This is a genomic window from Pseudomonas sp. S4_EA_1b, assembly GCF_016307435.1.
GTDB classification, from domain to species: Bacteria; Pseudomonadota; Gammaproteobacteria; order Pseudomonadales; family Pseudomonadaceae; genus Aquipseudomonas; species Aquipseudomonas rhodesiae.
This window is the reverse complement of the sequence record NZ_JAEILC010000106.1, coordinates 1-51688: the sequence shown is the minus strand read 5'-3', so window position 1 is coordinate 51688 and position 51688 is coordinate 1. Positions and strand designations below refer to the sequence as shown.

43 protein-coding genes and 1 pseudogene are annotated in these 51688 nt (G+C 63.0%); 32 read left to right on the top strand and 12 right to left on the bottom strand.

Annotated features, from left to right (window positions below; all coding sequences use genetic code 11):
• The 3 genes from YA0848_RS28575 to YA0848_RS28565 all read right to left on the bottom strand — a co-directional run.
• Positions 1-4538, bottom strand: a 4538-nt coding sequence (locus YA0848_RS28575) for a non-ribosomal peptide synthetase (RefSeq protein ID WP_198731462.1), incomplete at its 3' end; no start/stop codon positions are given.
• On the bottom strand, positions 4535-8806 hold the full coding sequence (locus YA0848_RS28570; RefSeq protein ID WP_198712393.1) for a non-ribosomal peptide synthetase: 4272 nt from the start codon (positions 8804-8806) through the stop codon (positions 4535-4537). The genes YA0848_RS28575 and YA0848_RS28570, both read right to left, overlap by 4 nt.
• A 155-nt stretch (positions 8807-8961) precedes the next feature.
• Complete coding sequence (locus tag YA0848_RS28565; protein ID WP_017849084.1) at positions 8962-9855, bottom strand: helix-turn-helix domain-containing protein; 894 nt, start codon at positions 9853-9855, stop codon at positions 8962-8964.
• A 222-nt stretch (positions 9856-10077) separates the two neighbouring features.
• Between YA0848_RS28565 and YA0848_RS28560 the strand changes: the two genes are divergently transcribed.
• The 16 genes from YA0848_RS28560 to YA0848_RS28485 all read left to right on the top strand — a co-directional run bounded on the left by YA0848_RS28560 (position 10078) and on the right by YA0848_RS28485 (position 27144).
• Positions 10078-11733: a (2,3-dihydroxybenzoyl)adenylate synthase gene (locus tag YA0848_RS28560; protein ID WP_169902547.1), complete on the top strand. Its 1656-nt coding sequence runs from the start codon at positions 10078-10080 to the stop codon at positions 11731-11733.
• On the top strand, positions 11730-12500 hold the full coding sequence (locus tag YA0848_RS28555) for a thioesterase II family protein (protein ID WP_034097874.1): 771 nt from the start codon (positions 11730-11732) through the stop codon (positions 12498-12500). The genes YA0848_RS28560 and YA0848_RS28555 overlap by 4 nt, the downstream gene beginning before the upstream one ends.
• Positions 12497-12802 (top strand): isochorismate lyase, encoded by a 306-nt coding sequence (locus YA0848_RS28550; protein ID WP_017849081.1) that lies wholly within the window; start codon positions 12497-12499, stop codon positions 12800-12802. Before YA0848_RS28555 ends, YA0848_RS28550 begins: the two co-directional genes overlap by 4 nt.
• Positions 12799-14196 (top strand): isochorismate synthase, encoded by a 1398-nt coding sequence (locus YA0848_RS28545; protein ID WP_082136165.1) that lies wholly within the window; start codon positions 12799-12801, stop codon positions 14194-14196. Before YA0848_RS28550 ends, YA0848_RS28545 begins: the two co-directional genes overlap by 4 nt.
• Before the next feature lie 84 nt (positions 14197-14280).
• Entirely contained in the window at positions 14281-15009 is a 729-nt protein-coding gene (locus YA0848_RS28540) for a helix-turn-helix domain-containing protein (RefSeq protein WP_040268329.1), read from the top strand.
• 183 nt (positions 15010-15192) lie between these two features.
• On the top strand, positions 15193-16257 hold the full coding sequence (locus YA0848_RS28535; RefSeq protein WP_052202214.1) for an SDR family oxidoreductase: 1065 nt from the start codon (positions 15193-15195) through the stop codon (positions 16255-16257).
• Complete coding sequence (locus tag YA0848_RS28530) at positions 16254-17513, top strand: aspartate aminotransferase family protein (protein WP_034097869.1); 1260 nt, start codon at positions 16254-16256, stop codon at positions 17511-17513. The genes YA0848_RS28535 and YA0848_RS28530 overlap by 4 nt, the downstream gene beginning before the upstream one ends.
• 14 nt (positions 17514-17527) lie before the next feature.
• Positions 17528-17971, top strand: a complete 444-nt coding sequence (locus YA0848_RS28525; protein WP_034097867.1) for a type II toxin-antitoxin system RatA family toxin — start codon at positions 17528-17530, stop codon at positions 17969-17971.
• A gap of 3 nt (positions 17972-17974) precedes the next feature.
• Positions 17975-19117 carry an acyl-CoA dehydrogenase family protein gene (locus YA0848_RS28520; RefSeq protein ID WP_034113710.1) on the top strand — a complete coding sequence of 381 codons (1143 nt, stop codon included), beginning with the start codon at positions 17975-17977 and terminating at the stop codon, positions 19115-19117.
• The gene (locus tag YA0848_RS28515; protein ID WP_198712394.1) at positions 19114-19941 is read left to right on the top strand and encodes an SDR family NAD(P)-dependent oxidoreductase; all 828 of its coding nucleotides are present in this window, start codon (positions 19114-19116) and stop codon (positions 19939-19941) included. Before YA0848_RS28520 ends, YA0848_RS28515 begins: the two co-directional genes overlap by 4 nt.
• A gap of 10 nt (positions 19942-19951) precedes the next feature.
• The gene (locus tag YA0848_RS28510) at positions 19952-20908 is read left to right on the top strand and encodes a fatty acid desaturase family protein (RefSeq protein ID WP_034113708.1); all 957 of its coding nucleotides are present in this window, start codon (positions 19952-19954) and stop codon (positions 20906-20908) included.
• Positions 20909-20965: 57 nt separating this feature from the next.
• The gene (locus YA0848_RS28505; RefSeq protein WP_034097860.1) at positions 20966-21766 is read left to right on the top strand and encodes a DUF3050 domain-containing protein; all 801 of its coding nucleotides are present in this window, start codon (positions 20966-20968) and stop codon (positions 21764-21766) included.
• A gap of 16 nt (positions 21767-21782) precedes the next feature.
• The gene (locus tag YA0848_RS28500; RefSeq protein WP_034113704.1) at positions 21783-22850 is read left to right on the top strand and encodes an HlyD family secretion protein; all 1068 of its coding nucleotides are present in this window, start codon (positions 21783-21785) and stop codon (positions 22848-22850) included.
• On the top strand, positions 22847-24364 hold the full coding sequence (locus tag YA0848_RS28495; protein ID WP_198712395.1) for a DHA2 family efflux MFS transporter permease subunit: 1518 nt from the start codon (positions 22847-22849) through the stop codon (positions 24362-24364). The genes YA0848_RS28500 and YA0848_RS28495 overlap by 4 nt, the downstream gene beginning before the upstream one ends.
• Before the next feature lie 23 nt (positions 24365-24387).
• On the top strand, positions 24388-25731 hold the full coding sequence (locus YA0848_RS28490; protein WP_169902545.1) for a TolC family outer membrane protein: 1344 nt from the start codon (positions 24388-24390) through the stop codon (positions 25729-25731).
• A 543-nt stretch (positions 25732-26274) separates the two neighbouring features.
• Entirely contained in the window at positions 26275-27144 is an 870-nt protein-coding gene (locus tag YA0848_RS28485; protein ID WP_034097854.1) for an isocitrate lyase/PEP mutase family protein, read from the top strand.
• A 56-nt stretch (positions 27145-27200) separates the two neighbouring features.
• Here YA0848_RS28485 and YA0848_RS28480 read toward each other — a convergent pair whose 3' ends face one another.
• Positions 27201-28556, bottom strand: coding sequence for a methyl-accepting chemotaxis protein (locus YA0848_RS28480; protein WP_034097852.1), 1356 nt, complete (start codon positions 28554-28556; stop codon positions 27201-27203).
• Between the two features lie 188 nt (positions 28557-28744).
• On the opposite strand from YA0848_RS28480, the gene YA0848_RS28475 reads away from it, so the two are divergent.
• The 4 genes and pseudogenes from YA0848_RS28475 to trxA all read left to right on the top strand — a co-directional run bounded on the left by YA0848_RS28475 (position 28745) and on the right by trxA (position 32033).
• Positions 28745-29125, top strand: coding sequence for a RidA family protein (locus YA0848_RS28475; RefSeq protein WP_034097850.1), 381 nt, complete (start codon positions 28745-28747; stop codon positions 29123-29125).
• Between the two features lie 70 nt (positions 29126-29195).
• Positions 29196-31175, top strand: coding sequence for a peptidase U32 family protein (locus tag YA0848_RS28470; protein ID WP_169867811.1), 1980 nt, complete (start codon positions 29196-29198; stop codon positions 31173-31175).
• A 277-nt stretch (positions 31176-31452) separates the two neighbouring features.
• Positions 31453-31689 (top strand): annotated as a pseudogene (locus tag YA0848_RS36795) (thioredoxin family protein); the annotation flags it as partial.
• Between the two features lie 20 nt (positions 31690-31709).
• Complete coding sequence (gene trxA / locus YA0848_RS28460; RefSeq protein WP_169902544.1) at positions 31710-32033, top strand: thioredoxin; 324 nt, start codon at positions 31710-31712, stop codon at positions 32031-32033.
• Between the two features lie 4 nt (positions 32034-32037).
• Here the strand turns inward: trxA and xylB are convergent, their stop codons facing one another.
• The 6 genes from xylB to YA0848_RS28430 all read right to left on the bottom strand — a co-directional run bounded on the left by xylB (position 32038) and on the right by YA0848_RS28430 (position 38718).
• Positions 32038-33498, bottom strand: coding sequence for a xylulokinase (gene xylB / locus YA0848_RS28455; protein WP_034113701.1), 1461 nt, complete (start codon positions 33496-33498; stop codon positions 32038-32040).
• Between the two features lie 16 nt (positions 33499-33514).
• On the bottom strand, positions 33515-34522 hold the full coding sequence (locus tag YA0848_RS28450; RefSeq protein ID WP_262499603.1) for a LacI family DNA-binding transcriptional regulator: 1008 nt from the start codon (positions 34520-34522) through the stop codon (positions 33515-33517).
• Between the two features lie 6 nt (positions 34523-34528).
• Positions 34529-35461 (bottom strand): ABC transporter substrate-binding protein, encoded by a 933-nt coding sequence (locus YA0848_RS28445; RefSeq protein WP_169902542.1) that lies wholly within the window; start codon positions 35459-35461, stop codon positions 34529-34531.
• 34 nt (positions 35462-35495) lie between these two features.
• The gene (locus YA0848_RS28440) at positions 35496-36464 is read right to left on the bottom strand and encodes an ABC transporter permease subunit (RefSeq protein ID WP_094065826.1); all 969 of its coding nucleotides are present in this window, start codon (positions 36462-36464) and stop codon (positions 35496-35498) included.
• Between the two features lie 13 nt (positions 36465-36477).
• Positions 36478-38010, bottom strand: coding sequence for a sugar ABC transporter ATP-binding protein (locus YA0848_RS28435; protein ID WP_034113700.1), 1533 nt, complete (start codon positions 38008-38010; stop codon positions 36478-36480).
• A gap of 156 nt (positions 38011-38166) precedes the next feature.
• A complete protein-coding gene (locus tag YA0848_RS28430) occupies positions 38167-38718 on the bottom strand; it encodes a cytochrome b (protein WP_034097835.1) in 552 nt (183 codons plus the stop codon).
• 179 nt (positions 38719-38897) lie between these two features.
• On the opposite strand from YA0848_RS28430, the gene YA0848_RS28425 reads away from it, so the two are divergent.
• The 7 genes from YA0848_RS28425 to YA0848_RS28395 are packed head-to-tail and all read left to right on the top strand — an operon-like array spanning position 38898 to position 45185.
• Complete coding sequence (locus YA0848_RS28425; protein ID WP_034113698.1) at positions 38898-39575, top strand: thermostable hemolysin; 678 nt, start codon at positions 38898-38900, stop codon at positions 39573-39575.
• Positions 39565-41043 carry an AMP-binding protein gene (locus YA0848_RS28420; RefSeq protein WP_034113696.1) on the top strand — a complete coding sequence of 493 codons (1479 nt, stop codon included), beginning with the start codon at positions 39565-39567 and terminating at the stop codon, positions 41041-41043. The genes YA0848_RS28425 and YA0848_RS28420 overlap by 11 nt, the downstream gene beginning before the upstream one ends.
• Entirely contained in the window at positions 41040-41714 is a 675-nt protein-coding gene (locus YA0848_RS28415; RefSeq protein WP_034097831.1) for a TenA family transcriptional regulator, read from the top strand. Before YA0848_RS28420 ends, YA0848_RS28415 begins: the two co-directional genes overlap by 4 nt.
• On the top strand, positions 41701-42501 hold the full coding sequence (locus tag YA0848_RS28410; protein WP_034113694.1) for an SDR family oxidoreductase: 801 nt from the start codon (positions 41701-41703) through the stop codon (positions 42499-42501). Before YA0848_RS28415 ends, YA0848_RS28410 begins: the two co-directional genes overlap by 14 nt.
• 4 nt (positions 42502-42505) lie before the next feature.
• On the top strand, positions 42506-43150 hold the full coding sequence (locus YA0848_RS28405) for a tetratricopeptide repeat protein (RefSeq protein WP_169902541.1): 645 nt from the start codon (positions 42506-42508) through the stop codon (positions 43148-43150).
• Between the two features lie 11 nt (positions 43151-43161).
• Positions 43162-43824: a response regulator gene (locus tag YA0848_RS28400; RefSeq protein ID WP_034097826.1), complete on the top strand. Its 663-nt coding sequence runs from the start codon at positions 43162-43164 to the stop codon at positions 43822-43824.
• Entirely contained in the window at positions 43821-45185 is a 1365-nt protein-coding gene (locus YA0848_RS28395; protein ID WP_034113690.1) for a sensor histidine kinase, read from the top strand. The genes YA0848_RS28400 and YA0848_RS28395 overlap by 4 nt, the downstream gene beginning before the upstream one ends.
• Before the next feature lie 6 nt (positions 45186-45191).
• On the opposite strand, the gene YA0848_RS28390 is transcribed toward YA0848_RS28395, so the two are convergent.
• Positions 45192-46430, bottom strand: coding sequence for an MgtC/SapB family protein (locus tag YA0848_RS28390; protein WP_034097823.1), 1239 nt, complete (start codon positions 46428-46430; stop codon positions 45192-45194).
• 248 nt (positions 46431-46678) lie between these two features.
• Here YA0848_RS28390 and YA0848_RS28385 point away from each other — a divergent pair, with 248 nt between their 5' ends.
• The 5 genes from YA0848_RS28385 (at position 46679) to YA0848_RS28365 (ending at position 51408) form a co-directional block, all read left to right on the top strand.
• On the top strand, positions 46679-47602 hold the full coding sequence (locus tag YA0848_RS28385) for a universal stress protein (protein WP_034113688.1): 924 nt from the start codon (positions 46679-46681) through the stop codon (positions 47600-47602).
• Positions 47603-47633: 31 nt separating this feature from the next.
• Positions 47634-48197, top strand: coding sequence for a GNAT family N-acetyltransferase (locus tag YA0848_RS28380; RefSeq protein ID WP_034113686.1), 564 nt, complete (start codon positions 47634-47636; stop codon positions 48195-48197).
• Between the two features lie 236 nt (positions 48198-48433).
• Positions 48434-49783 (top strand): sensor histidine kinase, encoded by a 1350-nt coding sequence (locus tag YA0848_RS28375; protein ID WP_034097819.1) that lies wholly within the window; start codon positions 48434-48436, stop codon positions 49781-49783.
• A complete protein-coding gene (locus YA0848_RS28370; protein WP_034097818.1) occupies positions 49768-50151 on the top strand; it encodes a response regulator in 384 nt (127 codons plus the stop codon). The genes YA0848_RS28375 and YA0848_RS28370 overlap by 16 nt, the downstream gene beginning before the upstream one ends.
• Before the next feature lie 9 nt (positions 50152-50160).
• On the top strand, positions 50161-51408 hold the full coding sequence (locus YA0848_RS28365; protein WP_198712396.1) for an EAL domain-containing response regulator: 1248 nt from the start codon (positions 50161-50163) through the stop codon (positions 51406-51408).
• Positions 51409-51416: 8 nt separating this feature from the next.
• Here the strand turns inward: YA0848_RS28365 and YA0848_RS36470 are convergent, their stop codons facing one another.
• On the bottom strand, positions 51417-51548 hold the full coding sequence (locus YA0848_RS36470; RefSeq protein ID WP_259444982.1) for a hypothetical protein: 132 nt from the start codon (positions 51546-51548) through the stop codon (positions 51417-51419).
• Positions 51549-51688 lie beyond the last annotated feature (140 nt).

The following is a 51688-nucleotide window of genomic DNA, read 5'->3' as shown; positions in this document are numbered from 1 at the left end:
CGCCCACCCAGCGGCGCACGGCGGGGGTCCGTGGAGGGCACCACTGCGGGGGCTTCACTGCTCGACTCACTGCGCAAGCGCTGGGCCAGGCCTTCCGGGGTCGGCTGGCTGAGAGCCCAGCGCAACAGGCGGTCGAAGGGTTGCGCACGGGCCAATGGCTCTTGCTCGCGCAAGCCGGCGATCAATTGTGCGATCAGCAGCGAGTCACCACCGGCGCCGAAGAAATCCTGATCCGCCGACACCCCACTGCAATCGAGTACTCGCTCCCAATGCGCGATCAAGCGCTGCACCAACTCATCCGCCACTTCCGTGCGCGCACGGCGTGCCGGTTCGAGCTGGCGCTGCTCGGCTTGGGTGGTCAGCGCGCGGCGGTCAATCTTGCCATTGGCGGTGACCGGCAAGCGGTCGAGTATCCGCACCTGCGCCGGCACCATATAACGCGGCACGCGCTCGGCGATGAAGGCCAGCAACGTCTCCTGGCTCAGTAATGGCCGGTCGGTTTTCACGCGTGCGACCAACAGGTCGTAGCCCAGCAGGTGCAGCACACTGTCGGCCGACGCCAGCGATTCGGCCTGATCGCCGGCCTCGCTGTTCAGCCACGCCAGCCACTGGTCCGTATGCACGAACAGCTGCCCGGTGGCGGCGCGCACGTCCTGCGGCGTCTCCATCATCAGGCTTTGGCTAATGCTGATTTCGCGGTGTTCGCGGGTCAGTTCCTGGATCACCAGCCAGGCATCGGCTTGCAGCAATTGGCGTAACCCGGCGAGCAGGCGCGGTGTATCCAGGGCGTTGTTCAATGCGCCGGAGCTGAGCAGCAGGTCCAGGGACCCCGCGGCAAGCCCTTGTTCGCAGGCGGGTTTGTTCATGTCGAACGGCATGAAGCGCACCCACGGATACGCGGCAAAGCGTTCGCGCGCAGCGTTAAGGAAATAGCTCGACACGTCGGAAAACACATAGTCGATCTGCACCCCGTCCGCCACCAACGGCGCCAGCGCGGGGATGATCAGCGCACTGGCGGCACCGGTGCCGGCACCCACTTCCAGGATGCGCCAGCGGCGCTGGCTCTGGCGCGCAACGATCGCGCAAACCGCCTCGGCCATGGCCCGATGCAGCTCTTGGGCATGCTGGCCACGGCTGTACATCGCCTCGGCAATATGTGCCGAGCCCTGCGGGAACATCAGGCTTGCCGGGCTCAGGCGCCCGTCCAATTGCTCGGCCAGGCGGGTCGCGCTGGTGCGCAGGTAATCGACCAATTCCAGCGGCCAAAGACCGCTCGGCGCCAGACGGGCGAACTGTGCCCAGGCATCGTCCTGGTTCAGTTCAGCCGTGCTGACCTGGCAGCGCCAACCGTCATTGTCTGCACACAGGTAGCCGCTGTCGGTCAACAACGTAAGCCAATGCCGCAACAGGCGATGCTGACCGGCGTCGAGTTGCAAGGCCTGGCACAGCGAGTCGAATGCCACGGACTGCCCCGGGATCAGCAAGCCACTGCCGCCCAACCAGTGCAGCAACGACACATCCGCCGCCCGATCCAGCGCAGCCAGTGCTGCTTCGATGGCGGCGCGCGGGCCGAAATCCGCGTGTTCAAGGGTGTGGCGAGCCTGGCGCAGGACTTCGCCCAACTGCGTGTTCAGGTGAGGCGCAGGCGCGTTGGTGTGCAGGGTGACGAAGCTGCACAGCGAACGTTCGTGACGCTCGCCGAGCAACACCGTGGTACTCGCGGCGATCTGCGGATGGGCCAGCCAGCCCGCGTCGATTTCCGCAAGTTCGATGCGGTGACCGCGAATCTTCACCTGGTCATCCTGGCGCCCAAGAAACTCGATCAAGCCTTCCGCGTTCAGGTAACGCCCCTGGTCACCCGTGCGGTACAGGCGACGCCCGCTGGCATGGGTGATGAACCGCTCGGCGCTGCGTCGCGGGTCTTCGGCATAACCCAGGGCCAGGCCGAGTCCGCCGATATGAATCTCACCACGCACGCCCACCGGGCACTGGCGGCCCAGCGCGTCGAGTACTTCCAGGGTCTGGTGCTTGAGGGCCCGGCCGTAGGGGATGCTTGGCAAGGCCGTATCTTCGGCACGAATGGGATGCTCCACCGACCAGATCGCCGCTTCGGTGGCGCCGCCCAGGCTGAACAACTGGCTTTCGGGCCAGCGTTGCCACCAGCGGGTCGGCAGCGTGGTGGGAATCCAGTCGCCGGACCACAGCACACAGCGCGGCCCGGGGATTGCGCCGGGCTCGGTCTCCAGGTAATCCACCAGCATCTGCCCTTGTGCGGGCACCGAGTTCCACAAGGTGATGCCGTGTTCCTGCATCAATTGCGCCCAATGCGAAGGATCGGCGCCGCGCTCGGGGTCGGGCAGCACCACCTGCGCACCGACCGCCGTGGCGCCGAAGAAGTCATACACCGACAAGTCGAAACTCAACTCTGCCAGGCCCAGCACGCGGTCATCGACGTTCACCGCGTAGCGCTGGTTGATGTCATCGAGGGTGTTGACCACCGCGCCATGGCTGAGCATTACGCCTTTGGGCGTGCCGGTGGAGCCTGAGGTGTAGATGATGTAGGCCAGGTCCGCGGCCTCTACCGCCAGCGGCTCACGGGGTGGCCAATGCGGGTCGACGGCAAGCGTATCGATGGCGACGCGCGGAAGTTCAAGGCTGTCCGGCCATGCCTGGGCTTGCAGGACAATCACCGCAGCAATCCCCGCGTCGCGCAGGATCGCCTCGCGGCGCAAGGCCGGTTGGCGGATGTCCACCGGCACATAGGCCGCGCCCATCTGGGTAATGCCCAGCACCGCCATCAGTTGCCAGGCACTCTTGGGCAGCATCACCGCCACCCGCGCCCCCGGCTGCACGCCGAGCGCTTCAAGCGCCTTGCGCACCGCGGCGGCATGCTGGGCGACCTGACGATAGCGGTAACGGCCGTCGCGGTCGCTGATCACGAGGGCATCCGGAGTTCGCAGCGCCTGTTGGGCGAAGCCGTCGGCGATATTGCGCGCTGGGGCGCTGGCGTGGATTGGCGGGTTTGCCTGCTGCGCGGGCAGCACGATATCGCCACGCGCTTGCCACAATTGCGGGTCGCAGGCCAAGCGTTGCAGCAAGTCGACGTAGGCTGCGAACATCTGCGCGGCCATGCCCTCGGGCAACACGCCGATGCGGACATCCCAGCCGATCTGCAAACCGCCGTATTGGTCGCTGACCTGGCAGTCAATCCACACTTGCGGGGTTTGGCTGATCATGTAGCTGGGCGGCTGCAACACACGCCCGGCATCGCCGAGCATGCGTTCGACGCTGCCGATGCCACTGGTGAACACCACCGGCATCAGGTCGGCGCCACGCCCTCGCACACGGGCCAGTTCGCGCAGTACCTCAACGCCGGTGAAGCGGCTGTGGTCGAGGTCATCGAAAAGCTGCGCGCCGATACACCGCGCACGCTGGACAAAACTGGCGCCCTCGGTGCCGTCCACCGCGAGCAGGCTCAGCGCGGTGAAGTCTCCCACGACCTGGTTCAACTGCGGGTGCAGGTTCGGTCGGTTGAGCACGGTGAGGTTCAGGCAAAAGTCCGGGCTTTGGCTCCAGCGCCCGATCACCTCCGCAAACGCGGCCAGCGTCACGCCCGCCGCGCTGAGGCCTTGGGCGCTGGCGAGGGCGCACAGGGCGTTCCATTGCCCGCTGCTCAACACGCCATGGTGGTGGGCGAAACGCGTGGAGCCCAAGCCCGCGTGCTCGCTCAGCGGAAGGTCCGGACGCCCGGGCAGGCTGTCCAGGCGCGCCAGCCACCACGCCTTGTCGGCGTGCCAGGCGGTGCTGCCACGCGCTTGCTGTTCGTGCTCGAGGTAGTCGCGAAAGGTCGCTTCCAGCGCCGGCCAGTGGCGCGTCGGTTCCAAGTAGCGCTGGGTGAGTTCTGCCAGCAGCAGTTGCAGGCTGGCGTAGTCGAACAAGGTGAAATCCACCGAGCAATGCAGGATCGCCTGCTCGCGTCCCACGCTCAGTTGGGGCAGCAGGATCGGCCATTGATCGAGCGCATGGCAGGCATGGTCCAGGCGCTTGCGCACGCTGTTCAGGTGCGCCTCGAATTCCTCGGGCGTGGCGTCGCGGCGGTCATGCACCGGCAGCTGTTGCCATGGCACCTGGGCTTGCACACGTTGCTGATGGTTATCGACCACCGCGCGCAGCATCGGGTGACGTTGCACCACGGCGTTCCAGGCCTGTTCAAGGTGCCCGGTGTCGACGTTCGCCGGCCACGGGTATTCGACATACAAGTGGCAAGCGTTGCCGCCATAGTCAAAGGCCGGGTTGCGTCCCAGTACATAGGCGCCCTGTACCGCGCTCAAGGCGAAGGGTTGCAGCGCCTGCTCCGGCTGCGCGCGCCATTGTTGGGGCGCAAGATGCACCAACAGCGCTGGCCGCTGGGCGCGAATACGCTCCGCCAGGGCTGAATCCAATGCGCCTTGCGGCGCGCGAAAATGCAGCTTGCCGTCAGTGGCCCAGAGTTCGATCTGGCGTTCACGGCAGATGTGCAGCACATCATCCAGGCTCATAACACGCCCTCCTCGATAGCCACTTCGCCGCTGCGCACCAGCAACGCGGCCATGCCTGCCAATGTCGGCTGCAGGTAGAAATCGCTCATGCGCAGGCTGGCACCCAGTTGTTCACGCACGCTGGCCAGCAGCCGCGTCGCCAGCAGGCTGTCGCCGCCCAGGCTGAAAAAGCTCGCCTGGGCGCTGCGCACCGGCCGTCCCAGGATGGCCTCCCAGCACGCTGCCAGGGGCTGTAGCTCGGCACTGAGTTCGCCGTCTTCGTTGTTTGCCGGTTGCCTGCGTTGCAACGCGTCGCTGAGGCTGGCGTGCAGGCGCGCGCGGTCGATCTTGCCGTTGGCATTCAGTGTCAGGCGCGGTACGGACCACAGATGTTCGGGCCGCATCGCCTGGGGCAAGCGTTGTTGCAGCCATTGGTCGAGGCTTTCAGCGGTCAGGGTTTCATCCGCCGCACGCGCACTCAACAGCAGCATCGCGGGGTTTTGCCACAGGCATTCCAGGTGGCGAAAACCGCTCTGGCCGAGCAGGTGCGCCAGTTCGGCAGCGTCAGGCAATACCGGTGCGCGCTCATCCAGCAGCGCCGCGCTGACCAGCCGCAACGGCGAGTCGCGCAACAGGTCGGCCAGCAACAGGCGGCCTTGCGGCTTGAGCAGTGCCTGCGCCAGATTCAGCCCATCGCCGGGCTGAGCATAACTGTGCAAGGCCGCGAAGCTGATCACCACGTCGTACTGTGACCAGTGTTCAGCGGGCAGCACGCCCTCCACCAGCAATTGGCTCGCCACGCGCCGGCGCTTGCCCACGCTGGCCGCCAGCAGGCCGGGGCTGCTCTCGAACAAGGTCAGTTGCACGTCGCGCGAACTCGCATGGTCCAGCCATTGCTCCAGCAACTGCCCGCCGCGCACATCCAGCACCGCGACTTTCAGCGGTGTGCCGCTGTGTTGTTGAAGCTCCTGGCTCAGGGTGTCCAACACCTGGCGGCCCGCCGGCAGGTTCAACGCCATGGCCTGCGGTGCCAGCAACGGATCGAACAACACTTGCGAGGCGCCGTCTTCGGTGCGCAACAGCACCTGCAAGGCACCGACCATGCGGTGCAGATCCGCCTCGCGCCACCCTAAGTGCGCCAACGCGTCGTGCAGGCTGAGCGACTCGACATGCTCGGCCAGCCACTCGCGCCACGTGTCGAGCAGGGCGCTGGGCGGCGGGTCTTGCAGCAGGCGGCGCAACAGCTGCGCGGTGACCTGGTGTTCTGCGGCCAAGGTGTCGTCGAGCATCGAGACGGCCGGCAACGCCTGCGCCGATGCAGATTCAGGGCTGATCACCACGGCCGCGCCGAGGCTGCCGTTCAACACGGCAGCACAGGCGCTTTCAACCCGTGGGTGGGCGGTGAGCGCCGCTTCGATTTCCCCCAGTTCGATACGCTGCCCGCGCAGCTTGACCTGCTGGTCCATGCGCCCGAGAAACTCAAGGGTGCCATCAGCCCAGAAGCGCCCGCGGTCGCCGGTGTGGTACCAACGCCCGTGCTCATCACTGCGAAAGCGCTGTGCGGTCAGCAACGGGTCATTGCGATACCCCCGCGCCAGGCTTGCGCCACCGATCAACAGTTGCCCGATCACCTGGTCCGGCACATCGCGCCCGGTGGCGTCCACCACCCGATACGCCTGGCCGGCCAAAGGCTTGCCATAGGGAATCGACGGCCAGTGGTCGGGGACCTCATCAATGCTTTGCAGGTTCGACCAGATACCCGCCTCGGTGGCGCCGCCCAGGCCGTACACGCGGCACTGCGCGGTGGCGTGGCGCCGCAGGCGTGCGGCGAGGTCGAGGGCAATCCAGTCGCCCGACAGCAACACCGCCCGCAGGCTTCGGTAATCACAGGCATCGTCGCCGACGCCCAGGGCCATTTCCAGCAATGCCGGGGCCGAATTCCACAGGCTCACGCGGTGTTCGGCGATCAGTTGCGCCCAACGCGCCGCATCGCGGGTTTCTTCAGGTTGCAGCAGCACCAGGCGAGCGCCCTGCCCCAGCACGCCAAACAGGTCGTACACCGACAAGTCGAAATCCAGCGCCGACACGGCCAGCAGGCAATCATTCGGTGTGACCTGCAGTTCGGCCTGCACCGCATCGATCGTGTTGATTGCGGCGCCATGGCAGACTTCAACACCTTTGGGAATGCCGGTAGAGCCCGAGGTGTAGATCACATACGCGCTGGCGCGCGGCGATAGCGTTTTCGGCGCGGCCAATGGCGCGGACTGCTCAAGCACCGCCGGGTCAAGCCATTGCAGCGCGTTGCCCGGCGGCTGATCGGCAATCACTCGGGTGATGCCCGCAGCCGATTCGATCAGGCTGCGCCGCGCAACCGGCTGTGCGGTATCCACCGGCACATAGCAACCACCGGCCGCCAGCACGCCGAATACCGCGGCGATCTGGCGAGGCCCACGCGGCAGGCAGACCTCCACCGCCTCGCCCTGACGCATGCCCGCCTCAAGCAAACCCGCCGCTATACGCAGGGCTTGGGTGGCCAGATCGTTATATGTCCAGCGTTGCGCGCCGCAGATCAGGGCGAGTGCGTCGGGTTGCCGGGCACTTTGGCGAAAAAAGTCTTCAAGCAGGCCACGCCCCGGCGCCAACGCCGGCAGGCTGTTCTGCTGGTCGCGGCGCGCCTGTTGCGCCAGCGGCAACAACACCGGTTGCGGCTGGTTCCAGTCGCTGTCGGCGAGACGCTGCACCAGCTCGACATAGGCGCTGAACATCGCCTGCGGCACGCCTTGCGGGAACAGTTCGGCAACGCTGTCCCAGGCCAGCAGCACGCCGTCCTCAAGCCGATACAGTTGGTGGTCGAGCCACACTTGCGGGGTTTGCGAGAGCATGTCGTGCAGGTCGCCAAACACCTCGCGAAAGCTGGCGGGGACAAAACCCGAATCGCTCAAGATGCAAGAAAACACCACCGGCGCGGAACGCGGATGACCTTGGCGACGTGCCTCACGCAGCACTTCCAGCGCGGGAAACGCCGCGTGGTCGATGGTGGCGTGCAAGTCGCGCTGGTAGCGTCGGGCGCCTTCGGCAAACGGCAACTGCGGCGTATCTTCACACGCCACCAGCAGCAAGGTGGTGAAGTCGGCAATCACCTGGTCGATGGATTGCTGATCATCGTGACGATCGAACAACGGCACATTGAGCAGGAAGCTCGACTGTTCACTCCAGCGTGCCAACACCGCGTTGAACGCTGTGGCGAACACGCTGGGCAACGTCAGGCCATGGGCCGTCGCCTGGCGACGCAGGCGTTCGGCTTCTGCGTGACTGAGTACGTAAGCCTGGCGGGTAAACCGTGGCGCACGGATCGATTCCGGGGCACAGGCCAGCGGCAGTGCGGGGCCGTCCGGCAACTGCGCAAGGCGTTTGCACCAATGCTCACGATCTCGCGCATACGCCTCTGCGCGACGTTGGCGGCGCCGGCCCAGGTAGTCGGCAAACTGCACGTCCGGCGCGGGCGCAAGCGCGGCCGGCGCCTGATAGGCCTGGCCCAGTTGCGCCATCAACAGGCGCAGGCTTTCCACGTCGACGGCCAGCAGGTCGACACTCAACCACACACGATCGCGGCCTTCGGGCAACTGCACCAGGCCGACCAGCAACACCTGCCCCGCGTCCACGGCCAGGCATTCATGCGATCGCCATTCACGCAGCGCGTGCCAGGCGTCTTGCGCAACCGCTTGAGTGTGGTGGCGCCAATCCTGATGGTCGAAAACCGGCAATTGCGTTGCGCCAAGAATGCGTTGGCGGCCGTCGTTGAAACTGGCCCGCAACATCGGGTGACGCGCTTGCACGCACTTGACTGCCGCTTCCAGGCGTTGCGCATCGATGCCCTGGCAATCGAATTCCAGCCATGCGTGGCAACTGATATTGCCCAGCACTTCGGCGGGCCCGCGCCCCAGCCAGTACGCCTGTTGCACCGCGCTGAGTTCAAAACTGTCGTCGGCTGCGCTCAACGGGGCGACATCAGTCACCTCCACACGCCGCACCGCCTGGCCATGCAGCAGGTCAAGCCAGGCCGCGAGGCTGGGTTCGGCGCTGAGTTGGGCGAAGTCGACCCGCAACCCATGGCTGCGCAGGCGCTCCTGCAAGTACATCAGGCGGATGGAATCCAACCCGCAGCCCAAGAGGTTTTCCTCATCGCCCAGGCTGTCGATTTCTTCCACGGTAGCGCCCAGCAACTGGGCAAGGTGTTCGATCAGCCATCTGCGCAGTGCGGTGGTGTCTGCTGTTGTCAGCTCGCTCATGAAAAGCTTCCTGTGACCCGTCTAGATAAAGTCCCTGGCTCACCAAGATGGAAGCCATTCTCAATTGGAACTCTATCGCAAGCGGTTTTTCAGGAAGCGCTCAGGGCTTTAGATAAACAGGCCTTTTCATTCGATTCAGAGACACCGTGCCGTGATCAACGGATTTCGCTGGGCGATACACCGTAGCGTTTGCGAAAGGCGATGGAAAAATGCGCCGGGCTGAATCCCACGCCATAGGCGACGGTAGACACATTGCTTTCCTCGTCGCTGAGCATGCGGTGGGCTTCGTTGAGACGATGTTCGTGCAGGTAGCCGAACACGCTGGTACCGAACACTTTGCGAAACCCCGCCGTCAGTTTGCGCGGGCTCATGCCCACGTGGCTGGCCAGGGCGTTCAGGCTGGGCGGTTCGAGCAGCGAGCGCACCAGACGGTCCCGGGCGGCGTGTACACGCTCCACATCCGACGAGGTGATGCGCAGCTTATGCTCAGGCTGCCCGCGCTCACCGAGCAGGAACTGCGCGCTCAACGCGGTCAATTCCAGCGCCTTGCCACCCAGGTACAACGAGCGGCTCGGGCCCTGCATCGGGCATGTTGCAATTTGCGTGGCCAGTGCCTGCATCGCGCGCGGAGCCGGGCGCACCATCATGTACGGGTCGCCGCCGCCACTGCTGAGCAGCTTGCGCGGGGCCAGGCCGAGGTGGCGGTCGAGGGATTCGAGGTCCAGCTGGACGATGGTGTAGCGCAGTGGTGTGGTGGTGCCGTAGATCTGCGACGAGGTGAACTCGCCATCGTTGACGATGGTGCACAGGCTCGGCCCCTTGATCGACTGCTCGCTGTGCCCGGGGATGCGGCACGACAGCTCGCCACTTTGCACCAGAATCAACTTGAGGCCGCGCTCCAGCGGGTCCTCGACCCAGTTTTCGCTGTCTGACCACAACGTGCCGGTGACCAGGGTCATGTGCGGGTCCAGGTAGACCGTTCCGGGTTGGTTACCCTTGGGTTCGGCCTGCGTCTCTTGTCGACTGGGGGCGATGATCGTAATAGTCATTGGGTTTTCCCTTGATCCTGAGGCCATTACGCGGGGCCTGACCTGAATGAGGAGGAGGCTTTTAAACCGTAAACCTCCCTGTTTATAGCCGCTGTGTATTTCATCTAATGAAAAAGTCACAGGTCCGAAAGCCTTGGCGTTGAGAAGCGCTCGGCGAAGGACAATGATAATAGATCTCATTTAGACGTTTGTAGCCAATTATTTCTACAAATAGGGGATTCCATGTCATTGCACACCTGCGCACCCGATTCAGACAGCGTTGGCGACGCGCCCGGCTGGCCTGCCGCGTTCGCCGCACGCTACCGCCAGGCCGGTTACTGGCAAGACCAGACCTTCGCTCAGGCCCTCGATACGGTCGCCGCGCGCAACCCATCGGCCATCGCGATAACCGACGGCCCCTTGCACCTCAATTACCGCAGCCTGGCAGACCGCTGTCGGCGCCTGGCTGGCGGTTTGCACGCGCAAGGGATCGCAGAGGGCGACAATGTGGTGGTGCACTTGCCCAACGGCACTGCGTTTATCGAAGTGTGCTTTGCGTTGTTCCGCCTGGGCGCCCGGCCGATCCTCGCCCTGCCCGCCCACCGTCAACATGAGATCGGCGGGTTTTGTGGGTTTGCCCAGGCCTCGGCCTACATCGGCTGCGCTCAATTAGAGGACTTTGATTGCCGCTCGATGGCGCGCCGACTGGCCGCTGCCAACCCGCTGTTGCGCCACGTAGTGATCGACGGCGATGCGCAGGAGTTCACCGTGTTGAGTGAGCTTTACAACAGCGCGCCGCTGGAACGGGACGCCGGTCGCGCCGACGCCGTGGCGTGTTTCCAGCTGTCGGGAGGCACCACCGGCACGCCAAAGTTGATCCCGAGGCGGCACGCCGAATACCTCTATAACGTGCGCGCCAGCAGCGAAGTCTGCGAACTGGATGCGCGCACCGTTTACCTCACCGCGTTGCCCATGGCGCATAACTTCACCCTGTGTTGCCCGGGTGTGATCGGCACCCTGCTGGCCGGTGGGCGCGTGGTGTGTACGCGCCGCTCGGACCCGGAGTCCTGCTTTGCGCTGATCAGCGAGCAGCGGGTCACCGTGACCGCCTTGGTGCCGCCGCTGGCGATGCTCTGGCTGGACGCCCAGGACCAGCGCCAGGCCGACCTGTCCAGCCTGCGCGTGCTGCAAGTGGGCGGTGCGAAATTGCTCAGCAGCGCGGCAGAACGGGTCACGCCGACGCTGGGCTGCACCTTGCAACAAGTGCTGGGCATGGCCGAGGGGTTGTTGTGTTTTACCCGCCTGGATGACCGCCCGGATCTGCTGCTGCATACCCAGGGCCGTCCGCTGAGCGCCGATGACGAAGTACGCATTGTCGATGAACAGGGCCAACCGGTGCCCGAGGGAGAGGTGGGTGAACTGCAAGTGCGCGGCCCCTACACCATTCGCGGCTACTATCGCCTGCCCGAACACAATGCCCGGGCGTTCACCGCCGATGGATTCTATTGCAGCGGTGATCGGGTCAGGCGCACCGCCGACGGTTACCTGGTGGTCGAAGGTCGTGACAAGGACCAGATCAACCGCGGCGGTGAAAAAGTCGCTGCCGAAGAAGTGGAAAACCTGCTGATCGGCCATCCCCAGGTACACGACGCCGCACTGGTGGCGATGCCGGATGCTGTGCTCGGCGAATCCACCTGTGCCTTTATCGTCGCGCGTGACCCGGCGCCCTCGGCCTTCGCACTCAAGCATTACCTGCGCGGCCACGGCCTGGCGGCGTTCAAGGTGCCGGATCGTATCGAGTTCGTCGCACACTTCCCGCACACCGGCGTGGGCAAAGTCAGCCGCAAGGACCTGCGCGAGCGCCTGCGCCAGGCCTGGCTGCAGAGTGCCGCTTCGTGAGCCTGCACGACAAACGCTGGGTACGCGCTTATCGACTCACGCCCATGCCACGCTGGCGATGGGTGTGTTTCGCGCATGCCGGGGGCAGTGCGAGTTTCTTCCGCGACTGGGTCCACGCCCTGCCCGCCGACATCGACCTCTTGGCCATCCAATACCCGGGCCGCGAAGACCGTTTCAGCGAGCCGTGCCTGACCGACATGCAGCGCCTCGCCGACGGTGCCGCGCACGCGTTGTCGTGTTACGCCGACCGGCCGCTGGTGTTGTTCGGCCATAGCCTGGGCGCGGTGGTGGCGTATGAAGTGGCGACGCGCCTGGAACAACGGGCAATCGCCGTCGACCATCTGTTCGTGTCCGCCCACCCGGCGCCGCAGCGCCAACGCGGCGGGCAGTTGCACCTGGGCCCCGACGCGGCCTTGCTGGACGATGTGCGGCGCCTGGCCGAGCGCCCCAATGCGTTGCTGGAGAACCCGGCCCTGTGCGAATTGTTCCTGCCCGGCTTGCGCAACGATTACCGCATCGTTGAAACCTACACCTGCGCACAACCGCGGCCACTCAAGAGCCACATCGGGGTGTTCTACCCCGAGCAAGACCCGGAAATCGAGCTTGATGAAGCCATGGCCTGGCAAGCCGCCAGCCACCGGCCACTGCACCTGCAGCGCTGGCAAGGCGGACATTTTTACCTGGTCGAACAGCGCCAGGCACTCATCGACGCCATCGTCGCGACGCTGTCGACCCCATCGCCCTCCTTGAAGGAAACCTGTCAATGAAAACCCCCGACGCCTGTGATGGCCTGCAGGACATTCGTCACGCCATCGATTCACTGGACCACCAGATCATCGACCTCATGCGCCAACGCATGGCTTACGTCAAAGCCGCCGCGCGCTTCAAGCCGACCGAAAGCAGCATCGCCGCGCCCGAACGCGTTGCCCAGATGCTCCCGCAACGCCGCGAGTGGGCCGAGCAGGCCGGGCTGGACCCGCACTTCGTCGAAACCCTGTTTGCCCAGATCATCCATTGGTACATCGGCCAGCAAGTGTTGCACTGGCGCGCGATGAGAACGCTGGCATGAAGGCCTTTGCACAGTTGCACGCCCATGCCGAGGGGATGACCGAGGTGTTCGAGCACGCCCAGCGGCGTGCCGTCGAACAAGGTGAGCCGGTGTTGGCCAGTTACTCGATGAGGATCGCCCCGCTGGACTTGCTGGCACTGTTTGGCAGCGTCGACCAACCTGGCGCCGAGTGCCTGTTCTGGCGGGCGCCGGAAGACGATAAAAGCCTGTTCGGCTGGGGGGTGGCGGCGGAACTGAGCAGTGCGGGCCCTCAGCGTTTTGCCTCGGTCGATGCGCAATGGCGACACTGGCTGCAAAGCGCGGTGATACACGGCCCGCTGGCGCCTTCGGTGTGCGGCGGCTTTCGGTTCGATCATCAGGTCAAGGCCAGCCCTGCCTGGCAGGGTTTTGGCGATGCGTCCCTGTGGCTGATGACGCTATTGCTGGTGCGCGACGGTGCAGACTGTTGGCTGGTGTGCCAACAGCGCGTCGCGCCCAGCGATGCGGCACGTTGCTGTTGCGAGCACGTACTGAAGGAGTGGAACACGCTGATGGATCGCTACGTCAGCGGCGCGCCTCCGACGGCTGCACGGCAGCACACCCGCGACCAGAGCCTGCCGCGGGCCTGCTGGGAAAGCAAAGTCGCGCATGCCCTGGACGTGTTGCGCGACACCGCGTTGAACAAGGTGGTGCTGGCGCGGGAAGTGGTCAGCGAGTTTTCCCGGCCTATCAGTCCCGGGCGCACCTTGGCTGCCCTGGCAATCAATGACCCCACGGCGTACTTGTTCGCGTTTCGACGCCACCACGCGTGTTTTATCGGCGCCTCCCCAGAGCGCCTGGTCAAGCTGCACAACGGTCACCTGCAAACCCTGGCGCTGGCGGGCACAGCCCGGCGCGATCCCTGCCCGGAGCAGGATGCGCAACTGGCGCAAACGCTGCTCGGCTGCCAGAAGAACCAGCATGAGCATGCCGTGGTGGTGCAGATCATTCAGCGTGACCTGGCGCCCTGGGTACGGCCGTTGCACGTTCCCCCTGCGCCGCACATAAAGCGGCTCAGCCGCGTGCAGCACTTGGCGACGCTGATCGAAGGCGCACTGCGCCCGCAGAGCAGTTTGCTGGACATGGTCGCAGTCCTGCACCCGACGCCCGCCGTCGGCGGCCATGAACGCGGCCAGGCGCTGGAGCATATTCGCCAATTCGAGGGCTTTGACCGTGGCTGGTACGCGGCGCCGTTAGGCTGGCTGGATGCCCACGGCAACGGCGAATTCATCGTCGGTTTGCGCAGCGCCTTGCTCAACGACAACCAAGCCCGTCTATTTGCCGGCTGTGGCATCGTCGAACACTCCGACCCTGCCAGCGAATACGACGAAACCTGCATCAAATTGGCGGGCATGCGCGCCGCGTTGCAGGTATAACCCGCTGCCCGATGCTTGAATCAAGGCCGGCGCAGGCCTACCCTGCACACGGAAAATTCACCCTCTGAGTCAGGAAGACCTTACATGTGGGATGGCAACGTTACCTTTGGTGATTCATGGGCCGGCTACATTGGCCGCGCGGATCAGAACACTGCCCACTCCCATGTTGCCATTCAGCTGTGCATCGGCGTACACCAGCCCGTCACCCTGGAGCTGCCAGGCCAGTCGATCCGCGCGGCCGGCGTGATCATCGGGCCCAATGTCGAGCACCGCGCCGTGCCCGAAATTCATCCGGTGGCCTTTGTCTACGTCAACCCGGATACCCCGTTGGGGCGTGCGCTCAACGCGTTGCTGCAAGACAATGGCATCGCCCTGGCCAGTGACGAACTGCTCGAGTGCTTTCGCCACTCCAGCTCCCTGTCTCAGTTTGTGGAAGCGCTGGGGCGCTTGTTGGCGATTACGTCGCCCATCGACCAACGCCTCTACAAGGCCTTGAACATTCTGCGCCAGGACCGCGACGGTCCGGGCTCCGTCAGCCGCGCCGCGAGTGCGGTCGGCCTGTCCAGCCCGCGCTTGCGCTATGTCGCCACGCACCAGATGGGCGTGTCGCTGTCCCAATGGATCATCTGGAACAAACTCGAGCGCGCGTCCAAATCCCTCGCTGACGGTTCCACCTTGTCGGATGCCGCCGCCGATGGCGGCTTTTCCGACCAGGCGCACTTGGCCCGCATCATGCGCCGCATGATTGGCATGACGCCCCGCACCGCTGCCAGGGTTTTGCGAAAGACAAGCGTTTCGTTCAAGACGCATTGATATCAAAAAGCCAATATCGATCGCATCTTATTCGCGAAAACGATAAGCGCTGATTGCCGGCCTCACACAGCACCTCAGCGCCACCGACAGTGAATGCAAGAGTGTTCGCCAGGGGTATCCGTGCCCGGGATTTGGCGGAACGCACCGTTAATTCTTTCGATGAGTCCGCAGGAAGCGTCCTACATGTCAGAACAGCAAAAATTAACCGTCCTTCTCACGGGGGGCTCAGGCGTACTCGGTGAATCACTGATCGACTGCCTGGCAGAGGACTTTGACCTGGTATGCCTGGCGCGTAAAAGCCGCATTTGCCACCCGCGAGTGGAGGTGCTCAAGGGCGATATATGCAGCCCGCGACTGGGGCTGGACGTCGGCGATTATGAAGCGCTGCTCAAGCGTGTCGATTGGGTGATCCACGCCGCAGCGGTGACCCGCATGGATGGCGATATCGACCAGATTTTTTCGGTGAACTACCTCGGCACCGAAAACGTCGTGAACTTTGTCCAGCAAGCGAACGTGCCGCTTTACCACATCAGCACCGCCTTCACCCATCCGTGCGACTACTACGAAGGCGTGCAAGCAGAAACGCCTTACGAAGTCGCCAAGCGCCAGGCTGAAACGCTGGTGCGCTCAGCGGGTATCGATGTTTCGATCTTTCGTCCCTCCATCATCATCGGCGACTCGGACAGCGGGCACATGCCCAACTTCCAGGGGTTTCATATGACCATGGGGCTGATGATGTCCGGCGTGCTGCCTATCGTGCCCTGCCCGCCTGCCGGGTATATCGACTTGATCGCCCGTGACGTGGCGGCGCGGGCGATTGCCAACGCGTTGCGCCAGCGCTTGATCGGCGCAGACTACTTTCTCACCAGTGGCCCGCAGGCGCTTGATCTCAACGGTCTGTTGGACCTGATGTGCCATTCCATGGAAGCCCAAGCCCAAGCCTTCACCCGGCCGCGCTGCATGGCGCCGGATATTTATGAGCGGCTGATCCGCCCAGTGTTCCTCCCGGCACTGACCGGCAATATCCAGGCCGCGCTGGGCCGCGCCAACCAGCTGTGTCGCTATGCCTGCCTGCGTACACCGCTGCCCACGTCACTCCCTGAGTTACTCGGCGAGCCGGCGTTCAGCGCACGGGATGTCAGCCGTGAGTTACTGCTCTCGCTCAACCACTTGGCGCCCAAGCTGGGCGCGTTGACGCGCATGCTCAAGCAGCCGATGCCAACCGTCGCACAGGCGTCAGTCGCATGACCCCACTTCTTACCGAACCCGCAGCCGACGCCGCACAGGTGGACCAGTACTTCCGCCGGCACGTGAACTCAGGGTATGCGCGCCTCGCGTCGTTGATGAATTTGCCGATCGAACAGTCCAGCCATGGCGTCTATATCTACGACAGCCAAGGCCGCAAGTACCTGGATGCCGGCGGCTATGGCGTATTTTTCCTCGGCCACGGCCACCCGGTGGTGGTGGCGGCCGTCACCCGGCAGCTGCAGCAAAACGCCCTGGCCAGCAAGCTGTTGCTCAACCCGCAACAGGCTTTCGCCGCGCAAGCCCTGGCTGCGCATTGCCCTGGCAACCTGGACTATGTGTTCTTTTGCAACTCAGGTGCCGAGGCCACCGAAGCCGGCCTGAAACTCGCCCGGCTCAACGGCTGTCGCCGCACGCTGTCGACCCTCGGCGGCTTCCACGGCAAGACCCTCGGCGCACTCGCCGTCACTGGCCGCGAAAGCTACCGCGAGCCGTTCAGCGGCCTGCTTAGTGAAAGCACGTTCGTCCCCTTCGGCGACAGCGCCGCGCTGGAACAGCAATTGCGCGCTTCGCCGGACAAGGCCTGTGTGATTCTCGAACCGATCCAGGCCGAAGCGGGTGTGATCCTCGCGCCGCCAGGCTACCTGACACGTGTCCGCGCACTGTGCGACCAATACGGCGCCGTGCTGATCATCGACGAAATCCAGTCCGGCATGGGCCGTACCGGCCATTGGTGGGCATGCGACCAGGAACAGGTGGTGCCCGACATCATGCTGGTGGGCAAAAGCCTGTCCGGTGGCTGCGTGCCGGTCAGTGCCATGGTCGCCAGCGCGGCAATTTACGCGCCGTTCAACCGCAACCCCACGGTGCATACCTCGACCTTCGGCGCCAACCCGCTGGCCATGGCGGCCGTGCAGGCCACGTTGCAAGTGATGGTGCAGGAAGACCTCGTGGAACGTGCCCGGCTGATGGGCCAGGACCTGCGCGCCCGCTTCAGCGCGCTGTTGCAGCAGAGGGGCCTGGCCGAGCGCGTCAAGTTGCGCAGTGCCGGCTTGTTGCTGGGCTTTGAATTCAGCGACGCCTCGGTCGCCGCGAACATGGTCATGGCCCTGATCGAACAGCAAATCATTGTGTGCCACTCGCTCAATGACCACCGGGTCGTCAGGCTCACGCCTTCCCCGCTGCTGACAGCCCAGGATTGCAATCGGTTGATCGAGGGGTTCGCCCACGCGCTGACCACCTCAATACCATCCCTTTGATTGGAGTTTCCCCCATGCAAGAAGTCAACGTACTGGCCCATATCCCCAGTGCCTGCGCTGATGAAGTCTTTGCCGTGATCAGCGACTTCAGCAACTACGTCGAGCTGTGCGAGTCGGTGCGCAATATCACGATCAATAAGGTCAGCGAGCAGGTGTCGTTCACTTCCTGGGAAGTCAATTTCCACAGCGGCATTCTCAAGTGGCAGGAGCGTGACACGTTCAATACCCAGACCCGGGAAATCCACTTCGAGCAAATGAGCGGCGATGTCGATCACTTCTCCGGAACCTGGCAAGTACTGCCGGACGGCAAAGACGCGGTCATCACCTTCGCCTCGCGCTTTGACCTGGGCCTGCCGATGCTCGCCGACATGCTCGACCCCGTGGCCCACAAAGCCATCCGCGACAACATTCACTCGATCATCACCGGTCTGTTCCCGGCGAGTTACTTGAAGGCCTGAACCATGTCCCTTTCACTGTTGAATCGCTCGCGTGCCTTGCTGCACAGCTACGCCCCAGGTTTTGACGAACGCCTGGCGAGCATCGCATTCGCCGAACGCGAAGCGCCGCCTAGCGAAGTCATCGCCCTGTTCAAGCAACAAGGGCCGGTCGGCCTGTTGGTCAACCGTGCCGCGGGCGGGTTGGGCGCGGGCATCCTTGATGCCGTGCATGTGCAGATCGCCCTGGGCGCGCGCTCACCCTCGCTGGCGGTGGCCAGCACCATGCATCAGTTTTCCGTGGCGAGCCTGTTGGCCCTCACCCAGAACGGCGGCGGTGCCGAAGGTTTGTTGTTGGCGGCGGTCGCACAAAAGCGCTTGCTGCTGTCCTCGGGGTTTGCCGAAGGCAACTCGGGTGCCGGCATTCTCGATTCGAACATGCAGGCGCTGCAAACCCCTGAAGGTGTATTGCTCAGTGGCAGCAAAAAGCCCTGCTGCCTCGGGCAGTCGATGGACTTGCTCACCGCCAGCTACACCCGCCAGACCGCCGAGGGCGAAGAGCTGATGGTCGCACTGATTCCGGCGAATGCACCGGGCATCACGCGGTCGCCGTTCTGGCAGAACAGCGCACTGGCCGCCGCCGAAAGCATCGAGGTGCGCCTCAACGAAGTCTTCGTGCCCGAACGCATGTTGTTTTCCGCCGGCTACAAACACCTGTTGGGCGACGTGCAAACCGTCGGTTTCATCTGGTTCGAGCTGTTGATTTGCGCGTCCTACGTGGGGGTCTGCGCCGGTTTGGTCGAGTCTGTGATCGAGGCCGGGCGCTGGACGCCGCATCACCGCGTGGAGCTGGCGGCTCAGCTGCAACTGGCGATCAGTGCCCTGGAAGGCGCGGCGCTGGATATCGAACGCAACCCGCAGGACCTGCCGAACGTGCTGGCCCGCCTGCTGCTGGTGCGCTACGGCATCGAACAACTGCTCACCGAGCTTTCGGACCAGGCCCACGCCATGCTCGGTGGGATGGCGTTTATCACCAGCAACCAGAGTTCGAACTGGTTGATGGCCTGCCGTGGCCTGCAGTTTCACCCGCCGGCGAAGATCTCGATGGCGAGCAACCTCGACACCTACTTGTCCCACTCAACCTTCAGCATCGCCGGAGCGCACCCATGAACCTGCTCGGAAAAATCGTCGTGATCACCGGAACCGCGCGCGGCCTCGGTTACGCGGCGGCCTGCACATTGAAAAAACAGGGCGCCACCGTGATCGGCCTGGACATTCTTGCGCCACAAGAGCCCGGGTTGCTGGATGGGTTTTATCAAGTCGACCTGTGTGACAGAACGGCGCTGACGCAGGTGATTGGTGCCATCAGCACCGACTTCGGCGACATCGATATCCTGGTGAATAACGCCGGCACCCTGACCCTGGAACGCGGCGAAACCGGCGTCACCGACTTAGTCACCCGCGCGGTGGATGTGAACCTGTTCGCGCCATGGCAACTGGTGGCCGGGTTCCTGCCGGGGTTGCTGCGCAAGCGCGGCAAAGTGGTCAACGTGTCGTCGCTGTTTGCCCTGGTGAACGCGCCTTATGTGGCCGCATACGCTGCCAGCAAACGCGCGCTGAGTGCTTATTCGGACGTGCTGCGCATGCAATATCGCGGGCAGCTCGACGTGGTCACCGTGTACCCGGGCTTTATCGACACCGCCATTCACTTGCCCGCCCAGCGCGTGGGTTTGTCGGTCAAGCGCCTGGTGACGTTCATGTGGGGTGACAGGACCCTGCTGTCTCTCGAAGAGAAACTCGATGCCGCCGCCGATGGCCTGGCTCGCGCCTGCCAAAAAGACGGCCTGCGCAACCTCGGGCTGACCTTTATGGGCACGCTGGCCATGTACACCGCGCGTATCGCACCAAGTGTGGTCGACGCCTTTATCGCCCTGCGCCTGCGCACGCTGACCCGCGGCGGGCACCTCGCGCTCAAACCTGAACTGATCGAGTAACGCGTTGCCAATGGCCAGACAACTCCACAGCAAGCCTCAGGTCCGCCTCGATCGGGCCTTGTTCAAGGCCCGGTCGGGTGAGTCCTTGTTGATCATCGGTTACGCCTTGTGCCTCTTCCTGCTGCCCCTCGCGCTGTTTGTGTGGGTGGCGAACACGGCCGCCACCCTGTGGGTGTTGCTGTGCTCGCCCCTTTGGGTGCTGGCCGGGTACGGGTGGTTTCTGCAAGCGATCCTCGGGCATGAAGGTTTCCATTTCAACCTGAGCAGCACGCCTATGCACAGTTGCTACCTGGGCATTTTCACCAGTTCGTTGCTGCCTGGATTCTGCGTGACCGGTTACTTCGTCGACCATTGGCAACACCATCGCTACAGCAACAGCGAACAGGACCCGGACTATCGGCACTTCTCGCGTTATCGGAGCCTGTTTAGCCGCCTTGCGCTGTCACGGTTGTTGGCCACCTCGAACTATCTGCAGGCGACGTTGCGCCTGGCTTTCGGCCCGCCGGTCAGCCCATCGCCCTTGCCTTCGCCTTTGAGCGCAGCCCAGGTGCGACGACTGGCGCGTTGCAATATCGCGTGCCAGGTCGGCTGGTTGAGTGTCTACGCGGTCGCCCTGTGGCAGATCGACGGGCTGCTGCTTGGGTTTGCCTTGAGCCTGGCGGTTGCGTTCCTGCTCTCGGCAGTTAATGCCTATCAGGAACATGCCTTCAGCGAGGGCCATGACCAGCCCCCTGCCCGCTCGCGTACGTCGCGCCTGAGCACCTGGCTGCACGCCGGCGCGAACTTTCACCTGGAACATCACTTTTATCCAGCGGTGCCGTGCTGGCGCCTGCCCAAGGTCCACCGCCAACTGCTGGACGCGGGGTGGTATGCAGACCGGCAATACCTGCTGGAGACACGCTTCATACCGTCCTTCAAGTACGCCTCCGGTCGCCATCCTTACCGTGGCGACACGCTGAACGACTGAACGGTCCTTACTTTCCCCATGGATTTTGGCCTGAACCATCAGGCCGCAGGAGCTGCTATGCCTTTTGATATCGACCGCCACATTGAAACCGAGCGCGCCCAGTTATTCGGCCATCCGCTTTTCGCCAATATCCGCACCGTTGAAGATGTACGCACACTGATGGAATTTCATGTGTTTGCCGTATGGGACTTCATGACCCTGCTCAAGCGCATCCAGCGCGACCTCACCTGTGTGGAGTTGCCGTGGGTACCGCCAACGCATATCACGGCTGCGCGCTTGATCAATGAAATCGTGGTCGGGGAAGAAACCGACGAACACCCCAATGGCGGCTTTATCAGCCACCTGGACCTGTACCTGACCGCCATGGATGAAATCGGCGCCGACAGCTCGGTATTCCGCCGTTTCCTCGCGGCCATCCAGGCCAAGGAACCGCTGGCCAAGGCCCTCAGCGACCGCGATATCCCATTGGCGGCCAAAGTGTTCATGTGCCAGACGCTCGATGTGGCGCAACACGGCACCACCGAAGCGGTGTTGGCGTATTTCTTCTTTGGCCGTGAAGACATCATCCCCGACATGTTCGGACGCCTGCTGTCGCAATGGTCGGTCAGCGAAACCGAGGTGCCGATGCTCACTTATTACTTGAAGCGCCACATCGAAATGGATGGCGACGATCATGGCCCGGCCGCTAAACGCATCATCGCTGAAATCGTCACCACCCCTGTGCAACACCAGCACATGGTCGAAAGCGCCAAGACCGCGATCAAATCGCGCATCGATTTGTGGGATGGCGTGCATCACTTCCTGCAGCACAAAGCGCAACACTCCACGGACCGCCCTGAGTGCCTAAGCCTCGCATGACCACAGGGAGCAGGACATGACCAAAGGTAAATTGATAAAACTGACACTGTGCGGCGTTGTGGTCGGTGGGTTACTGCTGCTCGGCTGGCAGCGTTGGCAGTATTCCAACGCGTACGTGAGTACCGATAACGCCGAGCTCGATGGCGTAATCATTCCGGTGCGCGCCAAGCTCTCGGGCGTGGTGATGAGCGTGCCGGTGACAGACAACGTCACGGTGCAAAGCGGTGATCTGCTGTTTCAGATCCGCGACAGCGAATATCAATACCAGGTCGAGCAGCGTGAGGCGCAATGGCAGGCGTTGCTTGCCGCCGCAGGGCGCGGCGGCGGTCCGGGTGCGTTGGACAGCCAGGTCCTCGGCGCGGTCGCAATGCGCCAGGCGGCGCAAGCGGCGCTGGCACAATCGAGCGCCAATCTGGAGCAGGCGCGCAACGATTACGGGCGCGCCCGCCGCCTGGGCGCCCAAGGTGTGTTGAGCACCCAGGATGTCGAGGTGGCCAAGGCGCGTTTCGACGCCCTGAGCCACGCCCAGGAAGCGGCACGCGGCAATGCCCAGGCTGCCGCGCAAAGCACCTTGGCCAACAAAGCCGAACTGAAAGTGCAGGACTACCGGATCGCGGCGGCGCAAGCCGAACTTGAACAGGCCCGGATCAAGCTGCACGACACTCGTCAGACCGCGCCGGTGCGCAGCATCGTCTCGAAAAAAGAAGTCGAGCCGGGCCAATTCGTGGTCGCCGGGCAGAAGCTGTTGAGCCTGATTGCCACCGACCCGCTGTGGATTACCGCCAACTTCAAGGAAACCCAGGTCGGGCGCGTGCGGGTCGGCCAATTGGCCAAGGTCACTGTGGATGCGTTTCCCGGGCAGGCTTTCGACGGGGTAGTCGAGAGCCTCGCACCGGCTACCGGCGCAAAGTTTTCACTGCTGCCCCAAGAGAACGCCACCGGCAACTTCACCAAGGTGGTGCAGCGCGTGCAGGTCAGGATTGCCCTCAAAGACGTGCCGGATGACTACAAAGCCTTGTTGAGCCCCGGCATGAGCGCCTTCGTCGAAGTCGCCACGCAACAGCACGGCAGCCACACGTTATGAAGTCGCCGTATCTGATTGCGCTGACCGTGACGCTGGTGTCGATGATGGAACTGCTCGACGTGACCATCGTCAACGTGGCGATTCCCAGCCTGATGGGCACCTACGGGGCGTCGGTCGATGAAATCTCCTGGGTGTCCACTGGCTACGTGGTGGCCAACGTAGTGATCCTGCCGGTCAGCGGCTGGCTGTCGGCCTGGTTCGGGCGGCGCACTTATTACCTGGTCTCCACGGCGCTGTTCGTGCTGGCATCCGTGGGCTGCGCCTTTTCCGCCGAACTCTGGCAACTGGTGGCATTCCGCGTACTGCAAGGCTTGGCGGGCGGCGGGTTGCTGGGGATTTCACAGGCAATTATTTACGACGTATTCCCCAAGGAGAAGGTCAGCAGCGGCATGGCCTTGTACGGCGTTGGCGTGATGATGGGGCCGACGTTGGGCCCCACGGTCGGCGGCTATCTGATCGACACCTTGTCCTGGCACTGGATATTCCTGATCAATCTGCCTATCGGTGCTGTGGCCCTGCTGCTGTGCTGGCTGTGCATCGGCGACTCCGCCAATGAAAGCAAACCCAGCAGCGTCGACTACAGCGGCTTCTGCCTGCTGGCCCTGGGCGTCGGCAGCCTGCAGATCCTGCTGGAGCGCGGCGAGCATTGGGACTGGATGGAATCGAACTGGACGGTTGCCTGCCTGTTGCTCAGCAGCTTCAGCCTGGCGGGGTTCTTCTGGTGGGAACGGCGCGCGACCAACCCGATCGTCAATGTGGCGCTGTTTCAGAACCGCGAGTTTGTGATGGGCTGCATCTGCGCGTTTTGCGTGGGTTTCGGGCTGTACAGCACGTTATTCATGGTGCCGCTGTTTTTGCAGACGTTGCTGGCACAGAGCGCGTACCAGAGCGGGCTGGTGATTTTCCCCGGGGCGGTGGCCAGTGCCATCAGCACCTTGGTGATCGGCAAGCTGTCCCAGGAAAACAAGATCGACGAGCGCGTGTTCGTGACCTTGGGCATCGTCATGTACTGCTATGCGATGTTCCTGCACACCCAGTTCACCCTCGACAGCAACCCGGACACGCTCTATTGGCCCCTGGTGATTCGCGGCCTGGGCCTGGGCATGATCTTCGTACCGCTGACCAACCTGGCCATGCGCCGTCTGCCGCTGACGTTGATCTCGGGCGCTTCGGGCGTGCTCAACCTGATGCGCCAGCTGGGCGGCAGCGTCGGCATCGCCATTGCCGCGCCCCTGCTCACGCGGTTCTCGTGGGAGCGCTATCGCCTGCTGTCCGAGCATGTGACCGAGTCCAGCCTGGTTGCCAGTGGCTGGGGCGGCGTGGAATCCAACCCGCTGTTTCTGTCCCTGAACCTTGCAAGCCATCAACAAGCCTTGGCCCTGATGCCTTACCTGCAAGCGCGTGAACAAGCGCAAATGCTGGCCTTCAGCATGCTGTTCGGCACATTGGGCGCGGTCATGGCCATCGGCATTCCCATGGTGCTGATGATGCGCAGAAGCACCCTCAGCCGATAACTTCTCCAGTGGAGCACATCCCCTTGCGTATTCCAGGGCTGCATCTCGACCCGATCACACTGCTCACTTTCCTGTGCGGCCTCAGCCTCGCCTGCTGCCCGGCCAATGCGGCGGCGGAAGACTTGTACCAGCTGTACCAGAAGGCGCTGACCCACGACATGAAGTTCGCCGCCGCACAGGCGCAACAATTGGCCACCGCGGAAAAAGAACCGCAAAGCCGTGCCAACCTGTTACCGGACCTGTCGGTCACCGGCGGCGCGGCGTGGGTCGATGCCGAGGATTCGTCCGACTACCATCGCAACCGCAATAACACCAACGCCTATGCCGTGGTTCTCACCCAACCGCTGTTGCGCTGGCAGAGTGTGGTTGACCACGACCAAAGCAAACTGATGATCAGCGCCAGCGAGGTGCAGACCGAACAGGCGCGCCAGGACCTGATGCTGCGTGTCGCCCGCGCCTACTTCAACGTACTGCTCAACCAGGAACTGCTGAACACCCGCACGCAACAGTTGCAAACCCTGCAGGAGAGCCAGGACCGCACCCGGCGTTTGTTGGCCGACGGTGCCAGCACCCACAACGCGCTCGAACAGGTTCAGGCCAAATACGACCAGGCCTTCGCCGAGCAAATCGCCGCACGCGGCGCGCTGGATATCGCCACCGAAGCCCTCACCCAATTGACCGCCGCCCAGGCGCGCCCATGGTCGGGCAAGGAGCCACAATTCAGCGCTCCGGTGCCCGCCGCGATCGGCGCCTGGGCCACCACCGCACAACAAGGCAACCTCGCCGTGCAGCGGGCGCAGATTGCCCAGCGCCTGGCCGAAATGGACATCGACAAGGAACAAGCCGGCCACTTGCCGACCCTTGACCTGATCGCCGCCCATGGCCGTTTTGCCTCGGTCGGCGGCGATGTGTACGACATCACCCTGCCGGAGAATCGTTATAACCAGACGGTGGTCGGGGTCAAACTGAGCGTGCCACTGTATGGCGGCGGCCGTACCAGCAGCCGCGTGCGCGAAGCCCATGCGTTGCAGAGCAAAGCCCTGGATGAACTCGAAGATGCGCGCCGCAGCGCCGGGCTGATGGCCCGCCAGGCCTACCTGCAAGTGACCAGCGGCATGAGCCAATACCAGGCGCTCAAACAGGCGCTGAAATCCAGCCAGGTCAACCTCACGTCGGTGACCCACGGCTTCGAGGCCGGTGCGCGCATCAACACGGAGGTACTGGACGCACAGCAGAAAGTCACGGACACCCAGCAACGTTTGGCCCAGCAACGCTACGCGATTCTGCTCGCGCAGCTCAATCTGCTGGCGTCGACGGGGAACCTGAACGACGCGAGTCTGCGTGAGGTCAGTCGCCTGCTCGATTGAAGCCGGTGCACGCCCCATTCAGCCCATGTACCTGAGCCATTGAATTCAGGGTTCGATAATCGAACGGGTTCCCGCTTCTGCCGTTCAAGTTCACTGCGTGAATGCGGATAGCACGATCACTATCACTTAAGTGGTCTGCGGAGTATGCCCATGTTTGCCCATCGGCCAGGTACCGTGTGACCTCGTCATAATCATTTGCGCCGCGCCCCTTAGAGGACAGGGTCACGATCACATGGCCCTTGCCCTGGTCCAGCGCTTCGATATGGACGTTGCCCTTCTCGGCCACCAGTGTACGTACCGAATCATCGGCATTTGCGCAGGCTATAGGCTACGAGGCCAGCGACGATTTATGAACATCTGACATCGCCCACTTGTTCAATTATATGTCGGGGTCTTCTATCTAAATCATCAACCCCGTCCTATGTGCTTCCCGCATACCCCATTCTCAAACGTCATAATCCCGCGTTTTCCTACGTGGTAGTCTCACACGTCTACCAATAGGCATTGATCGTATGTCGTCAATGGCCCCAACCAGGAAAGATCATGCCAAAAAAGTCCCACTCAGCCTTGCGCGTTAATTTTCGTGAATTGTTGGCAACGCCTGCGTGCGTTGAAACCGCTTCCGTGTTTGATCCGATGTCGGCAAGGATTGCCGCCGACCTGGGTTTCGAGGTCGGTATCCTGGGCGGCTCCGTGGCCTCGTTGCAGGTTTTGGCGGCCCCCGATTTTGCGTTGATCACGCTGAGTGAGTTCGTTGAGCAAGCCACCCGCATCGGCCGTGTCGCGCAGTTACCCTTTATTGCCGATGCCGATCACGGTTACGGCAATGCGCTGAATGTGATGCGCACCGTCGAAGAACTGGAACGTGCCGGCGTCGCCGCGCTGACCATCGAAGACACGCTGCTGCCGGCGCAATTCGGGCGCAAGTCCACGGATTTGATTTCCATAGACGAAGGTATCGGTAAAGTTCGCGCGGCGCTGGAAGCGCGGGTTGACCCAGAGCTGTCGATCATTGCCCGCACCAACGCCGGCGTATTACCGACCGAAGCGGTGATCGAACGCACCCTGGCCTATCAGAAAGCCGGTGCCGATGGCATCTGCATGGTGGGCGTCAGCGACTTCGAGCACTTGGAGAAAATTGCGGAAAACCTCACGGTGCCGTTGATGCTGGTGACCTACGGCAATCCCAAACTCAACGACGCGCAACGCCTGGCCAGTCTGGGTGTGCGGGTCATCGTGGCCGGCCATGGCGCGTACTTCGCGGCGATCAAGGCGACCTACGACAGCCTGCGCGCCCAACGCCAGCTGACCCACAGCACTTCGAACCTCAGTGCCACCGAGTTGACCCACACCTACACGTTGCCCGAGAGCTACGTAGCCTGGGCCAAAGAATTCATGGACGTAAAAGAGTAACTACCCGGTGGATCGAGGGGGCTGCCCCCCTCCTCCCACGCGGGTCTGTCCCCCGGTCAGCCAACCCAGCCCACCGCAGTTTTCGGAATTACTTCCGATTCATCCAGCTTCGACGCAAACATACTCACCGCCTTCACGGCATCGCTGGTGCTGGTGCGTATCTGCAGAATCACCGAACCCGCCTGATCCGCCAGGTTGACGCCACGCTGCGCGCCCTCCTGGGTGGCATTCATGCTGCTCACCGCGTCGCGGGTTTCCGACAGGATCATGCCGATCATCTCGGCGATTTCCGCCGTGGAACGGCTGGTGCGACCGGCCAACTGGCGAACCTCATCGGCCACCACCGCAAAGCCGCGACCCTGGTCACCGGCGCGCGCCGCTTCGATGGCCGCGTTGAGGGCCAATAGGTTGGTCTGGTCGGCAATGCCGCGGATGGTATTGACGATGGCGGTGATCTGCTCCGAACGATCACCCAACTGCCCCACCAATCGCGCGGAGGCGCCGATGTTTTCGGCAATCCGGCGCATTTCCGTGGCGGTGTCGTGGATAACCTGAGTGCCGTGTTCGGCAAACCGCTCGGTTTCCGACGAGATATGGTAGGCACGCGAGGCGCCGCGCGAGTCTTCCTCGAATTTTTCCACGCGTTCGGTGATATCGCTGGCGAACTTGACGATTTTCAGCAGCGTGCCGTCGATGTCATAGACCGGGTTATAACTGGCTTCCAGCCACACTGGGCGGCCATGTTTGCCGATGCGTTTGAATTGCCCAGTGAAAAATTCACCGTTGTTCAAGCGACGCCAGAAGTCGGCGTATTCGCCACTGTTGACCAGGCTCGGTTCGCAGAACATGCGATGATGCTTGCCCTTGAGCTCGGCAAGGGAGTAGCCCATGACATTGAGGAAATTGGGATTGGCATCGAGTACGTGGCCGCTCAAATCAAACTCGATCACCGCCATGGCCCGGTCCAGCGCCGCGAGTTTGCTGCGGGTTGCGGCCTCCTGCTCGACCTTGCTGGTGACGTCCAAGGCGTACTTGACGACTTTCAGCACTTGGCCACGTTCATCCAACACCGGGTTGTAGCTGGCCTCCAACCAGACGGTTTTGCCGTTGGAACCCACCCGTTTGAAGGTGCCCGAGACAAATTTGCCGGCGCGCAGATCCGCCCAGAATTCACTGTAGGCCGGGCTGCTGGTGAGTGCAGGCAAACAAAAGTCGCGATGGGATTTGTTGGCCAGTTGATCGGCGCTATAACCCATGGTTTTCATAAAGTTATCGTTGGCCCGCAGCACCTTGCCGTTCAGGTCGAATTCGACCACCGCCATTGAGCGTTCCAACGCGGCGTTCAGCCCTTTGTATTCGGTGACTTCGGCCTTCCTGGCCGCCAGTTCTGTTTTTAATGCGTTATTGAACATGACGAACCCTCTGCCGTACGGAGAACCTGCTTCTAAAGTAGCTATCGGCCCCAGTTTTAGCGACTTTACGCGGCTTTAATTTTTATTTTCTGGCGTCAAAAAAACGTATTGCCATAGCCCCCGGTTTGCCCTGGCCAATGATTTCGAGGACCATGGCGCCTTTGTGTTTTTGCCCACCAGAGGTGCCCATGGCCAACCACGATCTGTCCTACACTCCGGACCCGGATGCCGAGTCCATTTCTTCCGACGTTGTCGGCTTCAACGGCATCCTGGTGTCGACCCAGATCCCGACCCGCGCCGACGGCAGCCTGGAACTGGGGGATATCACCCTGCAAAGCGAATGCACGCTGCAAGCGCTGAAAGTCGCCCTGGAAAAAGCCGGCAGTTCCATGGATCGGGTGATGCACCTGACCATTTATCTGACGGATATGGCCGATCGCGCGGCCTTTAACGAGGTCTACAAACGCTTTTTCGCCAAGCCCTGGCCCGTGCGCGCGGCGGTTGGCGTGGCGGCACTGGCGGTTGAAGGCATGCGCGTGGAGGTCACCGCGATGGCGGCCAAGGCCTGAAGTGATGCCGGTCAGGCATTTCACGGCTACAATGCGCCCCTCAACCGTGACAAGCCTGACTAAAAAAACTATGTCCTTGCCCAAGCATCACCTGGAATTGCTCAGCCCTGCCCGCGATGTAGCCATCGCCCGCGAGGCCATCCTGCACGGCGCCGACGCCATCTATATCGGCGGCCCCAGCTTCGGCGCGCGCCACAACGCGTGTAACGAAGTGAGCGATATCGCTCAACTGGTCGAGTTCGCCCGCCGTTACCACGCCCGGGTGTTCACCACCATCAATACCATCCTGCATGACAACGAGCTGGAGCCGGCGCGCAAGCTGATCCATCAGCTCTACGACGCCGGTGTCGACGCGCTGATCGTGCAGGACCTGGGGGTGATGGAGCTGGATATCCCGCCCATCGAGCTGCATGCCAGTACCCAGACCGATATCCGCACCCTGGCCCGCGCCAAGTTTCTCGATCAGGCCGGGTTCTCCCAACTGGTATTGGCCCGTGAGCTGAACCTGCAGGAAATCCGCACCATCGCCGACGAGACCGATGCCGCCATCGAGTTCTTCATTCATGGCGCACTGTGCGTGGCGTTTTCCGGGCAGTGCAATATCTCCCACGCGCAGAACGGCCGCAGCGCCAACCGCGGCGATTGCTCCCAAGCGTGCCGCCTGCCGTACACCTTGAAGGACGATCAGGGGCGCGTCGTGGCCTTTGAAAAACACCTGCTGTCGATGAAAGACAACAACCAGAGCGCCAACCTGCGTGCGCTGGTAGAGGCCGGTGTGCGTTCGTTCAAGATCGAAGGCCGTTACAAGGACATGGGCTATGTGAAGAACATCACCGCCTATTACCGCCAGCGCCTGGACGACATTCTCGAAGATCGTCCGGACCTGGCCCGTGCCTCCAGCGGTCGCACCGCGCATTTCTTCCTGCCCGACCCGGAAAAAACCTTCCACCGTGGCAGCACCGACTACTTTGTCAGCGAGCGCAAGATCGACATCGGCGCTTTCGACACGCCGACCTTCACCGGCCTGCCGGTGGGTGTGGTGGAAAAAGCCGGCAAGCGCGACCTGCAGGTAGTCACCCATGAGCCGCTGTCCAATGGCGATGGCCTGAACGTGCTGGTCAAGCGTGAAGTGGTGGGGTTCCGCGCCAACATCGCCGAGCCCAAGGGCGAGTTCGAGGAAGACGGCCAGAAGCGCTACCGCTATCGCGTCGAGCCGAATGAAATGCCCGCCGGCCTGCACCAACTGCGCCCCAACCATCCGCTGAACCGCAACCTCGACCACAACTGGCAGCAGGCGCTGCTCAAGACCTCGGCCGAGCGCCGTATCGGCCTTGCGTGGGTCGCGCGTTTGCGTGAAGAGCAGTTGCACGTCACCGCTACCAGCGAGGAAGGCATCAGCGCCAGCGTCACCCTGCCCGGCCCGTTCGGCGTGGCCAACAAACCGGAACAGGCGCTGGATACCTTGCGCGACTTGCTCGGCCAACTGGGCACCACCGAATACCACGCCACTGCCATCGAGCTGGATGCGCCGCAGGCGTTCTTCATCCCCAACTCGCAGCTCAAGGCACTGCGCCGCGAAGTCATCGAAGCGCTGACCGCCGCCCGGGTCGCGGCGCACCCCCGTGGTGGGCGCAAGGCCGAAACCACACCGCCGCCGGTCTATCCGGAAGCGCACCTGTCGTTCCTGGCCAACGTCTACAACCAGAAAGCCCGCGACTTCTACCACCGCCACGGGGTGAAGTTGATCGACGCGGCCTTCGAAGCCCATGAAGAAACCGGCGAAGTGCCGGTGATGATCACCAAGCACTGCCTGCGCTTCTCGTTCAACCTGTGCCCTAAACAGGCCAAGGGCGTCACGGGCGTGAAGACCAAGGTGGCGCCGATGCAACTGATCCACGGCGACGAAGTGCTGACCCTGAAATTCGACTGCAAGCCGTGTGAAATGCATGTGGTGGGCAAGATCAAGGGCCACATTCTGGGCTTGCCGCAACCCGGCAGCGTGGTCGAACACTTCAACCCGGACAAACTTATCTATCAGGGCACGCACTGACGCTGTTGCACTTCGTCAACGGCTAACACTGTTTTGTGGTGAGCGGGCTTGCCCCGCGCCGGGCTGCACAAGCAGCCCTGGAACCGGCTGTCCCCATTCGCTCTGACACTGCGCCGCAGTTTGATCGCGGGCCGCCTCGCGGCCCAGTGCGGCGCAACCCCGCTCATACAGGCACCGCCTTGGGCTATCGCCAATCGATCTAACCCCCTGTCATTTTTCACAGGTGCCTTCGCCGCCTCGTTGCGTTAGCGTCGGTGCTGTGGCTGGAGGGTTGCCCATGACGCGCTCACTTATCAAAGAAGTCAGCGATGCCAATTTCGATAGGCAGGTGTTGCAGGCCCTAGGCCCGGTGTTGGTGTATTACTGGAACAATAGCTGCGGCCATCTGCCCTACCTCGAACAAATGGCTGAGGATTACCTGGGTCGCTTGACCATTGTGACGCTGAATGTCGACGACCATTGCGTCACACCGGCCCGGTACGGGGTGCACGAGGTGCCCACGCTGATGCTGTTCAAAGACCACAGGAGGCATTTATGGGTCAGGTCAAAGCCATCACTGACGCTTCGTTCGAGGACGACGTCATCCACAGCACCAAACCTGTACTGGTCGACTTCTGGGCCGAATGGTGCGGCCCGTGCAAAATGCTTGCGGTGTCTATCGAACAGATCGCCGAGGAATACGCAGATCGGTTGCAGGTTGCCACACTCAATGTCGACGAGAATCCAGCCACGCCGCAAACATATGGCATACGTAGCATTCCTACGCTGATGCTGTTCAGTGGCGGTCATGTAGAAGGGACGCAAATCGGCGCTATCACGAAGTCGCGACTGATCAGCTTTCTGGACGGCAAGCTCTGATTGCTCAGGCCCGCAACCCTTTCGCCGCCTCCAACAATCCCTGAAACCGCCGATAACGCTCATCCAGCACCGCCCGCTGCGTCGCATCCGGCAAGTAGCGCGCCTTGATCGGCATACCTGCTGCCAGCAAGTCTGCGCCCTCGCCCACCGCCATGAACCCGAGTTTCGCCGCGCCGATGCAGGCGCTCAGTTCACTGCCGTGCAACGTGTAGATCTCCCGTTGCAGGATATTGGCCAGCAACTGCGCCCAATATGCGCTGCGCGCGCCGCCGCCTACCAAAGCGCAGGCGCCGACCTGTGCGCCCGCCGATTGCACCGCGTGCAGCGCATCCAGCAGGCCGAAGCCGACGCCCTCCATCACCGCATAGCCGAGCATCGCCGGTGTGCAGTCATGCCCCAGCCCCATAAAGCCGCCGCGCAACAAGGGGTCGTTGTGCGGCGTGCGTTCGCCGGCCAGGTACGGCAGGAACAACGGCGTGTGCAGCGGCACGGCCTGTTCGATCGGTAATTGCGCCTGGACCTGCGCTAGCAAGGTTTGCTCATCCGCCATCCCGGTCAACCGCGTGACCCAGCGCAAGCAACTGGCACCGGCGAGCATGGCGCCCATGGTGTACCAGCGATCCGGTAGCGCATGGCAGAAGCTATGTACCGCGCTGGCCGGGTTGCCGGCGGCGTGGTCGGTGATCGCCACAATCGCCGCGCTGGTGCCCAAGGTGATGAAACCGTCCCCGGCATGGACCGCACCGATGCCCACCGCCGCCACCGGGTTATCGCCGCCACCGCCGGCGATCACTACCTCGGGCGAAAGCCCCAGCTGCGTCGCGGTCAACCGCGCGCTTGGCGCGCCGCCTTCAACCAGTCGAGGCATCTGCCACGGCGCCAGGCCGGTGGCGCGTAGCATGGGCGTGAACCACTCGCGTCGGGCCACATCCAGCCACAGCGTACCGGCGGCGTCGGACATCTCGCTGATGCGCTCGCCAGTCAGACACAACCGCAGGTAATCCTTGGGCGACAACACGCAGTCGATGGCCTTGAACACCTCTGGTTCATGCTCCTGCAGCCACAGCAACTTCGGCGCGGTAAGCCCGGCCATCGGCAGGCTGCCGGTGACATCGGCGAAATCCGCGCCCAGGCGTTCTGCCTCGGCCACGGCGCGGGAGTCATCCCACAGGATGGCCGGATACAGCACCCGGTCGTCCGCACCCAACAGCACCGCGCCGTGCATCTGCCCGGACAGGCCGATACAGGCCACATCGGCATACGCCGGATGGCTGCGCAGCTGGCCAAGTGCCTGCACACAGGCTTGCCACCAATCCTGCGGCGCCTGCTCTGACCAGCCGCTGTGGCGTCTTGAAACGCTCAGGCGCACGCCGGCATGGGCCAGGACGTTGCCGTCGAGGTCCATCAGGATGGCTTTGAGTTCAGAGGTGCCGAGATCGATGCCCAAGGAAACCGGACTGTTCATACGTATGTGATTCCAATCAGTGGCAGCCACAGGAATTGCGTATTCGCAGGGTTGGTGCCAGGCGCACACACTGGGTGGGCGCAGCGGGCGACGCCATGCGTTGCAGCAGTAGATTGACCGCCTGGGCACCCAACGCCTGCACAGGCTGGGCGATCAGGGTCAAGCGCGGCACGAAAAAGTCTGCCCAATCAAAATCATCAAACCCCACCAACGCCATCTGCGCCGGGACCTCCAGGTGCGCATCACGCAGAGCGTGCATCGCGCCCAGGGTCATCAAGTTATTACCGGCCATAATCGCCGTCGGTGGCGACTCCAGGCCCAACAGTTGCACCGTGGCCTGACGAGCCGGCTCGGTACTGGAACCGCCGTTTACCAACAGCTGCGGATCAACTGCCAACCCCGCCCCCTGCAACGCCGCCGTGTAGCCGGCCACCCGCTCATCCGTGGTACTGAACCCCGCACGCCCGGCGATAAAGCCGATACGGCTATGTCCGTGGCTTATCAGGTGTTCGATCAAGGTTTGCGTGGACCGCGCGTTTTCCACCCCGACCTGATCAAATTGCGCGCTCATCATCCGATCCACCAGCACCGCCGGAATCTGGTTGGCACGCAGGTAATCCAGGGCCAGGGACTCATTCGACGGGGCCAGCACAATACCGTCGACACGCCGATGATGCAGCGCCGTCACTACCCGCAACTCTTGCTGCGGGTCATCGTGGGTGTCGACAAACAGCATCATGTAGCCGTGCTTGGCGCACTCGGTTTCAATCGCGTGCACGGTCTCGCTGAAGTAGTGATTGGACAGCGCCGAAATCGCCACGCCAATGGTGCTGGTGCTGGAACGGGCCAGCGAGCGCGCCAGGGTGTTGGGGATATAACCCAGCTCCTGGATCGCACGCTGCACTGCCAGCACCGTCGCCGCGCTGACTTTACGGGTGCCGTTCACCACATGGGACACGGTTGAAGTCGACACCCCGGCGCGGCTTGCCACATCGTCCATGGTGACCATGGCGCGGTTCCTCAGACGGACTCAGTGTTTGCTCGACCAGCCGCTGTAGCTGCCGACATTGTCGCGGGTGATCAGTTTCGGCGTGAGCAACGTCACCGCGTCGACCGGGGCTTTGTCGTTGAGAATGTCATTGCCTACGTCCACGGCGGTCTGGGCCATGGCCCACGGGTCCTGGCTGGCGGAGGCCTGGATCTGCGTATCGCTCTTCAGTGCATTTTCGATGTCCGGCGCGCCATCCACCGAGGTGATGATGATGCCGCTGCGCTTGAGCTGCTTGGCTGCCAGGTCGCTACCGATGGCTTGGGGGTCGTTGATCGCGAACAGGCCGTCGATTTTCGGGAAACGGGTGAGATAGCCCTGCATCACGTTCAGGCCGCCTTCGCGCGAACCTTTTCCGTCCTGATCGTCGGACAGCACCTTGATGTCCGGCGCGCCGGCCAATGCAGCTTTGCAGCCCTTGACGCGGTCGGTCACGGCGGTGACCTGCGGGCCGTTCTGGATAATCACATTGCCTTTGCCCGAGAGCTTGTCCACCAGGTACTGGCAGGCCAGCTTGCCGGCTTCGACGTTATCGGTCTGTACGGTGGCGTTCACGCCCTTGGCGTCCACATCCACGGCGACTACGACGATGCCGGCGTCGCGGGCTTTCTTGATCGCCGAGGCCATGGCCGAGGGGTCGACGGCGTTGAGCAGTATCAAGTCGACCTTGGACGAGATGAAGTTGTCGATCTGGGAAAACTGTTTGCTCAGGTCATAGTCGGCGGACACCGAGGTCACCTTGACGTCGGGGTTCAACGCCTTGGCGCGCGCCGTGGCACCGTCGGCCAGGGTCACGAAATACGGGTTTCCCAGCGAGCCCATGCTGATGCCCAGCGCTTTGAGTTCACGGGCCTGTACTGCCTGGGACATCAGGGCAGCCAGAGCGATGACGGGAACGATACGTTTAAAGTTCATGCGCTTCTCTCTTGTGATTGTTGTAGGAGATAAATCAGGTGCGCGCGCCGGACTGGCGATAACGGTCCAGTGCCACCGCGCCAATGATCACGATGCCTTTGATGATGTATTGCCAGATATCCGACACCCCCAGCAGCACCAGGCCATTGGTGAGCACGGCAATGATCAGCGCGCCGATCAGCGTGCCACCGATGGTGCCGACGCCGCCGGTAAAGCTGGTGCCGCCGAGGATCACCGCGGCAATCGCATCCAGCTCGTAGGATTGCCCCAGTTGCAGGCCGTTGGCGGCAAACAGGCGTGAAGCGCTCATCACCGCGCCGAGCCCGGCCAACGCCCCGGACATGGCATAGACGAACAGCAACACCTTCCACACCTTGATCCCCGACAGCCGCGCCGCTTCCGGGTTGCCGCCCACCGAATAGATCTGCACCCCCATCACCGTGCGCCGCAGGATAAACCACGACAGCGCCACCACTGCCACGGCAATCACCACCAGCCATGGCACGCCAAGGATCGAGTCGTTACCGATAAATGCAAACGGCAGATCCGGGTTGAACACCGTCTTGTCGTCGGCCAACAGCCGCGCCAGCCCACGCATGGCGGTGAGCGCGCCGAGGGTGACGATAAACGGCGGCAGGCGCATAAAGGCGATCAGCCCGCCGTTGACCAGCCCGAGTAACAGCCCGAAGCCGATGCCGGCGGCGATGCCGAACATACCGAACTGCGGCGACATCGACGCCTGCAACGCCACCACCGCCGACGCCGCCAGGATCGCGCCCACCGACAGGTCGATGCCGGCAGTGAGGATCACAAAGGTCATGCCCGCCGCCAACACCACGTTCACCGAGGCTTGCTGGGTGATGATCGACAGGTTCTGCAAGGTCAGGAAGTTTTCACTGGCCAGGGCAAAGCCCACCAGCAGCAACACCAGCACCGGCAACATGCCGACCGTGCGCATCAACTCGCGGGCGCGTTCGGCTTTGCCTATAGGTGTGAGGGTCATTGTGTTGTTTGAGTCAGCCATGGGCAGCCACCTGATCGCCACCGGTGGCGAGGTCGATAATACGTTCCTGGGAAATAGCGTGGCCGGAAGCCCCGCCGACTTCGGCCACCAATTGGCCTTCGCGCATGATCAGCACGCGGTCGCAGGTGCCGATGATTTCCGGCAGCTCGCTGGAAATCACCACAATGCCCACCCCGGCCAGCGCCAGCTGATTGATGATGCGGTAGATCTCGGATTTGGAGCCGATGTCCACGCCACGGGTGGGTTCGTCGAGGATCAGCACATGGGGCTTGACCTCCAGCAAGCGCGCCAGCAGCACTTTCTGCTGGTTGCCACCGGATAACGCGCCGACGTTGACCTTGCCCGACGCCACGCGGATCGACAGCGACTTGATCGCGTCATTCGAGCGTTGCGCAGCGTGCGCCCGGTCGAGCACGCCACCGGCGCGGGCATCCGGCACACAGGCGCAGACGTTGATGTTGTCGGCCACGCTCATGTCGAGGAACAGGCCCTGGGCCTTGCGGTCTTCGGTGAGGTACACCACGCCGGCACGAATCGCGTCCGCCGGGGTGCGCAGTTGGGTGACGGTCTTGCCCACCACTTCCAGAGTTCCGCTGGTGCGCGGGTCGGCGGCGAAGATCAGACGCGCCAGCTCGGTGCGCCCTGCCCCCACCAGCCCGGCAATGCCCAGCACCTCACCGGCATGCAGGTCGAAACTGCACTGGCGCACGCGTTTGCCGTCGGCCATGTCGCGCACGCGCATCACCACGGCGCCGGGGTCGTACGCCGCGTGGTCCTTTTTATAGAACCCTGACAAGTCGCGGCCCACCATCATTTTCACCAGCACCTCGGCCGACAGCGCCTCGCGGGTCAGTTCGCCGATGTACTGACCGTCGCGCAGCACCGATACGCGGTCCGACAGCTCGTAGATCTCGGCCATGCGGTGGCTGATATAGATGATCGCCAGGCCTTGGCTGCGCAGCTGTTTGATCAGCGCGAACAGGCGATCCGTTTCGCGGGACGACAGCGGCGTAGTGGGCTCGTCCATCACCAGGATCTTGGCGTGGGCATGCAAAGCGCGGGCGATCTCCACCAGTTGGCGCTCGGCAATCGACAGGCTGCTGACCCGCGTGGCCGGGGTGAATTCGGCGCCCAGGCGTTGCAGCACTTCGACGCAGCCATCCTGCATGCCGGCGCGGTCGATGGTCCAACCACGCCGGAGTTCGCGGCCCAGGTAAATGTTCTCGGCCACGCTCAGGTTCGGGCACAGGCTCAGTTCCTGGTAGATCACGGCAATGCCGAGGGCTTTGGCGGTGGCGGGATTGAATGTGGCGATGGGCTCGCCGCCGATGCGGATTTCACCGCCGGGATCGGCCTGATAAGCGCCGGAAAGGATTTTCATCAAAGTGGATTTGCCGGCGCCGTTCTCCCCCATCAAGGCGTGGATTTCGCCGGGGTAAACCTTCAGGCCGACATTTTTGAGCACGCGCAAACCGTTGAAGGTTTTGCTGATGCCCTGCATCTCCAGCAAGGGTTCAAGGCTCATGTCTGAGCTCCTGGTTTTATTATTTTTGTCGTTCGGCCCCCTTTGGATCAGAGCCGATTGGCACCGACTCTAATCAGATACATTTACTTACGCAAGCGCTTGCGTGCGCCATTTGTCGCTAGAAGAAACGTTTCATCAAGCTGATTTGTCGCAACTTCAGCGATTACGCGATTTAGGCAGCATGCGTATCAGCGTGTTGTCGCGCACCCAGTAGTGATGGAACAGCCCGGCGGCCGCATGCAGGCCGATCAGCCAATAACCGGCATTGCCCAGCCACTCATGCCAGTGCTTGAACACCTTGGCTTGGTCCGGGTCCATCGCCACCAGAGCGGGCAACGACCACTCGAAGTACGGCAGGGTTTTGCCCCCGGCGCTAAGCATCAGCCAGGCCAGCAGCGGCGTCACGATCATCAAGCCATACAGGGCCAGGTGCATCAGGTGCGCCAACGCCGTTTGCCAGACCGGAGGCCGCGGCACGATGGCCGGACGAGGAGCCAGACGCCCGAGCAAGCGCACCCACACCAACAGGAAAATACCCATCCCCAGCAGCCCATGAGTGCCCGCCATGAAGCTCCTCGCCACACTGCCGCGAGGCAGCAGGCCTTTGATTTCGATGCAGGCATAGACACCGACAAACAGCGCCAGCATCAGCCAGTGCAGGGTCATCGATAACCGGGCGTAGCGCTGCGTTACCCAATATTGGTTCATGGAAAAGTCGCCTTTGAGGAAGTGATGGCCGAGGCCGGCCTGGAAAGTCCGCGCCACCCTGCCCTGGCAGTCTTAAGCCAGTCTGAAGACCGAACGACGATGTTTACGCCCACCTTCAGACTTCGTTAAGAAAGGCTACTGATACTCCTCCCAACTTGACGTGGGAGGCGAACCGCCAAATGCCCGATTTCGACTGGAACATCCCGTTGCCCATGCTGTTCGGCCACGCCGACAGCGCCCCGCTGCACCTGAGCCGCGCCCTGCCCGACGACCCTCGGCGCCCGGCCTTCGAAGCGTTCATCCAGCAGCGCTTTCGCCTGGCCCATGGCGCGGACATCCGCCACTTCATGCCGCAATTGTTTGGCGTCAGCCAGGCCGACGGCGAGCTATGCGCCGTCGCCGGGGTACGCCTGGCCCGCAGCGAAGCGCTGTTTTTGGAGCACTACCTGGATCATCCGATCGAGGCCTTGGTCTGCGCCGCCGCCGGCCAGCCAGTGGAGCGGCGCGCCATCGCCGAGGTCGGCAACCTGGCCGCCAGTGATAACGGCAGTGCACGCCTGAGCATCATCGCCATCACTTGGTTATTGGCCATGGGGGGGCTGGAGTGGGTGGCCTTTACCGGCAATGCGGGGCTGGTCAACAGCTTCCATCGCCTTGGGCTCAAGCCCGTGACCCTGTGTGCCGCCGACCCGCAACGCTTGGGCGATGAGCGCCATAACTGGGGCCGTTATTACGAAAGCCAGCCGTGGGTGCATGTGGGCAATATCCGCGCCGGCTTCACGCATTTACGCAACATGGGCCTGTTTTCGCGCTTGGGCCTGCCTACCACCCTTGAGGACACTTGCCATGTCGCCTGAAACCCTGCGATTCCACGCCGTTCTGCGTGGCCATGCCGAACGTAACGACGGTGCCATCGCTCTGTGGGGCGACTCACTGAAAATGGACTACGCCACATTGTTCGCCGAGGTGGCCTATCGGCGCGAACGTCTGCGCGATGAGGGCGTACAGGTGGTGGCGCTGGCCTTGGACAATGGCGTCGATGCCATGCTCTGGGACCTGGCGGTGCTGTTCGAGGGCCTGACCTGCCTGACGTTGCCACCGTTTTTCAGCGCGGCTCAACGTGCCCACTGCCTGGAGCAAAGCCACGCCGAGCGGGTCATCGCCGAACCCTATCTGAGCCAGGAGCTGGAGGGCCTGGGCTACCACAAGGTCGGCGATTTCTGGTGCCGGCACTTCGACGGGCGACCCTCAATGCCCCTGGGCACCGCCAAAGTCACCTTCACCTCCGGCACCACCGGCGCGCCCAAAGGTGTATGCCTGAGTGGCGAGAGCCTGCTGCGGGTAGCCCGCGAGCTGTACCAGGCCAGTCACGTCAATGAACCGCGCCATCACCTGGCGCTGCTGCCCCTGGCGATTCTGCTGGAGAACCTGGGCTGCTACGCCGCGTTGTATGCCGGCGCCACCTTGAGTGTGCCGGGCCAAAAAAGCCTGGGTATCCAGGGCGCCAGCGCGGTGGATGCGGCGCAATTGCTCGGTTGCCTGGCCGCGCGCCAACCCCACAGCCTGATCCTGGTGCCACAACTGCTGCTGATGCTGGTCATCGCCGCCGAGCAAAAGGCTTTCAGCCCCCGGGGCTTGCGGTTTGCCGCCGTGGGCGGTGCCCGTGTGTCCAAGGCCTTGTTGCAGCGCGCCCAGCAGTTGGGCATGCCGGTTTTCGAAGGCTACGGGCTGTCGGAGTGCGCCTCGGTGGTCAGCCTCAACGTGCCGCAGGCGCAGCGCCCGGGCAGCGTCGGAAGACCCCTGCCCCATGTGGATATCCGCCTGGCCGAGGATGGTGAAGTGCTGATCAAAGGCTCGACCCTGCTCGGTTACCTCGGCCAGGCCGAAGAGCCCGACACCTGGTGGCCCAGTGGTGATCTGGGGGCCTTCGACGAAGACGGTTTTCTGTACCTCAAGGGCCGCAAGAAACACCAGTTCGTCACCAGTTACGGGCGCAACGTCAACCCGGATTGGGTCGAGGCCGAACTGACTCAGGGCGGCGACATTGCCCAGGCATTCGTCTACGGCGAAGCCCTGCCCCACAACCACGCCCTGCTCTGGCCCCATCGCGCCGACTGCAGCGACGCCCAACTGGCCGCCGCCGTGGCCGAGGCCAATGCCGGCCTGCCGGACTATGCCCAGGTCCACCAGTGGACGCGCCTGGACGCCCCCTTCACCGCCGCCAACGGCCTGCTCACCGCCAATGGCCGGCCTCGGCGCGACGCCATCGTCGCCCGTTACCACGCCCACTTTACTCAACCTTTGAATGAGGACACGCCATCGTGAATTTCTTCGACACCCTGCAAGACGCCACCCAGCAAGAACGCCAGGCATTGTTCAGCCTGCCGATCATCCGCGATGCCCTGGAAGGCAAGGTCAGCCTCGACAGCTACCGCGCCTTTCTGGCCCAGGCCTATTACCACGTCCGCCACACAGTGCCGTTGATGATGGCCTGCGGCGCACGCTTGCCGTCACGCCTGGAATGGCTGCGCAAGGCGGTGTGCGAGTACATCGAAGACGAATACGGCCATGAACATTGGGTACTGGATGATATCGAGGCCTGCGGCGGTGATAGGCTAGCCGTGCGCGACGGACGCCCTGGCTTGCCCATTGAGCTGATGGTCAGCTACCTCTACGACCTGATCGCCCGCGATAACCCGGTCGGCCTGTTCGGCATGGTCAACGTACTGGAAGGCACCAGTATCGCCCTGGCCACCCACGCCGCCGGCAGCATCCGCGAGCGCCTGCAACTGCCGGCCGAGGCGTTCAGCTATCTGAACTCCCACGGGGCGTTGGATATCGGCCATATGCAGACCTATCGCGGCCTGATGAACCGTCTCGACGACCCGGAGGATCAAGCCGCGGTGATCCGTGCGTCCAAGGTGGTCTACGCGCTCTATACCGATATGTTCCGCAACCTGCCACGCCTTGGGGAGACCACCCATGCGCCTGTCTGAGGCCCGCGTGGTGCTGACCGGCGCCAGCGGCGGCATCGGCCTGGCGATAGCGGCCATGCTGTGCGCCAGTGGCGCGCAGGTACTGGCGGTGGCGCGCCACCGTGCGCCGCTGGATGTGCTGCTTGCGCAATACCCGCAGCAGTTGTGCTGGGTCAGCGCCGACCTGACATTCCTGGCCGACCGGCGCAAGGTACTGGCGGCGGCCGAAGCCATCGGCGGTATCAACCTGCTGATCAATACCGCCGGGATCAACCACTTCGCCATGCTTGAGCAACTGGACGACGCCGACATCAACCAGATGCTCGCGTTGAATATCGGCGCGCCGATCTGTCTGACTCGGCTGCTGTTGCCGATGCTCAAGCAAGCGGCGGGCGCCAGGGTGGTCAATGTCGGTTCCACCTATGGCTCCATCGGCTACCCCGGTTATGCCACCTACTGCGCGACCAAGTTTGCCTTGCGCGGGTTTTCCGAAGCCCTGCGCCGCGAACTGGCCGACACCCACGTCGGCGTGCTGTACGTAGCGCCGCGCGCCACCCGCACGGCCATGAACAGCGCGGCGGCCGAAGCGCTGAACGAGGCGCTCAAGTCCAACGTCGACGACCCGCACACCGTGGCGTCGGCGGTGATCAAGGCGATTGTGGACGACCGTCGCGACCTGTACCTGGGCTGGCCGGAGCGTTTCTTCGTGCGCCTCAACAGCCTGCTGCCGAAGCTGGTCGACCGTGGCCTGCGTAAACAACTGCCCCTGGTGCGCCGCTTGAGCGATAACCCTGTTAACAAGGACTAACCCCATGAGAACACTGATTGCCGCCCTTGTGCTCAGTGCCCTGAGCCCCCTCACCTGGGCGTTGGACGCCGCCGACCAGCAACGGCTGACCACGATCCAACAACGCTGGGCCGAGATCCAATACGGCCTGCCTGAGGCACAACGCCCCCAGGCCTTCGAGCAACTGGCCGGCCAGGCGAATGCCTTCACCCAGGCCCGTCCGCAGGCCGCCGAAGCCTGGATCTGGTCGGGTATCGTCACCAGCAGTTGGGCCGGTGCCCAGGGCGGACTCGGGGCGTTGAGCAAGGCCAGGACCGCCAAGGCCGACCTGGAACGCGCGCTCGGCCTCGACCCCACCGCCCTGCAAGGCTCGGCCTATACCAGCCTGGCGGCGCTGTACGATCGCGTTCCGGGCTGGCCGATTGGTTTCGGTGACGCCGACAAGGCCGAGCAGTTGCTTAAACAGGCCTTGCAAGTCAACCCGACAGGCATTGATAGTCTGTACTTCTGGGGCGATCACCTGTACCGGCAAAAACGTTATGAGCAAGCCCGCGATGCCCTGCAAAAGGCCCTGCTGGCGGCTCCCCGCCCAGGTCGGGAACGCGCCGACGCCGGGCGGCGCAAAGAGATCGAGAGCCTGTTGGCCGAGATCGCCAAGCAACTCAACTGACAGGAGCGCGCGTGCGGCTATTACTAATTGAGGATGACGAAGCCCTGGGCGAAGGGATTCACCAGGCCCTGGCGCGCGAGGGTTACACCGTCGACTGGTTGAAGGACGGCAGCAGCGCCCTGCATGCCCTGCTCAGCGAAACCTTCGACGTGGTGGTGCTCGACCTCGGCCTGCCGCGCATGGGCGGGTTGGAGGTGCTGCGCCGCCTGCGCGACAGCGGTGCCACCGTACCGGTGCTGATTCTGACCGCACGGGATGCCACCGAAGACCGCATCGCCGGGCTCGACGCCGGTGCCGACGATTACCTGATCAAGCCCTTCGACCTGGCCGAACTCAAGGCCCGCTTGCGCGCCCTGCTGCGGCGCAGCGCCGGCCGGGCGCGGGTGCTGATCGAACATGCGGGCATTTGCCTGGACCCCAGCACCCAGCAAGTCAGTTATCACCATCAACCGGTGTCGCTGACCCCCAAGGAATACCAACTGCTGCATGAACTGCTTTCGCCCCCGGGGCGGGTCATGACCCGCGATCAGTTGATCCAGTTGCTGTATGGCTGGAACGAAGAAGCCGAAAGCAACACCCTGGAGGTGCATATCCACCACTTGCGCAAAAAGTTCTCCAGCGAATTGATCCGCACTGTGCGAGGCGTGGGTTATCTGGTGGAGGATCGCGTGTGACCTCGATTCGCCGCCGCACCCTGACCTTGATTATCGGCCTGCTGCTCGGCGGTTTTTTGCTGATCAGCGCATTGAACCTGCATGACAGCAACCACGAAATTGCCGAAGTCTACGATGCGCAACTGGCGCAAAACGCCCGGTTGCTGCAAGGCCTGATGAGCCTGCCGCTGGCGAACGAGCAACAAGCCGACCTGTACCGCGCCTTCAACAAGGCGCTGGCCGAGGCCAACCCCAAAGTCGATGGGCATCCATACGAAAGCAAGGTGGCTTTCCAGGTCTGGAGCCCCCAGGGCGAACGCCTGGTGTTCACCTCCAGCGCTCCCACGTTCGCCACTCCGCCCGAACAGCCAGGCTACAGCAATGTGGACGACCTCAATGGCCGGCAATGGCGCGGTTTTTTGCTCAAGGACAAGAACAGCGGCCTGCGCATCTGGGTCGGCGAACGCGACGATGTGCGCGCCGACCTGGTCGGTCGTATCGTGCGCCACACCTTGTGGCCGAACGTGCTGGGCAGCCTGATCTTGGCGATGATGGTCTGGCTGGCCATCGGTTGGGGGCTCAAGCCCCTGGCTGATATGGCCGCAACGTTACGCGCCCGGCACTCCGGCTCCCTGGAGCCGATGCAACTGACGCCCTTGCCCACCGAACTGGAACCCATGCAGGCCGCCCTGAACCGTATGCTCGCGCAGCTACAGGACCTGCTAGGTCGCGAGCGACGCTTTATCGCCGATGCGGCCCACGAAATGCGTACCCCGCTGGCGGTGCTGCGGGTGCATGCGCAAAACCTGCTGGAGGCCGGCACCGAGGCTGAACGCCGCGAATCCCTGGCCTTCCTGATCACTGGCGTGGACCGTACCAGCCGCCTGGTCAACCAGTTGCTGACCATGGCGCGCCTGGAGCCGAGCGCGGGGCAACCGCCCTTACAGTCCCTGGACCTTACCGCCGCCGTGCGCGACAGCCTGATCCAACTCACGCCCTGGCTGTTGAGCAAGGGCCTGGAGCTGGTGTTCGACGCGGACGACGCGCCTTGCACCGTGACCACCGACGGCGCCGCCATCGCGATCGCCCTGACCAACCTGGTGACCAACGCGGCGAATTTCTCTCCGGAACAGGGTGTAATTACCGTCGGGTTGCACAAAACCGACACGGCGTTCGAGCTGACGGTGGACGATCAGGGCCCCGGGATCGACGAACAGGACCGCGAGCGCTTGTTCGAGCGTTTCTACAGCCGTGGCAATGCCCACGGTGCAGGCCTGGGCTTGACCATTGTCCACACCATCGCCCAGCGCCTGGGCGGTCAGATCCGTCTGCACAACCGTGCCGGCGGCGGGCTGCGGGCCACGTTGCACATCCCCCTTTGACCCGCTTCAACCGATCAGCAGGCCCAACCATGTCGCGGCGGTCAGCAATGCTTGACCGCCAATCACATAGCCGGCAAAGCGGCGGCCGTCGCTGACCCAGGCCACCAGACACTTGCTCAGGGAATTGCAACTGACCGCCAGCAACACCGGAATCGGCGCCGCCTGCACGGCCAATTGGCCGCTGGCGGTCAGGGCGGCAATCGAGGCGGTGGACGCGTGCGCGTCAGCGAAGCCGCTGAGGGTGGCGGTGACCATCACGCCCCATTCGCCGAAGTAATACAGCATCGCCGATGAGACAAACGTTATACCGGTCATCATCAGCACCATGATCAACGCCAGTTTGAGATCGAATGCACCGCCCACTTTGATCGCCTCGCTGGCGGCCGACGTGGGGGTGCGCAGCATCAGGCAAATGCCGTAAGCCGCGATGGCGACAAAACCGGCCAGCAACGGCCAGGCCATTTGCGCCAGCAACGCCGGCTCTACCGTGCCCAGAATCAAGGCCACCTGCGCCACCGTAGCCAGGTTGGAGAAAACCGCCGCGGCCGCCAGCGTGCGCAACTGCTGCGGTTCCTTGGCGGCGATATGGCCCATGGCGGCGATGGTCACGGTGCTGGAGGCGAACCCGGACGCAATGGCACCGACCGCGTAGCCATAACGCGGGCCCAACGCCCGCACCACCACATGCCCCAGGGCGCCGACCGCCATCAGCAGTACGGTCAAGGTGCAGATGGTGCGCGGGTTGATCGCTGCATAAGGGCCGATAAAGCGGTCCGGCGCCAACGGTAATACCACCAGCGCGACCACCAGCAGCAACAGGCCGTCGCGCATTTCGGCGTCGCTCAGTTGGCTGCGGGCGAACTCGTGCAGTTTCTGCCGATAGACCAGCAAGCCGGCCATCACCACCCCAATCGCCGTGGCCAACTCGGGCGCCGCGCCGCACAGGGCGCCCAGTACCAGCACGGTGAACAACGCCACTTCGCTGGTGATGCCCGGGTCTTTGGCCTGGCTTTTCCAGTACGCGGTACTGACCAGCAGCGCCAGGCACAGCGCGATCAGGCCCAACAACAAGGCGCCGCCGACCTGCTGGGTCACATAACCGAGCAATGCGGTGATCGAATAGGTGCGCAACCCGGCAAAATCGCGATGCTCGCCTTCGCCCTTGTGGCGTTCGCGCTCAAGCCCCACCAGCATGCCGATACCCAGCGCCGCAGCGGCGCCGGCCAGGCCCAAGGTCTGGCTCATAACAGCACCCCTGGCGTGATGGACATAAACAACCTCTCGGCTTCAATGGACGCCCGGACCGGCATCGCTCTTTGCAGTCTGTGCCAGGATGCCGCACGCCGCGTTGATTATCATCAACGATCCCTACTATGACCGCACGTCGCTCGCCCCGCCCGGCGTGGCGGCGACTTGATGCAGATCAAACGCCGCCCAACGGTCAGGACCATGATCGACCCTAGATGCCACTGGTAATCCAAGGGAGATCGCTCATGTCTGCTCAAGCCCGTTTCTTGCTGCTGGTTTCACCGTTGATGGAACACAGCCCCGCTTTCGAGCGCGCCGCCGCGTTGGCCAAGGCCGAAGGCGCCGCCTTGCATATTCTGGCGTTCGACTACCTGGAAGGTCTGGCCACCGCTGGATTGGTCAACGAACAGGCCCTGGAGCAGATGCGTCTGGGCTATGTGGAGCGCCATCACCAATGGCTTGAAGACCAGGCGCGGCCGTTGCGCAAACTGGGGCTGACGGTGACTACCGAGGTGGCCTGGGTCGATGATCCGCTCAAGGAGCTGTTGATTCGCCTCAAGGAAGAACCCATGGCGCTGGTGATCAAGGCATTGGCCCATGAGTCGCGACTCTCGCGCTTGATGTTCACGCCGATGGATGTGCACCTGCTGCGCGAATGCCCCGTACCGCTGCACTTTGTGCACGGCGTGCATCACGCTCTGCCACGCAGGATCGTGGCGGCGGTCGATCCATTCCATCGCGACGGCCGCTACCAGGGCCTCAACGACCGCATCCTGCATGAAGCGAGCAAATTGGCGACGGCCTGCGAGGCCGATGTACAGATGGTTTACGCCCATGACTTGTCCGACCTGGCCGCCCAGGAGTATGAGTTCGGCAGTGGCGCGGCGTTCTTCTCGTCGCAGGCGGCCAAGCAGCTGTTCGCCGCCCAGGGCGAAGCCTTCAACGACCTGGCGGCGCGTAACGGCATCCCGCCGGAACAACGCCACATGATTCTGGGCAACCCGGCGAAGGTGTTGTCCAGCTTCGCCGACGCCTACAACATCGACGTGATCGTCATGGGCCGGGTCGGTCATCACGGCCTGTCGCGGCTGCTGGGCAGTACCACTGAAACGCTGCTGTACCGCATGCCCTGCAGTGTGTGGGTGGTGTCACCCGAGATGCTGGAATAACCCGGCCATTTCACCCCATGGAGGTTCCGTCATGTCCAATACTGAAGCACTCAACCGGCAAGCCGCGCCTGTTTATGCGGCGGTGCCCCACGAACACTGGATCGAACGGCTCGACGATGGCCGCCATGTCCTGGTGCGCCCATTGACCGCCGAAGACCGCGAGCGCGAATACAACTTCATCAAGGGCTTGTCCCGCGAGTCCAGGCATCAGCGTTTTCTGGGCGAGGTGTGCGAGCCGGGCAAGACATTGCTCGATCAATTGATGGACGTCGATAACCAGGAACGCCTGGCGTATATCGCCTTGGTACACGATAACGGCCAACTGGTGGAAATCGGCGTGGCGCGCTACGCCGCCGCCAAGGACCAGGCGTGCGAATGCGCGGTGGTGGTGGCCGATGCCTGGCAGCACCTGGGCCTGGCGCGCTTGCTGATGCAGCACTTGATGGCTGCGGCGAAAAAAAATGGCTACACGCGCATGTATACGGTGGACGCGGCCACCAATGCACATATGCGTCAATTGACCCATGATCTAGGTTTCGAGAGTGTCACTGATCCGGATGACGGCACTCAGGTGATCAGCAGCGTGCAGCTTTAAACCCATCCACATGGCCGTCATGGGGCGTTTGCTGCGTTGCAGGTCGAGCAAGCGCGGCCACTGCGCTTTAGCGTAGGCAAACGCCCACTGTTTTATTTGCAGGTCTATGGCAATAGGCTGCTATTGTCCTAAGACCTCATCTCCTCCTCATCGCCTGTGCGCGATTTTCTGTGAGCATGCTCTGCGACACGGTCATGAACGGTGTCGGGCCTGAACGTCATGGAACCGCCCTTGCGATGGATAAAAAAACCACCCACAGCCCGCCCGACCTGCAGTCACGCGCGGCCAAGATCGACGAATTCAAACGCCAGAAAAGCCTGATCAAGACCGGCGCGCTGCAAGACGCCATTTTCAATAGCGCGCACTTCTCCAGCATCGCCACTGACGAAAAGGGTGTGATCCAGATCTTCAACGTCGGCGCCGAACGCATGCTGGGCTACGCCGCCGCCGATGTGGTCAACCGCGTCACTCCCGCCGATATTTCCGATCCCGCCGAACTGATCACCCGCGCCGCCGCCCTCAGCCTGGAACTCGACACGCCGATCACGCCGGGTTTCGAAGCCTTGGTGTTTAAAGCCTCGCGCGGCATTGAGGATATTTACGAGCTGACCTATATCCGCCAGGACGGTAGCCGCTTGTCTGCGATGGTCTCGGTAACCGCACTGCGCAACCGCAGCGACACGCTCATCGGCTACCTGCTTATCGGCACCGACAACACTGCGCGCAAGCAGGTTGAGGCCGAACGCAAAGACTTCGAACGCGCCCTGGCAGACAAAAACCTGGAGCTGGAGCACGCCAGCCACATGAAATCCGAGTTCCTGGCGACCATGTCCCACGAACTGCGCACCCCATTAAACGCGGTGATCGGCTTTTCCGAGGCGCTCAAGGATGGGCTGGTCGGCGAAATGAGCGACACCCAGCGCGAATACATCGGCGACATTTTCACCAGCGGCCAGCACCTGTTGTCGCTGATCAACGACATCCTCGACCTGTCCAAGGTCGAAGCCGGGATGATGGACCTGGAGCTGGAGCCCGTGGCGCTGGCCGATGTATTGGCCAATAGCTTGTTGATCGTGCGCGAAAAGGCCGCGTTGCAACGCATCCAGCTCAAGCTCGATAGCCCGGTGGACCTCGGCACACTGGTGCTGGATCTGCGCAAGACCAAACAGATCGTCTACAACCTGCTGGCCAACGCGGTGAAGTTCAGCGAGCACGGCAGTTGCGTGACCCTGGCGGTTCGTGAAGCCCCTCGCGAACAGGTCGGTCTGATTCCCGGCGACTGGCCCAGCCACGCTGATACCTTGCAGACCGGCGCGCACCGCACCTTCCTGGAGCTGAGCGTCAGCGACACCGGTATCGGCATCGCGGAAGAGGACATGGGCAAATTGTTCAAGGCCTTCAGCCAGATCGACAGTAGCCTGGCGCGCAAATTCGAAGGCACCGGGCTGGGCCTGGCCATGGTCAAGCAACTGACTGAGCTGCATGGCGGCAGTGTCGCGGTGGCCAGTCGCGAAGGCTTGGGTACGCGCTTCGTGGTGTGGTTGCCGCTGCATCGGACGACGGAGGCACCATGGCCCATATCCTGATCATCGAAGACAACGAAGCCAATATGCGCCTGGCCCGTTTGCTGTTGGTCAGTGCCGGCCACAGCGTGGTATGGGCCGCCGACGCCGAGTCCGGCCTGACCCTGGCCCGCGCGCAACAGCCGGCGCTGATCCTGATGGACATTCAGTTACCGGGCATGGACGGCCTGGCCGCCACCCGCGTGCTCAAGCAGGACGCCCTGACCGCGCATATCCCGGTCATCGCGCTCACCGCCATGGCCATGAAGGAAGACCGCGAAAAAACCCGCCTGGCCGGGTGCGACGCCTATGTGATCAAGCCTCTGCGCTATAAGGCGCTGTACCAGGTCATTGAAACGCTGCTCCACCCGCCCCCCACACCACTCGCATGAGTCCTCTCCATGGCCAGCTCACCCGCCACGCTGTTGATCGTTGACGACGAACCCCAGGTTCGCAAGTTGCTGGAAACCCTGCTGCAGCACGAGGGCTACCAGACCCTGAGCGCGGGCACCGGCGAGGAAGCCCTGCTTAGGGTGGCCGAGCAGCCGCCGGACCTGATCCTGCTGGACATCATGATGCCCGGCATGGACGGTTACGAAGTGGCTAACCAGCTCAAGGGCAACCCAGCCACTGCGACCATACCGATCATCATGCTCTCGGCCTTGAGTGAATCGAGTGCGCGCCTCAGCGGTCTGGAGACCGGCGCAGAGGAGTTCATCAGCAAACCGGTGGATCGTGTCGAGCTGTGGCTGCGGGTGCGCAACCTGCTGCGGCTCAAAGCCCATGGCGACCAGTTGAAACAGCACAGCGCGATGCTCGAACAACGCCTGCAACGGCACCACGATCAAACCGCACGCTCGAACGTCTACGACCCGGTACGCCAGGACCTGGAAACCGCCTTGCGCCAAGCGGTGCAGCGCCAGGCGTTCGCCTTGCATTACCAACCCAAAGTGCACGTGGCCAGCGGTGAAGTCTGTGCCCTTGAGGCCCTGCTGCGTTGGGACCGGCCCGACTATGGGCCGGTGTCCCCGGCGGTGTTCGTGCCGATGCTGGAAAGTCTCGGCCTGATTGGCCAAGTCGGGCATTGGGTGATCGAGACTGTCTGCCGACAGATAGCGGCCTGGCAGCGTTGCGATATCGGCGCGGTGGAGGTGTCGGTGAATGTCTCCGGCCATCAATTGATCGAGGGCGATCTGATCGCAGAGATAGCCGACATACTGGCCGGCACCGGGGTTGCCGCCCATTGGCTGGAGTTGGAAATCACCGAAGGCACACTGATGGAGAACACCGCGCACAGCATCGTCAGCCTGCAACGCTTGCGTGCCATGGGCGTGAAAATCGCTATCGACGACTTCGGAACCGGCTATTCCAGCCTGGCCTACCTACGGCGCTTTCCCATCGACACGCTGAAAATCGACATTGCCTTTATCCGCGAAGTAACCAGTAACCCCCAGGACGCCGCGATTGCTCGGATCGTCATCCAACTGGCCCACAGCCTGGGCTTGCTGGCGGTGGCCGAAGGCGTCGAAACCCAGGCGCAATGGGCGTTTTTGAAAGAGGCCGGTTGCGATCAGATCCAGGGGTATCTATTCAGCCGGCCGTTGCCGGTGGACACGCTGGAGCCCCTGTTAAGGAGGCGTTTGAAGTGAATGAGAAGTCAGAGATGCCCGATGTCGCCAGCAGCGCCCTCTTCATCCGCTTCGATCAGCGGCACCTCGGCGTCATCCATCAATGAACCCGGGTCTTCGTTACCTGGGTCGTTGAGTTCTTCATCCGGTTGATGAGCCATGATCGTCTCCTCTAACTAGCCGCCCTGGGTGTCGATGTCGGCGTCGGTTTCAGGCTTGGGCTCGCGCTCGGGCTTGAAGTCGGGGCTGTAGTCGTTGTCCTTGGCCTTGGGGTCGGGGGTAGGCTTGGGGTCCTTAGGGG

Bases quoted from the DNA above. Each gene is read 5' to 3' on its own strand.
- YA0848_RS28495 (WP_198712395.1), top strand. From the start codon at position 22,847: ATGAAGTCGCCGTATCTGATTGCGCTGACCGTGACGCTGGTGTCGATG.
- YA0848_RS28365 (WP_198712396.1), top strand. From the start codon at position 50,161: ATGGCCAGCTCACCCGCCACGCTGTTGATCGTTGACGACGAACCCCAG.
- YA0848_RS28525 (WP_034097867.1), top strand. From the start codon at position 17,528: ATGCAAGAAGTCAACGTACTGGCCCATATCCCCAGTGCCTGCGCTGAT.
- YA0848_RS28405 (WP_169902541.1), top strand. From the start codon at position 42,506: ATGAGAACACTGATTGCCGCCCTTGTGCTCAGTGCCCTGAGCCCCCTC.
- xylB (WP_034113701.1), bottom strand. From the start codon at position 33,498: ATGAACAGTCCGGTTTCCTTGGGCATCGATCTCGGCACCTCTGAACTC.
- YA0848_RS28505 (WP_034097860.1), top strand. From the start codon at position 20,966: ATGCCTTTTGATATCGACCGCCACATTGAAACCGAGCGCGCCCAGTTA.
- YA0848_RS28545 (WP_082136165.1), top strand. From the start codon at position 12,799: ATGAAGGCCTTTGCACAGTTGCACGCCCATGCCGAGGGGATGACCGAG.
- YA0848_RS28530 (WP_034097869.1), top strand. From the start codon at position 16,254: ATGACCCCACTTCTTACCGAACCCGCAGCCGACGCCGCACAGGTGGAC.
- trxA (WP_169902544.1), top strand. From the start codon at position 31,710: ATGGGTCAGGTCAAAGCCATCACTGACGCTTCGTTCGAGGACGACGTC.
- YA0848_RS28440 (WP_094065826.1), bottom strand. From the start codon at position 36,464: ATGACCCTCACACCTATAGGCAAAGCCGAACGCGCCCGCGAGTTGATG.
- YA0848_RS28390 (WP_034097823.1), bottom strand. From the start codon at position 46,430: ATGAGCCAGACCTTGGGCCTGGCCGGCGCCGCTGCGGCGCTGGGTATC.
- YA0848_RS28535 (WP_052202214.1), top strand. From the start codon at position 15,193: ATGTCAGAACAGCAAAAATTAACCGTCCTTCTCACGGGGGGCTCAGGC.
- YA0848_RS28425 (WP_034113698.1), top strand. From the start codon at position 38,898: ATGCCCGATTTCGACTGGAACATCCCGTTGCCCATGCTGTTCGGCCAC.
- YA0848_RS28540 (WP_040268329.1), top strand. From the start codon at position 14,281: ATGTGGGATGGCAACGTTACCTTTGGTGATTCATGGGCCGGCTACATT.
- YA0848_RS28510 (WP_034113708.1), top strand. From the start codon at position 19,952: ATGGCCAGACAACTCCACAGCAAGCCTCAGGTCCGCCTCGATCGGGCC.
- YA0848_RS28385 (WP_034113688.1), top strand. From the start codon at position 46,679: ATGTCTGCTCAAGCCCGTTTCTTGCTGCTGGTTTCACCGTTGATGGAA.
- YA0848_RS28565 (WP_017849084.1), bottom strand. From the start codon at position 9,855: ATGACTATTACGATCATCGCCCCCAGTCGACAAGAGACGCAGGCCGAA.
- YA0848_RS28470 (WP_169867811.1), top strand. From the start codon at position 29,196: ATGTCCTTGCCCAAGCATCACCTGGAATTGCTCAGCCCTGCCCGCGAT.
- YA0848_RS28420 (WP_034113696.1), top strand. From the start codon at position 39,565: ATGTCGCCTGAAACCCTGCGATTCCACGCCGTTCTGCGTGGCCATGCC.
- YA0848_RS28410 (WP_034113694.1), top strand. From the start codon at position 41,701: ATGCGCCTGTCTGAGGCCCGCGTGGTGCTGACCGGCGCCAGCGGCGGC.
- YA0848_RS28475 (WP_034097850.1), top strand. From the start codon at position 28,745: ATGGCCAACCACGATCTGTCCTACACTCCGGACCCGGATGCCGAGTCC.
- YA0848_RS28560 (WP_169902547.1), top strand. From the start codon at position 10,078: ATGTCATTGCACACCTGCGCACCCGATTCAGACAGCGTTGGCGACGCG.
- YA0848_RS28375 (WP_034097819.1), top strand. From the start codon at position 48,434: ATGGATAAAAAAACCACCCACAGCCCGCCCGACCTGCAGTCACGCGCG.
- YA0848_RS28445 (WP_169902542.1), bottom strand. From the start codon at position 35,461: ATGAACTTTAAACGTATCGTTCCCGTCATCGCTCTGGCTGCCCTGATG.
- YA0848_RS28485 (WP_034097854.1), top strand. From the start codon at position 26,275: ATGCCAAAAAAGTCCCACTCAGCCTTGCGCGTTAATTTTCGTGAATTG.
- YA0848_RS28380 (WP_034113686.1), top strand. From the start codon at position 47,634: ATGTCCAATACTGAAGCACTCAACCGGCAAGCCGCGCCTGTTTATGCG.
- YA0848_RS36470 (WP_259444982.1), bottom strand. From the start codon at position 51,548: ATGGCTCATCAACCGGATGAAGAACTCAACGACCCAGGTAACGAAGAC.
- YA0848_RS28520 (WP_034113710.1), top strand. From the start codon at position 17,975: ATGTCCCTTTCACTGTTGAATCGCTCGCGTGCCTTGCTGCACAGCTAC.
- YA0848_RS28515 (WP_198712394.1), top strand. From the start codon at position 19,114: ATGAACCTGCTCGGAAAAATCGTCGTGATCACCGGAACCGCGCGCGGC.
- YA0848_RS28480 (WP_034097852.1), bottom strand. From the start codon at position 28,556: ATGTTCAATAACGCATTAAAAACAGAACTGGCGGCCAGGAAGGCCGAA.
- YA0848_RS28430 (WP_034097835.1), bottom strand. From the start codon at position 38,718: ATGAACCAATATTGGGTAACGCAGCGCTACGCCCGGTTATCGATGACC.
- YA0848_RS28550 (WP_017849081.1), top strand. From the start codon at position 12,497: ATGAAAACCCCCGACGCCTGTGATGGCCTGCAGGACATTCGTCACGCC.
- YA0848_RS28500 (WP_034113704.1), top strand. From the start codon at position 21,783: ATGACCAAAGGTAAATTGATAAAACTGACACTGTGCGGCGTTGTGGTC.
- YA0848_RS28570 (WP_198712393.1), bottom strand. From the start codon at position 8,806: ATGAGCGAGCTGACAACAGCAGACACCACCGCACTGCGCAGATGGCTG.
- YA0848_RS28370 (WP_034097818.1), top strand. From the start codon at position 49,768: ATGGCCCATATCCTGATCATCGAAGACAACGAAGCCAATATGCGCCTG.
- YA0848_RS28435 (WP_034113700.1), bottom strand. From the start codon at position 38,010: ATGAGCCTTGAACCCTTGCTGGAGATGCAGGGCATCAGCAAAACCTTC.